This is a genomic window from Rhodococcus sp. 06-221-2, from assembly GCF_002258365.1.
In the GTDB taxonomy this organism is placed as follows: Bacteria; Actinomycetota; Actinomycetes; order Mycobacteriales; family Mycobacteriaceae; genus Rhodococcoides; species Rhodococcoides fascians.
The window spans coordinates 230,687-281,416 of sequence record NZ_NOYJ01000029.1; the positions used below are offsets into that span (position 1 = coordinate 230,687).

56 protein-coding genes and 1 riboswitch are annotated in these 50,730 nt (G+C 65.1%); of the genes, 33 read left to right on the top strand and 23 right to left on the bottom strand.

Annotated elements, in window-relative coordinates; translation table 11 throughout:
* Positions 1–21: 21 nt before the first annotated feature.
* Positions 22–852, bottom strand: a complete 831-nt coding sequence (locus CH281_RS15900; RefSeq protein ID WP_256983608.1) for an alpha/beta fold hydrolase — start codon at positions 850–852, stop codon at positions 22–24.
* Positions 853–933: 81 nt separating this feature from the next.
* On the opposite strand from CH281_RS15900, the gene CH281_RS15905 reads away from it, so the two are divergent.
* From CH281_RS15905 to CH281_RS15935, 7 genes are all read left to right on the top strand, one after another.
* Positions 934–1,389: a MarR family winged helix-turn-helix transcriptional regulator gene (locus tag CH281_RS15905; protein ID WP_032407720.1), complete on the top strand. Its 456-nt coding sequence runs from the start codon at positions 934–936 to the stop codon at positions 1,387–1,389.
* A gap of 64 nt (positions 1,390–1,453) precedes the next feature.
* Entirely contained in the window at positions 1,454–1,726 is a 273-nt protein-coding gene (locus tag CH281_RS15910; protein ID WP_032365905.1) for a helix-turn-helix transcriptional regulator, read from the top strand.
* Entirely contained in the window at positions 1,723–2,250 is a 528-nt protein-coding gene (locus CH281_RS15915; protein ID WP_032407623.1) for a hypothetical protein, read from the top strand. The genes CH281_RS15910 and CH281_RS15915 overlap by 4 nt, the downstream gene beginning before the upstream one ends.
* Before the next feature lie 4 nt (positions 2,251–2,254).
* Positions 2,255–2,806: a hypothetical protein gene (locus tag CH281_RS15920; RefSeq protein WP_032407624.1), complete on the top strand. Its 552-nt coding sequence runs from the start codon at positions 2,255–2,257 to the stop codon at positions 2,804–2,806.
* Between the two features lie 16 nt (positions 2,807–2,822).
* The gene (locus CH281_RS15925) at positions 2,823–3,716 is read left to right on the top strand and encodes an ABC transporter ATP-binding protein (RefSeq protein ID WP_048319369.1); all 894 of its coding nucleotides are present in this window, start codon (positions 2,823–2,825) and stop codon (positions 3,714–3,716) included.
* Positions 3,713–4,912: an ABC transporter permease gene (locus CH281_RS15930; protein ID WP_094694791.1), complete on the top strand. Its 1,200-nt coding sequence runs from the start codon at positions 3,713–3,715 to the stop codon at positions 4,910–4,912. The genes CH281_RS15925 and CH281_RS15930 overlap by 4 nt, the downstream gene beginning before the upstream one ends.
* A gap of 10 nt (positions 4,913–4,922) precedes the next feature.
* Complete coding sequence (locus tag CH281_RS15935) at positions 4,923–6,416, top strand: carboxyl transferase domain-containing protein (protein ID WP_094694793.1); 1,494 nt, start codon at positions 4,923–4,925, stop codon at positions 6,414–6,416.
* Between the two features lie 18 nt (positions 6,417–6,434).
* On the opposite strand, the gene CH281_RS27535 is transcribed toward CH281_RS15935, so the two are convergent.
* A complete protein-coding gene (locus tag CH281_RS27535; protein ID WP_027495939.1) occupies positions 6,435–6,866 on the bottom strand; it encodes a hypothetical protein in 432 nt (143 codons plus the stop codon).
* Between the two features lie 192 nt (positions 6,867–7,058).
* Between CH281_RS27535 and CH281_RS15945 the strand changes: the two genes are divergently transcribed.
* Positions 7,059–8,915 (top strand): propionyl-CoA synthetase, encoded by a 1,857-nt coding sequence (locus CH281_RS15945; protein WP_094694795.1) that lies wholly within the window; start codon positions 7,059–7,061, stop codon positions 8,913–8,915.
* A gap of 70 nt (positions 8,916–8,985) precedes the next feature.
* Positions 8,986–9,888, top strand: coding sequence for a DMT family transporter (locus CH281_RS15950; RefSeq protein WP_032381676.1), 903 nt, complete (start codon positions 8,986–8,988; stop codon positions 9,886–9,888).
* A 6-nt stretch (positions 9,889–9,894) separates the two neighbouring features.
* Here CH281_RS15950 and CH281_RS15955 read toward each other — a convergent pair whose 3' ends face one another.
* Positions 9,895–11,223: a cryptochrome/photolyase family protein gene (locus CH281_RS15955; protein WP_094694797.1), complete on the bottom strand. Its 1,329-nt coding sequence runs from the start codon at positions 11,221–11,223 to the stop codon at positions 9,895–9,897.
* A 151-nt stretch (positions 11,224–11,374) separates the two neighbouring features.
* On the opposite strand from CH281_RS15955, the gene CH281_RS15960 reads away from it, so the two are divergent.
* Genes CH281_RS15960 through CH281_RS15970 form a run of 3 tightly spaced genes read left to right on the top strand, consistent with a single transcriptional unit; the run spans position 11,375 to position 13,617 of the window.
* Positions 11,375–11,581, top strand: a complete 207-nt coding sequence (locus CH281_RS15960) for a hypothetical protein (protein WP_032365896.1) — start codon at positions 11,375–11,377, stop codon at positions 11,579–11,581.
* Positions 11,582–11,590: 9 nt separating this feature from the next.
* Complete coding sequence (locus CH281_RS15965) at positions 11,591–12,319, top strand: response regulator transcription factor (protein WP_027495934.1); 729 nt, start codon at positions 11,591–11,593, stop codon at positions 12,317–12,319.
* Positions 12,316–13,617: a sensor histidine kinase gene (locus CH281_RS15970; protein ID WP_027495933.1), complete on the top strand. Its 1,302-nt coding sequence runs from the start codon at positions 12,316–12,318 to the stop codon at positions 13,615–13,617. Before CH281_RS15965 ends, CH281_RS15970 begins: the two co-directional genes overlap by 4 nt.
* Before the next feature lie 11 nt (positions 13,618–13,628).
* Here CH281_RS15970 and CH281_RS15975 read toward each other — a convergent pair whose 3' ends face one another.
* Together CH281_RS15975 and CH281_RS15980 are read right to left on the bottom strand one after the other, a co-directional pair.
* Positions 13,629–13,988 carry an FKBP-type peptidyl-prolyl cis-trans isomerase gene (locus CH281_RS15975; protein WP_027495932.1) on the bottom strand — a complete coding sequence of 120 codons (360 nt, stop codon included), beginning with the start codon at positions 13,986–13,988 and terminating at the stop codon, positions 13,629–13,631.
* 84 nt (positions 13,989–14,072) lie between these two features.
* Complete coding sequence (locus CH281_RS15980) at positions 14,073–14,747, bottom strand: DUF2848 domain-containing protein (protein ID WP_027495931.1); 675 nt, start codon at positions 14,745–14,747, stop codon at positions 14,073–14,075.
* Positions 14,748–14,877: 130 nt separating this feature from the next.
* Here CH281_RS15980 and CH281_RS15985 point away from each other — a divergent pair, with 130 nt between their 5' ends.
* Positions 14,878–16,227, top strand: a complete 1,350-nt coding sequence (locus CH281_RS15985; RefSeq protein WP_027495930.1) for an MFS transporter — start codon at positions 14,878–14,880, stop codon at positions 16,225–16,227.
* Here CH281_RS15985 and CH281_RS15990 read toward each other — a convergent pair.
* Entirely contained in the window at positions 16,199–16,840 is a 642-nt protein-coding gene (locus CH281_RS15990) for a GntR family transcriptional regulator (RefSeq protein ID WP_027495929.1), read from the bottom strand. The genes CH281_RS15985 and CH281_RS15990 overlap by 29 nt on opposite strands.
* Before the next feature lie 46 nt (positions 16,841–16,886).
* Here CH281_RS15990 and CH281_RS15995 point away from each other — a divergent pair, with 46 nt between their 5' ends.
* Positions 16,887–17,687 carry a carbon-nitrogen hydrolase family protein gene (locus CH281_RS15995; protein ID WP_027495928.1) on the top strand — a complete coding sequence of 267 codons (801 nt, stop codon included), beginning with the start codon at positions 16,887–16,889 and terminating at the stop codon, positions 17,685–17,687.
* Between the two features lie 350 nt (positions 17,688–18,037).
* Here the strand turns inward: CH281_RS15995 and CH281_RS16000 are convergent, their stop codons facing one another.
* From CH281_RS16000 to pdxH, 5 genes are all read right to left on the bottom strand, one after another.
* Positions 18,038–19,336, bottom strand: coding sequence for a citrate synthase (locus CH281_RS16000; protein ID WP_027495925.1), 1,299 nt, complete (start codon positions 19,334–19,336; stop codon positions 18,038–18,040).
* 70 nt (positions 19,337–19,406) lie between these two features.
* Positions 19,407–20,378: a carbohydrate kinase family protein gene (locus CH281_RS16005; protein ID WP_032388599.1), complete on the bottom strand. Its 972-nt coding sequence runs from the start codon at positions 20,376–20,378 to the stop codon at positions 19,407–19,409.
* On the bottom strand, positions 20,375–21,304 hold the full coding sequence (locus CH281_RS16010; protein WP_032385849.1) for an aldose 1-epimerase family protein: 930 nt from the start codon (positions 21,302–21,304) through the stop codon (positions 20,375–20,377). The genes CH281_RS16005 and CH281_RS16010 overlap by 4 nt, the downstream gene beginning before the upstream one ends.
* Entirely contained in the window at positions 21,288–22,610 is a 1,323-nt protein-coding gene (locus CH281_RS16015) for an MFS transporter (RefSeq protein ID WP_052053171.1), read from the bottom strand. The genes CH281_RS16010 and CH281_RS16015 overlap by 17 nt, the downstream gene beginning before the upstream one ends.
* Positions 22,611–22,615: 5 nt before the next feature.
* Positions 22,616–23,233 carry a pyridoxamine 5'-phosphate oxidase gene (gene pdxH / locus CH281_RS16020; RefSeq protein WP_032407631.1) on the bottom strand — a complete coding sequence of 206 codons (618 nt, stop codon included), beginning with the start codon at positions 23,231–23,233 and terminating at the stop codon, positions 22,616–22,618.
* Between the two features lie 134 nt (positions 23,234–23,367).
* On the opposite strand from pdxH, the gene CH281_RS16025 reads away from it, so the two are divergent.
* The 5 genes from CH281_RS16025 (at position 23,368) to CH281_RS16045 (ending at position 28,282) form a co-directional block, all read left to right on the top strand.
* Positions 23,368–24,486: a citrate synthase 2 gene (locus tag CH281_RS16025; RefSeq protein ID WP_027495921.1), complete on the top strand. Its 1,119-nt coding sequence runs from the start codon at positions 23,368–23,370 to the stop codon at positions 24,484–24,486.
* Positions 24,487–24,555: 69 nt separating this feature from the next.
* On the top strand, positions 24,556–25,677 hold the full coding sequence (serC, locus tag CH281_RS16030; RefSeq protein WP_027495920.1) for a phosphoserine transaminase: 1,122 nt from the start codon (positions 24,556–24,558) through the stop codon (positions 25,675–25,677).
* Positions 25,678–25,768: 91 nt separating this feature from the next.
* Positions 25,769–26,440 carry a rhomboid-like protein gene (locus tag CH281_RS16035; protein WP_032407632.1) on the top strand — a complete coding sequence of 224 codons (672 nt, stop codon included), beginning with the start codon at positions 25,769–25,771 and terminating at the stop codon, positions 26,438–26,440.
* A 111-nt stretch (positions 26,441–26,551) separates the two neighbouring features.
* Positions 26,552–27,451 (top strand): septation protein SepH, encoded by a 900-nt coding sequence (gene sepH, locus CH281_RS16040; protein WP_032372953.1) that lies wholly within the window; start codon positions 26,552–26,554, stop codon positions 27,449–27,451.
* 63 nt (positions 27,452–27,514) lie between these two features.
* Positions 27,515–28,282 (top strand): DUF6928 family protein, encoded by a 768-nt coding sequence (locus tag CH281_RS16045; RefSeq protein WP_094694799.1) that lies wholly within the window; start codon positions 27,515–27,517, stop codon positions 28,280–28,282.
* A 92-nt stretch (positions 28,283–28,374) separates the two neighbouring features.
* On the opposite strand, the gene CH281_RS16050 is transcribed toward CH281_RS16045, so the two are convergent.
* Together CH281_RS16050 and CH281_RS16055 are read right to left on the bottom strand one after the other, a co-directional pair.
* A complete protein-coding gene (locus CH281_RS16050; RefSeq protein ID WP_032381663.1) occupies positions 28,375–28,638 on the bottom strand; it encodes a DUF2537 domain-containing protein in 264 nt (87 codons plus the stop codon).
* The gene (locus CH281_RS16055) at positions 28,635–29,438 is read right to left on the bottom strand and encodes a TrmH family RNA methyltransferase (RefSeq protein WP_027495915.1); all 804 of its coding nucleotides are present in this window, start codon (positions 29,436–29,438) and stop codon (positions 28,635–28,637) included. The genes CH281_RS16050 and CH281_RS16055 overlap by 4 nt, the downstream gene beginning before the upstream one ends.
* 75 nt (positions 29,439–29,513) lie before the next feature.
* Here CH281_RS16055 and CH281_RS16060 point away from each other — a divergent pair, with 75 nt between their 5' ends.
* Positions 29,514–30,713, top strand: a complete 1,200-nt coding sequence (locus tag CH281_RS16060) for a GNAT family N-acetyltransferase (protein WP_094694801.1) — start codon at positions 29,514–29,516, stop codon at positions 30,711–30,713.
* A 5-nt stretch (positions 30,714–30,718) separates the two neighbouring features.
* Here CH281_RS16060 and CH281_RS16065 read toward each other — a convergent pair whose 3' ends face one another.
* Genes CH281_RS16065 through CH281_RS16075 form a run of 3 tightly spaced genes read right to left on the bottom strand, consistent with a single transcriptional unit; the run spans position 30,719 to position 33,057 of the window.
* The gene (locus CH281_RS16065) at positions 30,719–31,366 is read right to left on the bottom strand and encodes a response regulator transcription factor (protein WP_027495913.1); all 648 of its coding nucleotides are present in this window, start codon (positions 31,364–31,366) and stop codon (positions 30,719–30,721) included.
* Between the two features lie 21 nt (positions 31,367–31,387).
* Entirely contained in the window at positions 31,388–32,506 is a 1,119-nt protein-coding gene (locus CH281_RS16070) for a sensor histidine kinase (protein WP_080735525.1), read from the bottom strand.
* Positions 32,503–33,057: a CcdC protein domain-containing protein gene (locus tag CH281_RS16075; RefSeq protein WP_027495911.1), complete on the bottom strand. Its 555-nt coding sequence runs from the start codon at positions 33,055–33,057 to the stop codon at positions 32,503–32,505. Before CH281_RS16075 ends, CH281_RS16070 begins: the two co-directional genes overlap by 4 nt.
* Positions 33,058–33,224: 167 nt before the next feature.
* On the opposite strand from CH281_RS16075, the gene CH281_RS16080 reads away from it, so the two are divergent.
* From CH281_RS16080 to CH281_RS16100, 5 genes are read left to right on the top strand one after another with little or no spacing between them, the layout of a single operon-like run.
* Positions 33,225–33,452 (top strand): hypothetical protein, encoded by a 228-nt coding sequence (locus tag CH281_RS16080; protein WP_027495910.1) that lies wholly within the window; start codon positions 33,225–33,227, stop codon positions 33,450–33,452.
* A complete protein-coding gene (locus tag CH281_RS16085) occupies positions 33,449–34,399 on the top strand; it encodes an ABC transporter ATP-binding protein (RefSeq protein WP_094694803.1) in 951 nt (316 codons plus the stop codon). Before CH281_RS16080 ends, CH281_RS16085 begins: the two co-directional genes overlap by 4 nt.
* The gene (locus CH281_RS16090; RefSeq protein WP_032399891.1) at positions 34,396–35,169 is read left to right on the top strand and encodes an ABC transporter permease; all 774 of its coding nucleotides are present in this window, start codon (positions 34,396–34,398) and stop codon (positions 35,167–35,169) included. The genes CH281_RS16085 and CH281_RS16090 overlap by 4 nt, the downstream gene beginning before the upstream one ends.
* Before the next feature lie 36 nt (positions 35,170–35,205).
* The gene (locus tag CH281_RS16095; protein ID WP_027495907.1) at positions 35,206–36,342 is read left to right on the top strand and encodes a sensor histidine kinase; all 1,137 of its coding nucleotides are present in this window, start codon (positions 35,206–35,208) and stop codon (positions 36,340–36,342) included.
* Positions 36,339–36,944 (top strand): response regulator transcription factor, encoded by a 606-nt coding sequence (locus tag CH281_RS16100; protein WP_027495906.1) that lies wholly within the window; start codon positions 36,339–36,341, stop codon positions 36,942–36,944. Before CH281_RS16095 ends, CH281_RS16100 begins: the two co-directional genes overlap by 4 nt.
* Positions 36,945–36,949: 5 nt before the next feature.
* Here CH281_RS16100 and CH281_RS16105 read toward each other — a convergent pair whose 3' ends face one another.
* The 3 genes from CH281_RS16105 to CH281_RS16115 are packed head-to-tail and all read right to left on the bottom strand — an operon-like array spanning position 36,950 to position 40,211.
* On the bottom strand, positions 36,950–38,221 hold the full coding sequence (locus CH281_RS16105) for an MFS transporter (protein ID WP_037219106.1): 1,272 nt from the start codon (positions 38,219–38,221) through the stop codon (positions 36,950–36,952).
* A 57-nt stretch (positions 38,222–38,278) separates the two neighbouring features.
* Positions 38,279–38,707, bottom strand: a complete 429-nt coding sequence (locus CH281_RS16110; RefSeq protein ID WP_027495905.1) for a MarR family winged helix-turn-helix transcriptional regulator — start codon at positions 38,705–38,707, stop codon at positions 38,279–38,281.
* A gap of 52 nt (positions 38,708–38,759) precedes the next feature.
* Entirely contained in the window at positions 38,760–40,211 is a 1,452-nt protein-coding gene (locus CH281_RS16115) for an NCS2 family permease (RefSeq protein WP_027495904.1), read from the bottom strand.
* 59 nt (positions 40,212–40,270) lie between these two features.
* Here CH281_RS16115 and CH281_RS16120 point away from each other — a divergent pair, with 59 nt between their 5' ends.
* Together CH281_RS16120 and CH281_RS26920 are read left to right on the top strand one after the other, a co-directional pair.
* Entirely contained in the window at positions 40,271–40,510 is a 240-nt protein-coding gene (locus CH281_RS16120) for a DUF2530 domain-containing protein (protein ID WP_027495903.1), read from the top strand.
* A 141-nt stretch (positions 40,511–40,651) separates the two neighbouring features.
* On the top strand, positions 40,652–40,795 hold the full coding sequence (locus CH281_RS26920) for a hypothetical protein (protein WP_167327272.1): 144 nt from the start codon (positions 40,652–40,654) through the stop codon (positions 40,793–40,795).
* On the opposite strand, the gene CH281_RS16125 is transcribed toward CH281_RS26920, so the two are convergent.
* Genes CH281_RS16125 through CH281_RS16135 form a run of 3 tightly spaced genes read right to left on the bottom strand, consistent with a single transcriptional unit; the run spans position 40,764 to position 45,164 of the window.
* Positions 40,764–41,315 (bottom strand): phosphatase PAP2 family protein, encoded by a 552-nt coding sequence (locus tag CH281_RS16125; protein ID WP_228139154.1) that lies wholly within the window; start codon positions 41,313–41,315, stop codon positions 40,764–40,766. The two genes, CH281_RS26920 and CH281_RS16125, sit on opposite strands and share 32 nt — an antisense overlap.
* The gene (locus CH281_RS16130; RefSeq protein ID WP_094694805.1) at positions 41,305–44,031 is read right to left on the bottom strand and encodes a sacsin N-terminal ATP-binding-like domain-containing protein; all 2,727 of its coding nucleotides are present in this window, start codon (positions 44,029–44,031) and stop codon (positions 41,305–41,307) included. Before CH281_RS16130 ends, CH281_RS16125 begins: the two co-directional genes overlap by 11 nt.
* Complete coding sequence (locus tag CH281_RS16135) at positions 44,028–45,164, bottom strand: DUF3027 domain-containing protein (protein ID WP_094694807.1); 1,137 nt, start codon at positions 45,162–45,164, stop codon at positions 44,028–44,030. The genes CH281_RS16130 and CH281_RS16135 overlap by 4 nt, the downstream gene beginning before the upstream one ends.
* Positions 45,165–45,205: 41 nt before the next feature.
* Here CH281_RS16135 and CH281_RS16140 point away from each other — a divergent pair, with 41 nt between their 5' ends.
* Genes CH281_RS16140 through CH281_RS16150 form a run of 3 tightly spaced genes read left to right on the top strand, consistent with a single transcriptional unit; the run spans position 45,206 to position 48,286 of the window.
* On the top strand, positions 45,206–46,054 hold the full coding sequence (locus tag CH281_RS16140) for a glutaminyl-peptide cyclotransferase (protein ID WP_048319621.1): 849 nt from the start codon (positions 45,206–45,208) through the stop codon (positions 46,052–46,054).
* Between the two features lie 4 nt (positions 46,055–46,058).
* Positions 46,059–47,777 carry an MFS transporter gene (locus tag CH281_RS16145; protein ID WP_179274210.1) on the top strand — a complete coding sequence of 573 codons (1,719 nt, stop codon included), beginning with the start codon at positions 46,059–46,061 and terminating at the stop codon, positions 47,775–47,777.
* On the top strand, positions 47,774–48,286 hold the full coding sequence (locus CH281_RS16150; RefSeq protein WP_027495898.1) for a DUF2771 domain-containing protein: 513 nt from the start codon (positions 47,774–47,776) through the stop codon (positions 48,284–48,286). Before CH281_RS16145 ends, CH281_RS16150 begins: the two co-directional genes overlap by 4 nt.
* A gap of 3 nt (positions 48,287–48,289) precedes the next feature.
* On the opposite strand, the gene CH281_RS16155 is transcribed toward CH281_RS16150, so the two are convergent.
* Positions 48,290–48,706, bottom strand: a complete 417-nt coding sequence (locus CH281_RS16155) for a cold-shock protein (protein ID WP_167327283.1) — start codon at positions 48,704–48,706, stop codon at positions 48,290–48,292.
* Positions 48,707–48,896: 190 nt separating this feature from the next.
* Here CH281_RS16155 and CH281_RS16160 point away from each other — a divergent pair, with 190 nt between their 5' ends.
* From CH281_RS16160 to CH281_RS16170, 3 genes are all read left to right on the top strand, one after another.
* Positions 48,897–49,115: a hypothetical protein gene (locus tag CH281_RS16160; RefSeq protein ID WP_027495896.1), complete on the top strand. Its 219-nt coding sequence runs from the start codon at positions 48,897–48,899 to the stop codon at positions 49,113–49,115.
* A gap of 3 nt (positions 49,116–49,118) precedes the next feature.
* Positions 49,119–49,493: a YccF domain-containing protein gene (locus CH281_RS16165; protein WP_094694811.1), complete on the top strand. Its 375-nt coding sequence runs from the start codon at positions 49,119–49,121 to the stop codon at positions 49,491–49,493.
* Between the two features lie 270 nt (positions 49,494–49,763).
* Positions 49,764–49,972, top strand: a riboswitch (cyclic di-AMP (ydaO/yuaA leader).
* 8 nt (positions 49,973–49,980) lie between these two features.
* Positions 49,981–50,592: a transglycosylase family protein gene (locus CH281_RS16170; protein ID WP_094694813.1), complete on the top strand. Its 612-nt coding sequence runs from the start codon at positions 49,981–49,983 to the stop codon at positions 50,590–50,592.
* Positions 50,593–50,730: the final 138 nt, after the last annotated feature.

Genomic DNA, 50,730 nt, shown 5'->3' on the forward strand with positions numbered 1-50,730 from the left:
GCTAGCTGCACCCGATTTTCGTCAACTGAGAAGAATTTCGTTCACCTCGGCGGCGGGAAGCATCGGCAACGTGTGATGCGTGGCTCCGTCGAGTATCACCGTCCGCGCTGCAGGCAGGGCGGTTCGGACCGCCGATTCGATCCGAGCGGCATTGTGCACCTTGCCATTCCCTGCCAGTACCACGGTTGCCGCTACACCGAAGTTCGCAAACGCAGCAGGTTTCGGCCGCTTCGGAACAATGGTTTTTGTGGTCGGAGCATGCGCGGCTCCCAGAGCAAGTACGTCGAGCCAATCCGGATCCAACTGCGCGCCATCGGTTTCCCATCGGACGAAAGCACGCTGCCGTTTCTCGTTGCGAGACAGCAGTATCGGTAGGGCGTGCAGCAGGTAGCGCGGACTCATGGAGCCGAAGCATGCGTTGGGATCGAGTAGGGTCAACGCATCCACGCGGTTCTCGTGACGTAGCGCATAGGCCAGTGCGATAATCGCGCCGTAGGAATGGCCGCACAGTGCCACGGTCGGCAGGTTCGACTCGTCGAGGACGGCCGACAGCCAATCCAGTAGCTCCTCGACAGAGTCGATGGCGCGTTCACCGGGCACGCTCCGTCCGACGTCGCCCATCAGGTCCACTGCGTACACCCGATAGTGCCTTGAGAGCGCGTTGACATTGGCGAACCAGACGGTCGACGTCGCACCCGCGCCCGGCAGCAACACCAGCGCCGGACCGTCGACGGGCCCGCAAGCGTTGATTCGTGTGGCACCGTGCACCGTGTTCACGTCGATGGCTTGGGTATCCGCCGGCCACTTCTGCAGCACCCGGTCGTAGGCGGAGAAGAATTCGTCCAGCGTCACTGCAACCCTCCATTCTCTCGATGATCGAGATAGTAGACAATGGAGAGACATCTCGTCCAGCATCTCCCGAGGGATCAGCACATGACCGAGCCCGCCTCCACCGTCCATCAGCTACGCGTACTGACGGTCGACCTCGATCTTCTGGGCGCAGAATTCGCGCAGAGACATGCGCTCCACCCGACGGATATCCGGGCGCTGATCTGTCTCCTCGACGCGGACCGAGCCGGAACGCGCGCTACGCCCGGTTGGCTAGGAACCCAGCTGGGCCTGGAATCCGCGTCGGTCACGGCCCTGATCGATCGAATGACCAAGCGTGACTTGGTGTTACGCGAGCCCGACCCGTCCGACCGCAGGCGAGTACTGCTGCGCGTGACTGCGCACGCGTCGGAACTCGGGACAACGTTCTTCGGCCCCGTCATCGGCCAGGCCGTCGACGAGCTCGCCCGCTTCACGCCCGAGCAGCGGGCAACGATCGATGAGTTTCTGACCACGATGCGCGCCATCGTCGCCTCCACTCGGGAGCAGCAGACACCGTAGACAAATCAGCAGTTTTGTTATGAACGGTTGACACATCGTTGGGTTTATACAACACTTCATTGTCATGAGCCCCGTCAAGCGCGGTACCGCGCTCCCGATCTACAACAGGGTGGGTGTTCTGCGGGCAGAACGAAAGATGAGCCGCGCGCAACTGGCCGAACTCGTCGAAGTGAATCCCCAGACGGTGGGAGCCCTCGAACGAGGCGACCACTACCCGAGCTTGGACCTCGCGATGCGCATCTGCGACGTCTTCGATCTGCCGATCGAAGCGGTGTTCTCACGCACCGAACTCGGACCACTCTCGGCCGAACTCTTCCGAAAGGAAAAGGATCGATGAACACCAGCCCCAGCATCTTCGGCAGATATCAGGAAGCCCGGACGAGAGTATTCCTGGAGAACGAAAAGACCTATGCGAATTGGCTACCGGGACTGCGACCCCAGAAACGACGCCGAGCCTTCGTTGCGTTCCTTCTGGTACTGCTCGCGGCATCTGCGGGATTCGCACTCTCGGAACCGGTGTTCGACTGGGCGATCGGATCCTGGGGAATCTGCTACATCGTGTTCACGTTCGCGGCAATCGTCCTCGGCATCGTGTCGAATCGGCGCGCCGAAGCCCCCGTGGATGCGCTCGACGAGCTCGAAGTCCAGCTCCGCAACGAAGCCCGATCCATCGGCCTGACGGTCACTCAGGTCTTGGGCACCGCGACTGGAGCGTACTTGCTCATCGGATCCGCCTTCGGGGCAGCGAATCTCGGCATCTCTGGTGGAGCACTGGTCCTGACTGCACTACTCACCGGAGGGACGACCCCCGCAATGCTTCTCGCGTGGACCACCCCCGACCCCGACCCCGAGGACGGCTGAGACCATGACCCCGCAACCCGACATCCTCACCCGCTATCAGGCCTATCGCACCCGGCGATTCCTCGAGAACGACGCCAACACGAGACACTGGCTTCCGAAATGGCGCACGCAACATCGACGCCGCATTCTCGCCATCGCAGTGATGGCTGCCGACCTGACGTTCCTCGTCATAAGCATCTCGACGCTGTTCTTCTCGTGGGCCGCAATCGCCTGGATTCCCGCCGCACTCATCTTCATACCGATCTGGACCGCTCTGCAAACGGTCTCCGGCCGCCACAGCGATGCACCCGTCGGAGCATTGGACGAATGGGAAGTGCAGCAGCGCAACGAAGCTCGCTCCATCGGCCTCACCGTCACGCAGGGGTTGGTCATGGTCGCGGCCTTCGCCCTGATCGTCCTGTCCTCGACCTTCCCCGACCTCCCCCGTCTCGCCTACGCCGGCGGCGGTTGGACTCTCGCGGGACTGATGATCGGAATATCGACCCCGGCAATCATTCTCGCGTGGATAACCCCCGACCCCGAACCAGAAGACACCGAAGAGTTCGACCAGCAGTAACGACCGAAAGGGCACCATGAGCACCCTCACGATCGACTCCGTCTCCAAGAGATACGGCGACAAGATCGCCCTCGACAACCTGAGTTTCGACGTCCGGCCGGGCGAATTGTTCGGCTTCGTCGGCAGCAACGGCGCGGGCAAGACCACCACAATGCGCATCGCGCTGGGCGTGCTGTCGGCAGATTCCGGCCAGGTTCTGTTGGGCGGCAAGCCCGTCGACCTCGATGTTCGCCGCACCATCGGTTACATGCCGGAGGAACGCGGGCTGTACCCGAAGATGAAGGTCGGCCCGCAATTGGCGTACATGGCCGAGCTACACGGCCTCTCGTCGAAGGATGCCAAAGCCGCGGTGATCCGCTGGACCGAACGCCTCGGCATCGACGAGCGCGTCAACGACACCGTCGACGCATTGAGCCTGGGAAATCAGCAGCGCGTGCAGTTGGCAGCAGCGCTGGTGCACGACCCCGCAGTGCTCGTGCTGGACGAACCGTTCTCCGGCCTCGACCCGATCGCCGTCGACGTCATGAGCGAAGTTCTCCGCGAAAAGGCCGCTGCCGGAGTGCCGGTGGTGTTCTCGAGCCACCAACTCGATCTCGTGCAACGCCTGTGCGACCGCGTCGGCATCATCGCCGCCGGCTCGATGAAAGCCGTCGGAACCGTCGACGAACTCCGCGGATCAGGAGATTCGCACCTGCACGTCCACGCACCGAACGCTGCCCCCGGATGGGCGTCGGGCATCGCCGGGGTGAGCACGCTCGAACAGGGTGACGGCGTCACCGTCCTCGGCCTGGCACCCGGGGCCGACGATCAGGAGATCCTGCGGGCCGCACTGGCAACCGGTCCGGTACACGAATTCTCGATCCAGAAACCTTCCCTGAGCGACCTGTTCCGAGAGGCGGTAGTGGCATGAGCTCACAACTGAATTCCTTCAGCGCGGTCTCACTGATCGCCAAGCGAGAGTTCACCGTTCAGGTGATGAAGAAGAGCTTCGTCATCAGCAACGTGATCATCCTGGCCGTCATCGTCGGCGGCATCATCGCATTCTCGATCTTCTCCGGCAGCGGTGACGAAGAGCGCGACGTCATCGGCGTCGCCGGGGACCAGTCCATTGCAACGGTATTAGAGGCGACCGGCGACGCCGTCGGTAGCCCCGTCGAAGTCCGTGACGTTGCCGACGCGGCGGCCGCGCGCAGTGGCGTCGAATCCGGGGATCTCGACGTGGCGTTGGTTCCGGACGGCAACGCAGGCGCATACACCGCCGTCACCGAGTCCGAACTGACCGGCACGTTGCGCGCCGTCGTCGAGGGCAGTGTAGCGACGCAGGCCACGAATGCTGCACTGGCGCAACAGGGTGTCGACCAGAACGAGCTCGGGGCAGCGACGAGTGCCGCGACGGTCACCGTCGACGCGATCGATCCGCCCGACCCCGAGGCCGGTCAGCGAACCGCACTGGCCATCACTGCTGTGGCGTTGCTGTACTTCCAAATCATCGGCTTCGGTATGTACGTCGCCATGGGTGTCGTCGAGGAGAAGTCCTCGCGCGTCGTCGAACTGCTGCTCTCCACTGTTCGCCCACTTCAGTTGCTGTGGGGCAAGATCCTCGGTATCGGCGCGGTCGGCATCCTGCAGCTCGCTCTCTACGGAATCGCCGGTGTCGGTGCGGGATTGGGAACAGGAACGCTGACGATCACCGGGGCCGCGGTGAGCGTATTCGTCGGAACTCTCTTCTGGTTCGTACTCGGCTTTGCCTTCTTCGCGGTGCTCTACGCGGCGGGCGGGTCCATGGTTTCGCGTCAAGAGGATGTCAACTCGACGACCATGCCACTGCTGATCCTGATCCTGGCGATGTTCTACGCGGCGTTCTACTCCATCAGTGATCCGGAGAGCACTCTCGCGAACACATTGAGCTGGATCCCCCCGTTCTCCGCGATCATGATGCCGCTGCGCATCGCCGCGGGCGTGACCTCGCCGGTGCAGATCGTCGGCTCGGCGGTCCTGATGATCGTCACCACCGCGATTCTGGCCATGGGCGCGGCGAAGATCTATCAGCGCTCCATTCTCCGGATCGGCAAGACCGTCTCGTGGAAGGAAGCTTTCGCTCGATAGAGTTCGCGCCATGAGCCCACGGACATCCGCCGCCGAGATTCTCGATTCCGTTCTCGACGGCGGATCGTTCGTGTCGTGGGACTCCACGCCCGTGGACGTCCATCCTGGGGAGTCCTACCTGAAGGATCTGGCCAAGGCTCGCGAGAAGAGTGGCGTCGACGAATCGGTGTTGACCGGCGAGGGCACCATCGACGGCCGACGCGTCGCGTTCATCGCCTGCGAGTTCGCGTTTCTCGCCGGATCGATCGGAGTCGCGGCGGCCGAGCGCATCACCTCCGCAATCGAGCGCGCCACTGCAGAGGGCCTGCCACTCATTGCCTCCCCTACCTCCGGTGGCACGCGCATGCAGGAGGGAACGTTGGCCTTCGTGCAGATGGTCAAGATCGCCTCGGCCGTCACCGCACACAAAGCGGCGCACCTGCCGTATGTGGTGTATCTCCGCAATCCGACGACGGGAGGCGTTTTCGCATCCTGGGGTTCACTGGCCCACGTCACCGTCGCCGAACCCGAGGCCCTCATCGGGTTCCTCGGCCCGCGGGTGTATCAGGCCCTGTACGACAAGCCATTTCCCGATGGCGTCCAGACCGCCGAGAATTTGTACCAGCACGGTGTCATCGACGGTGTGGTGCCGGTCGAGCAATTGCGTCACTTGCTGATCCGCACGCTGCGAGTGATCGTCGACGCATCCGTGTGGACGGACGTTCCCGAAGTCGAACGTACGAGCATTCCCCAGCAATCGGCCTGGCACTCGGTGCAGTCGTCGCGCCGCGCCGATCGTCCAGGGATTCGGCAGATCATCGAACATGCTGCGGCCGAACATGTTCCGCTCAGCGGCACCGGCCAGGGCGAGGCCGACACCTCGATCCTGTTGTCCCTGTGCCGCATTCGCGGTGTCTCCTGCGTGCTGTTCGGCAACGACCGAAGCAGCAGCACCGCCACGGCAACGATGGGTCCGGCAGCACTACGAGAAGCTCGCCGCGGCATGCGCCTGGCCGAGGAACTCCGGCTACCTCTGGTGCTCGTCATCGACACATTCGGCGCAGCACTGTCCAAAGAAGCCGAGGAGGGTGGTCTCGCTCCCGAGATCGCGCGGTCGATCTCCGACCTGGTCACCGTGAACACCCCGACGGTGTCGGTACTACTGGGCCAGGGCACCGGCGGCGGAGCACTCGCATTGCTGCCCGCGGACCGCGTCCTGTGTGCCCAGAATGCCTGGCTCGCACCGCTTCCACCCGAGGGAGCCAGCGCAATCGTGCACCGCGACACCGCCCATGCACCGGACATGGCCGAGGCTCAGGGCATCAGGTCGGTCGACCTGCTGCGAGACGGCATCGTCGACGCCATCGTTCCCGAACTCCCCGACGCGGCCGACGAACCGGCCGCGTTCTCCGGTCGCATCGCCGATGCCATTGTCCGCGAACTACGCGAGCTGTCGACCCTCGAAGCGGCAGCTCGGACGAGTGCGCGACTCGGCCGCTACCGCACTCTCGGGGTCGCCTTGTGAGTGGAAACTCAACCCCTGCTACGAGACCGGAGTGGAGCCTGCGGAACGACCGCAGGCTCCGCCGTGCACGTGCGAGGTCACGAGCGCCAACACATCGCCCGCCCGAAGGTCCGCGGGCAACTCGACCGGACTGACGCAGCAGCGCCCCGGACCGTGCACGTCGACCTTGACCACCGGGCCCACCGAATGCCGATTGACCACGACGGCCTGCAGCAGATCCCCGAACTCGGCGTCGACGCCCACTTCGCCTGCGATCACCGAACGCACCCGAGTCACCAGAATCGAGCCCCACTGCACCGGAGTGCCCTCGGCATCGGCCACATCCTCCAACGCAACGCCGTCGACGGTGATGCGACCGCACACACAGTGAGTGTCCGCCGGCCAGAGCGCTGGATCGCACCGCGAGACGTAGGCGGCACCGAGAGACGGAAGTATGTCCACAAGAGTCATGAGAAGAAGTCTTGCGCCGGGCGGTGGCGTCGAACAGGGGTGTTGACGCAATCTTGACGCCCCAGCGGTGAATCTTGACGGCGTGTGGGCACCGATGCACATTCCGACCGCCGGTCGACGGGATTCCGCCGGTCGTCGCCGGTAGTGCGCAACCCGGCCCGGACCACCCCACCTCGAACTACGCTCGCAGACATGAGTGGCGAGTATCGGCAGGCGTTCGACAGCAGCATCGACAACCGCGAGGACTTCTGGCTGGCGGCCGCGTCGGGAGTCGACTGGGACACCCCTCCCACCACGGCGTTCGACGGTTCGCAATGGTTTCCCGAAGCCCGTCTCAATACATGCGTCAACGCACTCGATCGGCACGTCGACGCCGGCCACGGCGATCGCACCGCGCTGATCTACGACTCGGCGATGCTCGGGCTCACCCGGAGCTACACCTACGCCGAACTTCTCGACGAGACCGCGCGCTTCGCCGGGGTGCTGCGCGCGCAGGGCGTCGGGCCGGGCGACCGCGTGGTCATCTATCTGCCGATGATTCCCGAGGCCGTCATCGCGATGCTCGCGTGTGCGCGACTCGGTGCGGTGCACTCGGTGGTGTTCGGCGGATTCGCCGCCAAAGAACTCGCCGCGCGCATCGACGACGCCGAGCCGGTGCTGCTGATCACCGCGAGCGGTGGGTTCGAACCGGGGCGCGTCATCGAGTATCTGCCGTTGGTGCAGCGCGCCCTGACGCTCACGACCGCGAACACACCGGCCGTGATCGTGAAATCACGAGAGGGCATTCCCGGCGAACACGAGTGGCTGGATTGGGACACCCTCATCGCCGACGCCTCGGCGGCACAACCGGTTTCGATGGCGGCGACGGATCCGCTGTACATCCTCTACACGTCGGGTACGACGGGCAAGCCCAAGGGCGTGGTGCGCGACAACGGCGGTCATGCCGTCGCGTTGACGTGGTCGATGCGCAACATCTACGACGTGGATGCCGGTCAGGTGATGTGGACGGCCTCCGACGTCGGATGGGTGGTGGGACACTCGTACATCGTCTACGGCCCGCTGTTTGCTGGTGCCACAACGGTTCTCTACGAGGGCAAGCCCGTCGGGACTCCCGATGCAGGCGCGTTCTGGCGGGTGATCCAGGACCACGGTGTGCGGGCTCTGTTCACCGCACCGACCGCGCTACGCGCTATCCGCAAGGTCGATCCGCACGCCGCCGAGCTCGAGAAGTACGACACCTCCTCACTGGAGACACTGTTCGTCGCCGGTGAACGCCTCGATCCCGATACCTACGAGTGGATTTCACGCACCCTCGATCGACCCGTCGTCGACCATTGGTGGCAGACCGAGACCGGGTGGGCCATCTGCGCCAATCTTCGCGGGCTGGAACCACTTCCGATCAAACCCGGATCGCCGACCGTACCGGTACCGGGATTCCAGGTGGGCATCCTCGACGCGTCCGGTAATCCTGTGGACGCAGGCTCGGAGGGCAACATCGTCGTGCAGCTGCCACTGCCGCCAGGTGCACTGGTTGGACTGTGGAACGACGAATCACGTTTCCAGCGTTCGTATCTCGATACGTTCCCCGGTTACTACCTCACCGGCGACTCCGGTTACATCGACGCCGACGGTTACGTCTACGTACTCGGTCGCAGCGACGACGTCATCAATGTCGCCGGCCACCGCCTGTCCACCGGGTCGATGGAGGCGGTGCTCGCGGGCCATCCCGCCGTCGCCGAATGCGCCGTCATCGGTATCCACGACGACCTCAAAGGCCAGCGCCCCAGCGGATACGTAGTACTCAAAGCCGGGGAGAACATCTCCGAGGAGCAATTGCGTACCGAACTGGTGTCCATGGTCCGCGATCAAATCGGTGCACTGGCCACCTTCCGCGATGTGACGATCGTCGGAGCTCTACCGAAAACCCGCTCGGGCAAGATACTCCGAAAGACGATGCGACAGATCGTCGCCGGTGAGCAGTACGGGGTCCCGTCGACCATCGAGGATCCCGCGGTCCTCGATGCGCTGGAGAAGCTCCTCGGCAGATAGGCGGAAACAGAAGCAACCATGGCCGAAACCCGCGCGCCATGGGGCACTCCCGCACGATAGCGTCCTCGGCATGACAGATCTCGACACTCGCCCCGCCGTCGACTGGCTCGCCCTCGGTGCGGTCACCGTCACGGTGATCTCGTGGGCCTCGGCCTTCGTCGCCATCCGCGGCGTCGGTGAATCGTTCGGTGCCGGCCCACTCGCTCTGGGCCGGCTGCTCATCGGATCGTGCGCACTCGGTGTGATCGTGTTGATCAGGAGACAGTGGGTCAAGCCGAACCGCACGCAGTGGTTACAGATCGCCAGCGTCGGCGTGTTCTGGTTCGGCGTTTACAACGTCGCCCTCAACGCCGCCGAGCAACGTGTAGACGCCGGAACGACGTCGATGATCATTCAGATCGGCCCTATCCTGGTGGCCCTGTTCGCCGGTCTGCTTCTGGGCGAGGGCTTTCCGAAGTGGTTGGTGATCGGTGCCGGTATCGCGTTCGCCGGTGCTGTCATGGTCGGCGTCGTCACCGCCGTCACCACCACCTCGACCACCAGAACGGACGCCGACTTCCTCGGCATTGCACTTTGTCTCGTATCCGCGGTGACCTATGCGATCGGAGTACTCAGCCAGAAGCCGGTGCTGCGCACGATTCCCGGCCTGCAGGTCACCTGGATGGCCTGCACCATCGGCGCGGTCTGCACGCTGCCGTTCGCGCCCGCTCTGCTCGACGACCTGTCGACCGCCTCGGCCGGAGCCACCGGCGGACTGATCTACCTCGGCCTGGTTCCCACCGCACTGGCGTTCAGCACCTGGGCCTACGCGCTGACGCGCATGAACGCAGGCAAGCTAGGCATCACCACGTATGCGGTGCCGCCGATCACCATCACTCTGGCCTGGTTGTTGCTCGGCGAGATACCGCACATTCTCGCCGTCGTCGGCGGTGTCATCTGCCTCGTCGGGGTCGGGTTGTCCCGCAGGAAATAGCAGCCGTTACAGCGCCTTGAACCGAGCGATAGCAACCTCACGCTCGTGCTTGTGGTCGACGATCGGATCCACGTACTCCTTGGGTCGGCCGAACTTCAACGTGTGCACGGCTTTTCCCTCCTCACCGCGTAGCTCCGGCACCCAGCGCCGGACGTAATCGCCTGTCGGATCGAATTTCTCACCTTGGGTGATCGGGTTGAACACCCGAAAGTACGGCGAGGCGTCGGTACCGGTGCCCGCGGTCCACTGCCAACCGTGCTGATTGTTGGCCAGATCGCCGTCGACGAGATGCTGCATGAAATAGCGGGCACCTCGCCACCACGGCAGGTGCAGGTCTTTGACGAGGAACGACGCAACGATCATCCGCACCCGGTTGTGCATCCACTTCTCCGAGTTCAATTGCCGCATACCGGCATCGACGATCGGGAAACCGGTTTCGCCCTTACACCAGGCCTCGAACAGCTCGTCGGCGTGCTTGCCCGAGTCCAGTTCGATCTTGTCGAACTTCTTGACGTAGTTCTCGCGCGCACTGTCGGGGCGCTGAAACAGGATGTCGGCGTAGAAGTCTCGCCAGCAGATCTGCCGCCGATACGCGGCAGCACCCTCGTTGCGGAGCTTGCCCAGGTCGGCCAGCATGGTTCGCGGATGAATGGTGCCGTACTTCAGATGCACCGACATCCGGCTCGTCGAATCGAGGTCGGGGCGGTTGCGTTCGTCGTCGTACTTCGAAACGTCGTCGAGAAAATCCTTCCACTGCGCCCGTGCGGCTTGCTCGCCTGCATCGGCGTCGGAGGTCTCGTTTTCGCTCGGAATCTTCGCCCTCTTCACGCCTTTCACGTCGTCGGGGTCGATCCACGTCACGGTTTTCGCGGACGTATCGGCCGGTCCGCGCCACCCGTGCTCCATCCACTGACGCGAATAGGGAGTGAACACCTTGTACGGCTCACCGTCGTTCTTGGTGATCCGTCCGGGCGCAACGGCATACGGCGAACCGGTCTCGACCAGCGTCACCTTCTCGCCGACGCGCTGGTCCCGCTCCCGGCCGTACGGACCGTAATCGGCGCTGATGTGGACCTCGTCGGCGTCGATCGCCTTCGCAACCTTCGGCACCACCGTCTCGGGGTCACCGTGTACCACCATCAGCCTGCCGTCGAGCTGCTCGTTCAGTGCCTCGAGCGACCGGAACAGGAAGTCCTTGCGCGGACCGCCGGAGGGCTTGAGCAATCGGTCGTCCAGTACGAAGAGCCCCAGTACCGGATCCCCGGACTCGGCAGCGGCGGTGAGGGTGGGCAGATCCCCCAGTCGGAGATCACGGCGAAACCAAACGAGCGACATGCCGTCAGTCTTACCCAACCCGGCTACGAGCAACCCCCATCACTGTTTCGGGGATTCTCAGAGAATCGCCAATCCATGCTCACCGCCGCCGCAACATCGGCCTCTACCTTGGGAAATACGCCGATCAGCCGCGAGCAGAGGAGAGAACATCATGACGAACATCCGCCCCTTCCCCGGTGCCCTCTCCCTCGTCGAGAGCACCTGCACGTTCGAGAAGTACTACGAGCAGCTCTATGCCAAGGCACCCGCCCTCGCCTGGACCCTCGACGCCGACGTCGATCGCCGCACGGCCCTGGAAGAATTCTTTGCCAAGACGCCCGAGGAGCGGCGTACCACCGTCGACAGCTGGGTTGCCTAGCATTGGGAGGTGACCGAATCGCCGAGCACCCCCGCCACCGTCCTCGTCGTCGACGATGACACCGATGTGTTGTCGTCGTTGCAGCGCGGCCTACGCCTGTCCGGCTTCACGGTCATCACGGCGTCGGACGGGGCCGAGGCGCTCGGCGTGGTGTCGCGCACCTCGCCCGACGCGATCGTGCTGGACATCAACATGCCGGTACTCGATGGCGCAAGCGTCGTGACTGCATTGCGCGCCATGGGGAACGACATTCCGATCTGTGTTCTCAGCGCCCGCAGCTCTGTGGACGATCGCATCGCGGGTCTCGAATCCGGTGCCGACGATTACCTCACCAAACCGTTCGTGCTCGCCGAGCTGGTGGCCCGCATCAGGGCCATGCTCCGGCGGCGCGGCACCAGTCCGGTCATTCCCGTAGCCGATCCTGGCATCCCCAATTCAGCTGTCGCCGTGGGCACTTTGGTCGTCGACATCGCCGGGTACCGAGTGCACCGCGACGGCGTCGACATCGATCTCACGAAGCGCGAGTTCGAGTTGCTGGCCATTCTTGCCCGCAACAAGGGCGTCGTACTGACGCGTGAGCGACTCCTCGAATTGGTCTGGGGATACGACTTCGTCGCCGACACCAACGTCGTCGACGTGTTCGTCGGCTATCTACGCCGCAAACTCGAGAGCGACGGCTCGCCGCGCATCCTGCACACCGTCCGCGGTGTGGGCTTCGTCGTGCGGGAGTCGGTATGAGTTTCTCACTTCGCGCCAGGGTCGCGGCGGCGACTGCCCTCGGTGCCACCCTCGTCGTGGCGGCCCTGGCCGTGGTGACGTCGGTGGCCATTTCCCGTAACAACGTCAACCAGCTCGACGAGCGTCTGACGACGGCATCGCAGGTGCTGGTCCCGAACTCGTCGACGCTGGAAGCCTTCATCGATCAGCTGTCCGGAGCGTTCGCTGTCACCATTCGCAGCGGAGACATCGTCGTCGCCTCGACGCCGACGCGGTTGCCGGCCCTCGACACCGGTTCTCAGACAGTGGATGTGGACGGTCAGCGTTTTCGGGTCTACACCGCGACCTCGACCGTCGTCTCGTCCGTGTCCATCTCCATCGGCGTCCCGGCCATCGAGGCGCAGCAGGTGACCGACGAGCAACAGAGACAGGTGATCCTGCTGGGGCTGGCGGCGGTCGCCGTGTCGACGGGCCTGGGTTGGCTGTTCGGAGGACGTGCCGTCAGACCGCTGGTGACGCTGACGCGGCAGGTCAGCGCTCAGCCTCCGTCGGCGCCGCAGACCCGAACCGGAGTCACCGAGGCCGACGAGCTCGCGGTCGCGATCGGGGGCATGCTCACCCGACTGAACGAGGCACAGGAACGCACCAATGCCGCCCTGGACACGGCGCGCGATTTCGCGGCCGTGTCGGCCCACGAGCTGCGCACCCCGTTGACTGCGATGCGTACCGACATCGAAGTGTTGCGCACCCTCGACCTCGAGCGCGCGCAGCAACAGGAAATTCTGACCGACCTCGAGCGCACCCAAGGCCGAGTCGAGACGACGCTGACCGCGCTCGAACGATTGGCGTCGGGTGAATTGTCCAGCGAGGGCGACCGGGTCGAGACCGACATCATCGACATCTGCGACGTCGCCGCGCAGGATGCGCAGCGTCAGCACCCGGGTCTGGACGTTCGAGTGGAGTCGGAACCGGAGTGCGAGATCACGATTCGCGCACTCCCCACCGGAGTTCGACTCGCGGTGGACAACGCGATCGGCAACGCCGTCCGGCACGGCGGGGCGAGCACCGTCGTCATTCGCGTCGAGCGCGCGGACGCGCTGGTCCGAATCCTGATCGACGACAATGGATCCGGCGTTCCGGTGGACGAACGCGAGTCGGTGTTCGGACGCTTCGAGCGTGGAGCCGGAGCCGCGAAGGGCGGCTCCGGCCTCGGTCTCGCGCTGGTGGCCCAGCAGGCCGAATTGCACGGTGGCCGCGCATATCTGGCAGACAGCCCCCTCGGGGGCGCCCGATTGGTGCTCGAGCTACAGGACCGCTGACGAGAGATCTGCTACTTGACGTCGAGCAGATCGATGACGAAGACGAGCGTCTTGCCGGACAGACGGTGACCTGCGCCGGCGGGGCCGTACGCGAGCTCCGGCGGGATGGTGAGCTGGCGGCGTCCGCCGACCTTCATCCCGGGGATGCCGTCCTGCCAGCCCTGAATGAGACCACGGAGCGGGAACTGGATGGACTCGCCGCGGTTCCAGGACGAGTCGAACTCCTCGCCGGTGTCGAACTCGACGCCGACGTAGTGCACCTCTACGTTTCCGCCCGGCACTGCCTCTGCGCCGTCACCTTCGACGAGGTCGACCGTCACCAGATCCAACGGTGCCGGTCCGGCTTGAAATTCGATCACTGGCTTCGTCACTGAAGTCTCCTGCGGTTGTGCCGGCCCGCCGACGCCGACTGCGGTGTTCTGGGCATGGTCGGCACCGATTTTACGTCGTCACGGTCAGCCGATCGGAGCTGGCATCAACATCGTCTTGTATTCGCAGGTCAGCGTATTGCCGGTTGCGGGGTCGGACATCTCGACCTTCCAGGTGTCGGCGAACTGGTTCACACCGGGGTGCATCGAGATGGTGCCGGAGATCAACACGGTTCCACGGGCGAACAGTCCACGGTCGGCGAGCACGTCGAGCCAGTAGTGCGGAGCGAGAAGATCACCGAGTGTTCCGGTCTGAATTGCGACGCCGTCCGCCCACGCGGTCAAGGTGATCTCGTCCAGCCGATCGGCGACCTCCGACAGACGCCACGCGCCGGTGCCGAGCACATCGGGAGCCGCGTTCTTGCTCCACGCGACACTGTGCACCTCCAGGTCACGGTCGGTGTGATCGCAGGCGACCGTCAGCAGCACGTCGTCGATCGTGTCGCCCAGGATCACCAGCGCCCACTCGGCCTCGCCCGACGTACGGCCGTGCTGGACGGCAACGGCGTCCGTCTGCTGCGCCAGGTACGGCGAAATGGGATACAGCGCCGGGGTCACCGTCGGAGCCGGAACGCCCAGTTCGGCCAGCTCCGCGATGTGCGACGCCACCTCCTCCTGGTTGCGTCCGGCGTACCCGGCGTTGAGCAACGCGTTCACCTCGACCGATTCGGAGGTGCCGTTGGGCAGCGTGAATGTGAGCATCAGTAAGGACCCTCTCCTCGTAAATTTTCTGTTTCCGATGCGCCCAAAGGCTTGCGCATACGTCTTGTATACAGCAAGTATGGAGCACGTACAACGGATAGAGTGATCCCAGGCACACGAAGGAGTCGTCATGACCGAACCTGTTTCGGTAGATAGAAAAGGCCTGGCCAAGGCCTTTGCGGCCAGCCTCACCGGAACGGCATTGGAGTGGTACGACTTCGCGGTCTACTCGGCCGCCGCAGCTCTGGTGTTTCCGCTGGTCTTCTTCCCGGACAGTGACCCACTGACCGGGACTCTGCTGGCTTTCTCGACATACGCCGTCGGGTACGTCGCCCGTCCGGTCGGAGGGTTCGTCTTCGGACGGCTCGGCGACGTCATCGGACGAAAACAGCTCCTCGTCATCACCCTGATGTTGATCGGTGTCACGACCTTCGCCATCGGCCTGATCCCCGGATACGACTCCATCGGCATCGCGGCACCGATCATTCTCGTCACGATGCGCTTCTGTCAGGGCGTTGCCGTCGGCGGCGAATGGGGCGGAGCCGTTCTCCTGTCGAGCGAATACGGCGATCCACGCAAACGCGGATTCTGGTCCTCGGCAGCACAGATCGGACCACCCGCAGGCAACCTGCTCGCCAACGGTGCACTCGCTGTTCTGACGCTGACATTGACCGACCAGCAGTTCGAGTCCTGGGGATGGCGCGTGGCGTTCCTTTTCTCCGCGGTACTCGTCGGATTCGGTCTGTGGATCCGGTTGAAGCTCGAGGACACCCCGGTGTTCAAGGCGCTGCAGGAAAGCGGCGAACGTTCCGAGGCACCGATCAGCGAAGTGTTCAAGACCGAACTGCGACCCCTGGTGGCTGGCATCATGTCTCGTGTCGCGCCGGACGTCATCTACGCGCTGTTCACCGTCTTCTCCATCACTTACGGCACACAGAAGTTGGGCTTCGAGCGCAGTGAGGTACTGACCGCCATTCTGATCGGGTCGGCATGCCAACTCGGCCTGATCCCGCTCGCCGGAGCGGTGTCCGATCGCATCAACCGACGCCTCGTCTACGGCGTCGCAGCCGTGGGCGGTGTCGCGTGGAGTGCGATCTTCTTCCTCGTCATCGGCGGAGGATCGCTACCACTGCTGATCCTGGGTGTGGTGGTGGGCCTGGCGTTCCACTCGTTCATGTACGGGCCACAGGCAGCATTCGTCACCGAGCAGTTCAGCGTTCGGTTGCGCTCCACCGGCAGCTCGTTGGCGTACACGATCGCCGGTGTCTTCGGTGGTGCGATGGCCCCGCTGATCTTCGTCTACCTGTTGGACAAGACGGACAGCTGGGTGCCGATCGCCGGGTACATCGTCGTCGTCGGTGCCGTGACACTCGTCGGCCTCGCCCTCGGACGCAACCCGGACCCCACCGAGGACGAGCACTACGTGCTGCTGGGCCAGCAGCACGAAAACGCTACGCGCGCAACAGAGTCTGAAGCGTGACCTCGAGGTGAGCGTCGATCTTCTCGTGGACCAGGCCCTCGTCGCCGGCACTCAGTGCGTCGATGATGGCCTGGTGCTCGGCGCACACTCGGTGTTGCCGGTTGGCGGCGGTGAACAACGCACTCAAGCCCACTCGGAGCTGACGCGCCCGCAAACCGGCATACGTGCGCGAGAGCAGATCACTGCCCGCCGAATCGATCAAACTCTGATGGAACGTCCCGTCCCAGTCGATGAATTCCTTGGGAGCGTCGGTGCTGTCGGAGTTCATCAGCAGCTCCTGCTGATGCAACGCATGCTGCATCGCCGCGATCGGAGCGTCACCGGCACGCAACGCCCGCGACGCCGCGTGCCGTTCCAGAACGCCGCGCAGATCCATCAATTCGCCGATCTGTCGTCCGGACATCGCCGGCACATGGGCACCGCGCTTGGGCACCATCTCGACCAGACCCTCGGACTGCAGCATCAGCAACGCCTCACGCACCGGCGTGCGCGATACGCCGATTCGAGTCGCAAGTTCCTGTTCGTTCAGAAAAGTGCCGGTGGCGGCCGGTGACGACAACACCTGATCACGGACGAACTGGTACGCCTTGTCCCTCCCCGACAGTGGTTGCATACGATATGTATACCTGTCTTCCCCCGACGAAACCAGGAGTCACACCGTGAGCTCGACTATCCGCATCAGCCTGGCCCAGATCACCAGTGGCGAAAACCCCACCGAGAACCTCGAACTCATCGAGACCCACACCCGCGCCGCGGCGCACGCAGGCTCGGACCTCGTCGTGTTCCCGGAGGCGATGATGCGCTGCTTCGGCGGACCCATCCGAAAGTTCGCACAGCCACTGGACGGCGAATGGGCACAGACCGTTCGTCGGATCGCGTCCGACGCCGGCATCACCGTCGTCGCCGGAATGTTCACTCCCGCGCCCGACGACAGAGTGACCAACACACTGCTCGTCACCGGCCCGGGCGTCGAGGCGAGCTACGACAAGATTCATCTGTTCGACGCGTTCGGATTCGCCGAATCCGATACCGTCGCACCGGGTTCCGACCCGCTCGTGCTCGACATCGCGGGAGTCCGCGTCGGCTTCGCGACCTGCTACGACATTCGCTTCCCTGCCCTGTTCCAGAAACTCGGCGACCTCGGTGCCGAACTCGTCGTGGTACCGGCGTCCTGGGGATCGGGTGACGGCAAAGTGGAGCAGTGGACCCTGCTCGCTCGCGCGCGCGCACTGGATTCGACGACGTTCATCGCAGCATGCGATCAAGCCGAACCTGCTGCCGCCGAGGGCAATGCACCGTTGGGCGTGGGCCACAGCATCGTCTGCTCCCCCACGGGCGAGATCCTCGGTCAACTCGACGCGACACCCGGCATGCTGACGATCGACATCCATACCGAGCTGGTCGACGCCGTGCGCAAGAACCTGCCAGTGCTGAAGAACCGCAAGCACTTCGACGCCTGAGTGCGCCGCGAACTCGAAGTTAAGGACGAATTCCGGCCGAATCTCGTCCATAACCTCGAACTCGACGCGCGCACTCGGCCCTCACGCAGCAAGATCGCAGTTATGCAGCCGAAAGTGGCCATATCGCCCGCGTAAGTGCGAACTCGACGCGCGCACTCGGCCCTCACGCAGCGAGATCGCAGTTATGCAGCCAAGAGTGGCCATATCGCCCGCGTAAGTGCGAACTCGACGCGCGAACTCGAAGTTGGGGATAGATTCCGGCCAAATTACGTCCACAACCTCGAACTCAGCGTAAACGACAACGCCGCCGGCTCCCGAGAGGAGTCGGCGGCGTTGTCGTGCAGCAAGAGCTAGCGGGAGCTGACGTCCTGGTAGTCGCGCTCGGTGTAGCCGGTGTAGATCTGGCGCGGACGGCCGATCTTGCCGGTGGTGTCCTCGTTCTGCTCGCGCCAGTGCGCGATCCAGCCCGGGAGACGGCCCATCGCGAACAGCACCGTGAACATGCGCGGCGGGAAGCCCATCGCGCGGTAGATCAGGCCGGTGTAGAAGTCGACGTTGGGGTACAGCTTGCGCTCGACGAAGTAGTCGTCGGTCAGCGCGGTCTCTTCGAGCTTGAGTGCGATCTCGAGCAGTTCGTCGCCGTTGCCCAGCTTGCCCAGGATCGTGTGTGCGGTTTCCTTGACCAGCGTCGCGCGCGGATCGAAGTTCTTGTACACCCGGTGTCCGAAGCCCATGAGCTTGACGCCGTCTTCCTTGTTCTTCACTCGACGCAGGAAGTCGGTGGCGTCGCCGCCCTCGGCCTTGATCTTGTCGAGCATCTCGAGCACGGCCTGGTTGGCACCGCCGTGCAGCGGGCCCCACAGCGCGTTGATGCCGCCGGAGATCGAGGTGAAGAGGTTGGCCTGCGAGGATCCGACGAGGCGAACCGTCGACGTCGAGCAGTTCTGCTCGTGATCGGCGTGCAGGATGAGCAGCATGTCGAGTGCCTTGACGATCTCGGGATCGACCTCGTACGGCTCGGCGGGGAAGCCGAACGTCATGCGCAGGAAGTTCTCGACCAGGCTCTTCGAGTTGTCCGGGTACAGGAACGGCTGACCGACCGACTTCTTGTAGGCGTATGCCGCGATGGTCGGCAGCTTGGCCAGCAGACGGATGGTGGAGAGCTCGACCTGCTCGGGATCGTTGGGCTCGAGCGAATCCTGGTAGTAGGCCGACAGTGCGTTGACCGCGCTCGACAGCACCGGCATCGGGTGGGCGTTGCGCGGGAAGCCGTCGAAGAAACGCTTGAGGTCCTCGTGCAGCAACGTGTGGCGACGGATGCGGTCGGTGAACGTCTCGAGCTCGTCCTCGGACGGCAGCTCCCCGTAGATCAACAGGTAGCTGACCTCGATGAACGACGACTTGCCCGCAAGCTGTTCGATCGGGTAACCGCGGTAGCGCAGGATCCCCGCGTCACCGTCGATGTACGTGATGGCCGACTTGGTGGACGCGGTGTTGACGAACCCGCCGTCCAGCGTCGTGTAGCCGGTGGTCGCCAGCAGCTTTCCCAGCTCGATACCGTTGTTGCCTTCACTGGCCTCGGCAATCGACATGGAATATTCGCCACCGGGGTAGGTGAGGGTGGCTTTGGCATCATTCTCAGCGGGCACGAATGGTCCCTCTCGAACTCGTGTAACGGACACGTACTTAAAACGGACAGTTCTAACGTCGCTAGTGAAACTAGTCTCTCGGTGCCTCGGACGCCCAGGGAGGGTCGGCACCGGGTCGTGAAACCGTGATCGCGGCTGCCGTGGCAGCGAACGAAAGAGCTTGCCGCCAATCCTCCCCGGTCATCCCCTGTACCGCTTTCGATGTGATAATGGTCTCTTTTTCCAGGTAGCTCAACAGTGCGCCGTGCACGGTGTCACCAGCGCCGATCGTGTCGACGACGTCGACGGCAACGCCCGGTACCGACACCTCCTCGGCTGCTGTCACTCCCGTGGCCGTCGTCTCTCCGGACGCGGTGAACACCGAGATACCGTCCCCGCCGCGGGTCATGACCACCGCGGTCACCCCGGCGGCGAGCCAGTCGTCGACGGTGGTGCCCTGCGTGCCCAGCCCCAGCCAGTACGAGTCGTCCTCGGACACCTTGAGAATGTCGATGCTCGGCAACCACGAGCGAAAGCGATCGCGGAATCCGTCGGCGGTGATGTCGCCGCTGGTGCTGTCGATGGCGGCCGGGCGAATGTTGGGGTCGAGCATCGTCAGCTTGCCCGCGGACCGAGCTCGATGCAGCAGTTCGGCGTACACCGACGCGCCGGGCTCGTACAGCAACGACAACGTGCCGAAGGACAGGACACTGATTTCGTCGGGCAGATCACCGGGATCGGCAACAAGTCGGTCGGCCGTGCCATCGGCGTAGAACGAGTACTCGGCGCTGCCGTCCTCGGCGAGGGTCGTCATCGCCAACGTCGTCGGCTCGTCACCGCGCTGCACCCACGAGATGTCGACACCGGCATCGCGCAGACTCGCCAGGATCTGCTCGCCGAACGAGTCGCGAGAGATGCGGGAGAGATAGGCAACCGGCGACCCCAACCGACCGATCGAGATGGCGACGTTGAACGGCCCGCCGCCGAGTTTCGGTGAGAGCAGCGGCCCCTCGTGCACCGGCACCAGATCCACCAATGCTTCGCCGCACACCAGAATCGTCACTTCTCGTACTCCATTCCCCAGCTGCCGGACCAGGTCTGCCCCGGGTCGAGCACGATCAGATCGATCTCGGAATTCAACGCGTCGGGCGGGCAGGTCATCGGTTCGATCGCCAACGCACGTCCCCGATCCGGGTACGCCTGATCGTTGGCGGGATCGGCGGTGAACACCTGCACCCACCCGAAGTTGCTGTCGGTCCACAGCACCGTCGCGGTGCCGTCGGGGCCACGCAGTGTGTGCTTCGCGCGTCCGTCTACGTCCGGCACCGAGGCACTGAACGGAGTGTCGAGCTGCACGCCCTCGAGGTTCCGAGGCTGCCGAAAGTCGTACTCGGTATCGGCCGTCGGCACCGAAAGCCCTACGGGCAGATTGCGTACCGGATCGAGCGGCAGCCGCGTACCCGCGGACAGTTCGAGCGTGCATTCGTCGAGGGGTACGTCCCCGACACGCACGTAGGTATGGAATCCCATTCCGTACGGCGCAGCCGATTCGCCCGTGTTCGTCGCCGACGCGGTCACCGTCAGACCGTCGTCGGACAGCTCGTGTGCCACCGTCAATCGCAACGAGAACGGCCAACCCTCGTGCGTGCCGATGTCCACGCTCTGCTCGACGCGAGACTCGGTGTGCTCGTCGAGAGTCCACTCCACCCGTCGGACGAAACCGTGGCTCGCGTTGTTGCGGGCCGGTTCGGTGATCTCCAACCGATGTTCGACGCCTTCGAACGTGAACGTTCCGTCGGCCGTTCGATTGGGCCACGGGGCCAACACCAGTCCCGCCGACAGCGGCGGCTTGGTGCCCGCCTCCCACGTTTCGGTGAGCGGTGAGCCGTCGTACTCGAGGACCCGCAGGCCCGCTCCGACAGCAGCGACGTCGGCGCGATACTTGCCGCTCGTCAACGAATACGTCTGCGCCTCAGCTGTGGGAGCCATGCGAGCCATTGTCCACGACGGTGTCGTCCACCGTCTTGCTACCGACGATTGCGCCGACCCGGTAGCGAATGAATGCCGGTAGCGCGAGGGCTGCGATCGAGACACCGATGACCACCAGCACACCACCTCCTGCGGCGGCCGCGGCCGTCCCCACCGAGGCCGCTGCCGCGCCGTGCAGAACATCGCCGATCCGGGGCCCTCCCGCGACGACGACGATGAAGACGCCTTGCAGTCGGCCGCGCATCTCGTCGGTCGCCACCGTCTGCAGCATCGTGCTGCGGAACGCCGCCGAGATCATGTCGGCACCGCCACCGAGCGCCAGAAACGCCAGTGCGAACCACAGGGCAACCGTCGTCGCTCCGTCGGTCGCCGCACCGACGGCGAGCCCGAATCCGATCATCGCCACGCCCCAGACGACGATGCAGATCAACACCGCAAGGCCTTGACGCCGCACGCGCGGTAGCCAACCGGAGAACACTCCACCGAGCACAGCTCCCGCGGACATCGCCGCGAACAGCATGCCCAGCACCGGCCCACCCGAGGCCGGGTCCCCGAAACTGTCGTGGGCGATCTGCGGGAACAGCGCCCGAGGCATCCCGAACACCATGGCGATGATGTCGACGACGAACGACGCCAGCAGCACCTTCTGGGTAGCGAGGTACGCGAAACCCTCGAACACCGAACGTAATCCGGCGCGTTGACCGGACTTGGCCGGCGGAATGCCCGGCAGCCTGATCACCGCCCACAGCGTGGCGAACAGTGCGATGGTGTCGATCAGGTAGAGCGTCTCCAGTCCGATGTAGTAGATGAGGATGCCTGCACTGAGCGGACCGGCGATGGCACCGAAGTTCATCACCGTCATGTTCAGAGAGTTCGCGGCGGGCAACTGCCCCGCGGGCAGGATTCGCGGCAGTATCGCACTGCGGGTCGGCTGATTGACGGCGAAGAAGGCCTGCTGAACTGCCAACAGCACCAACACGATCCACACGTTGTTCAGTTGCAGGAACGCCTGCAACCAGAACAGGGCCGATGTTCCGATCAAACCGAACGTGGTGATCATCAACAAGGTTCGGCGGTCCATCACGTCGGCGAGCGCCCCGCCCCACAGCCCGAACACGATGAGGGGCACCAGGGCGAACACGCCCGTCAAGCCGACGTAGGCCGAGCTCAAGGTGATCTGATAAACCTGTTGCGGCACAGCGACGATCGAGAGCTGCGCGCCGATGACGGTGACGATGTTCGCCAGCCACAGGCGGCGATATGCGGGAGTCTTCAGCGGGGTCGTGTCGGCCAGGATGCCGCGCAGCCCGCTCACGGTTGCAGTCGCTCGATCACACCGCTCGCCGGCATCACTCGAATTCTGTTGTGCATCCGGCTGGTTCGACCCTGCCAGAATTCGACGATCTCCGGTTCGACGCGGATGCCGCCCCAGTTCGGCGGTACCGGCACCTGGCGTCCGTCGAACGTCGCGGTGACCTCGGCCAGTTGCGCGGCGAGAGCGTCGCGAGACACGACGGTTCGCGATTGCTCCGACGCCCATGCGCCCAGCTGCGAGCCGCGCGGTCGCGTCCGCCAGTACGCCTCGGTGGTGTCGCGGTCGACTCTAATGACCGGTCCGCGGACGGTGAGCTGACGGGCGATGCCGATCCACGGAAAGGTGATGGACGCGTACGGCGTCGACGCCAATGCTCGGCCCTTGTCCGAGTCGTAGTTGGTGTAGAACACCACGCCCTCGGCGTCGAGGTCCTTGCACAGGACGGTTCGGGTCGCGGGCCTACCGGCAGCGTCGACCGTCCCGAGCACGATCGCGTTGGGCTCGGGCAGATTCGCAGCAACGGCGTCCGAGAGCCACTGCCGGGCCAGTGGCAACCAGCCGTCGCTCAGGGCGTCGACGTCGAGATCCTTGGGCTCGCCGTAGTCCACTCGCATGGTGGCCAGGCGCTGTTCGTCTGCAGACACGAACCCAGACGCTACTCCCGCGTAAAAGCTCGCTATGGTTTCCGCAAGCACGCCCGGATGCGGCGCAGAGCCGGGCGCAGTCGCGACGAGGGAGTCCACAGACCATGGCTGTTCAACACGTTCCCGAAGATTTCGTTCCCGGTCTCGAAGGTGTGGTCGCCTTCACCTCCGACATCGCCGAGCCCGACAAGGACGGCGGCGCACTGCGTTACCGCGGAGTCGACATCGAGGAACTGGTTGCACAGGGCGTCACCTTCGGCGATGTGTGGGCGCTGTTGGTCGACGGGGAATTCGGCCGCGGCCTGCCACCGGCCGAGCCGTTCCCCCTGCCCATCCACACCGGTGACGTCCGCGTCGACGTGCAAGCAGGCCTGGCGATGCTCGCTCCGATCTGGGGGTATCAGCCGGTACTCGACATCGACGACAGCACCGCCCGCGACAACCTGGCCCGCGCCTCGGTGATGGCGCTGTCCTACGTCGCGCAGTCCGCTCGCGGGATCTACCAGCCCGCTGTGCCCCAGAGCCGCATCGATCAGGCGGCCACCGTGACCGAGCGCTTCATGGTCCGCTGGAAGGGCGAGCCCGACCCCGCCCACGTCGCCGCCATCGACGCCTACTGGGTCTCCGCCGCCGAACACGGCATGAATGCGTCGACGTTCACCGCCCGAGTCATCGCCTCCACCGGAGCCGACGTCGCAGCATGTCTCTCCGGTGCCATCGGCGCGATGTCCGGCCCGCTGCACGGCGGCGCGCCGGCCCGCGTACTGCCCATGATCGAAGAAGTCGAGAAGACCGGCGACGCCCGTGCGCTGATCACCGGGATCCTCGACCGCAAGGAGAAGCTCATGGGCTTCGGGCACCGCGTGTACCGCGCCGAGGACCCCCGAGCCCGCGTGCTGCGCGCCACCGCCAAGCGCCTGAACGCTCCGCGCTACGAGGTTGCCGCCGCGCTCGAACAAGCCGCGTTGACGGAACTGCGCGAACGCCGCCCCGATCGAGCCATCGAGACCAACGTCGAGTTCTGGGCCGCCGTGATCCTCGACTTCGCCGAGGTGCCCGCGCACATGATGCCCGCAATGTTCACCTGCGGGCGTACCGCCGGCTGGTGTGCTCACATTCTCGAGCAGAAGCGCCTGGGCAAGTTGGTGCGCCCGGCTGCCCTCTACACCGGCCCCGAACCGCGCACCCCCGACTCCGTCGACGGCTGGGACCTGATCCGGTAGTCGACGGTGTCATGACACCCGACTAGCCTGTGGAGGCCATATTCCATCGACGCTAGGACGCGCTACTCCATGGCCGATTTGCCGATCATTCCCGCCGATCTTCTTCCCGCCGACGGACGCTTCGGTTGCGGCCCGTCCAAGGTTCGCCCCGAGCAGCTGCAGTCCCTGGTCGACGTCGGTGCGTCCGTGTTCGGCACCAGCCACCGGCAGAAGCCCGTCAAGGACGTCGTCGGTCGCGTACGCAGTGGTCTGAAAGACCTGTTCTCGCTCCCCGAGGGCTACGAGGTCGTGCTCGGCAACGGTGGTACCACCGCGTTCTGGGATGCCGCTGCGTTCGGTCTCATCCGGGAGAAGTCGCTGCACCTGACCAACGGTGAGTTCAGCTCGAAGTTCGCCTCGGTGGCCAAGAACAACCCGTTCATCGGCGATCCGATCGTCGTCAAGGCAGAGCCCGGCAGCGCGCCCGAGCCCACGTCGGATCCGTCCGTGGACCTCATCGGTTGGGCCCACAACGAGACCTCGACGGGCGTGGCCATCCCGGTCAGCCGTCCGGCCGGCTCGGAGAACGCCCTCATCGCGATCGACGCCACCTCCGGTGCCGGCGGACTGCCGGTGAACGTCGCCGATTCCGACGTCTACTACTTCGCTCCGCAGAAGTGCTTCGCCGCCGACGGCGGCCTGTGGGTCGCGCTGATGAGCCCGGCCGCTCTCGCCCGCGTCGACGAGATAGCCTCCAGTGGCCGGTGGGTTCCGGACTTCCTGTCGTTGCCGATCGCCGTCGACAACAGCAGCAAGGACCAGACCTACAACACCCCCGCAGTGGCGACGCTTCTGCTCTTCGCAGACCAGATCGAGTGGCTCAACAGCAAGGGCGGCCTGGATTGGGCCACGAAGCGGACTGCGGACTCGTCCTCACGCCTGTACGACTGGGCCGAGAACAGTGAATTCGCAACGCCGTTCGTGACGAACCCGGATCACCGCAGCCAGGTCGTCGGAACCATCGATTTCGACGAGAAGGTCGACGCGGCCCAGGTTGCGAAGATCCTGCGCGCCAACGGCGTCGTCGACACCGAGCCGTACCGCAAGCTCGGCCGCAACCAGCTGCGTGTCGGTATGTTCCCGGCCATCGAGCCGGACGACATCACCGCACTGACGAAGAGCATCGACTGGGTCGTGTCCACGCTGAGCTAGTCGGCAGCCAACTCACAGCTACAGCGCTCCCTCCGAGGCCTACACTTGCTATCAATTACGCAAGCGTAACGACCTCGGAGGGAGCGTTCGTATGTCCAGGCTCCTGTCCGTTGCTCTACGACTGCGGGTGACGCTCGTGTTCTGCCTGCTCACCGCCGCAGGAACCGTCACTCTCGGGCAGATCGGGCCGCACGATCGTTGGCATGTGCTGCACGCCGCGAGCACCAACCTGCACAATCTCACCGACGGTCATCTCGCCACGCTCGTCACCAGCGCCTTCCTCACCGAAGGCCGGCCCGATTGGTGGTGGCTCGCCTCGGTCGCCATCCTGTTCGCCGTCGCCGAGTGGGTCTCGGGGTGGCGCCGGTTTCTGCTCACGTTTTGCGCCGGGCACATCGGCGCGACGGCACTGGTGGCTGTCGGGTTGTTCGTCGGCATCCACGTCGACTGGTTTGCCGACTCGTTGGCCGTAGCCGTCGACGTCGGGGTCAGTTATGCCGCAGCTGCGGTGGCGGGGTCCTTGATTCGATACCTGACGATGCCGTGGCGCGCAGTATGGGGCGCATTGTGGATCGCCGTTGTCGCCGCCGGAGCCATCACGGATCCCTCGTTCACTGCTGCCGGCCACGCCCTGGCGCTGACCATCGGACTCGGACTCGGCGTGTTCTTTCTTCGCCGAGACGCAATGCCGTTGTCCCGCAATCGAATCGACTCGACTTCGGCCGATCGGGTGCAACCGAGCGCGCAGCTGTCTACTCTCTGAGAAAGAAACCGACGCCACCGCCGCGAGGCGTGTCGGACACCCGCCGAATACGGTAGGTGAACTAGGCTCGAATTCGACGGTATCGCGAGCCGGCGCGATGAGGAGGTCAAGGTGCGAGACTTACGTGTGGTGGGTCTCGAGGCCGACGGAAAGTTCGTCGTGTGCGCAGATCCCAAAACCGGCGACAGATTCCGGCTTCCAGCCGACGACAAACTCCGCGCAGCCTCACGCGGAGACATCGCTCGACTAGGACAGATTGAGATCGAAATGGACAGTTTGCTCCGGCCGAAGGAAATCCAGGCCCGTATCCGCAGCGGCGCGACCATCGAACAGGTCGCCGCAGATTCCGGAATGGCCATCAGCCGAGTCGAGGTGTTCGCGCACCCCGTACTGCTCGAGCGTTCGCAGGCAGCGTCGATGGCCCAGGCCGGACATCCGCTGCGGCACGACGGCCCGGCTGTGCAGACCCTGCTCGACATCGTCACCCTCGCCTTCCGCGCTCGCGGACACAACCTCGACGACGCGGCGTGGGACGCCTGGCGCGACGAGGACAACAAGTGGGTCGCCCAGCTGAAGTGGCAGGCAGGTCGCACCACGAACAAAGCGCACTGGCAGTTCTTGCCCGACGGTCACGGCGGCACCATCGCTCCGCTCGACGACACCGCACGCGAACTGATCGACCCGGACTTCGGACGTCAACTCCGCGGCCTGGCCCCGGTACGTGCACTTGCCTCCGCCGAGGACTCCGACGACGAGACCTCGCAGCAGAGTTTCGACGAGTACTACGGCACCACCGCCGACAGCGAGATCGACGCCGAGACCATCGACGTCGAGGTGGACGATGCGCCGACTCCCGAGCCCGAGCAGCCGCGCGAACCGGTGGCGAGGGAGCCCAGGCCCGCACCCAAGCCTGCCGCCGGTCACACCAGCGGCAAGGACAAGCGTGGCAAGCCGGCCATGCCATCGTGGGAAGACGTCCTGCTCGGTGTGCGCAGCAGCGGTCACAACTGAGTTCTTCGTGTGACCGATGTGCCGCGCGATGTCGGAGTGTCGACACCCACACCGTAGGCTTCGATGGAAGTCACGGAGAGAGAGGTGCCGGTAGTGGGGGCCAAAGCATCAACGATCTGGTACGTGGACGCACCGGATCCCATATCGGTACTGCGAGAAGCCACCACCTCCGACTGGAACGCCGCCAGTGCGCTCGTCGGACGGCTCTACCCCCATCTCACGGCCGTCCCTCTCGAGCAGGGTCCCATCTCGACCTCGGCGGGTGTGGACGACGATCACGTGTTCATCGGGTGCTACCCCGGCGTCACCGTCGTCTGCGGATCCAACTTGTCGGTGCCCACGCCGTCGACCCTTCCCGAATCCGTCACCCGCCCACTGGCCTCCGAGCACACCTACCTCGTCGCCTCGGACCCCGAGCATGCCTGGGGTGCGTTCGCCTACTGGGAGCGCGGTGAATTCCGACGCTCGTTCAGCGCCACCCCCGTCTACATCTACGAGGACGTCGGTCTACCTCTGGTGTGGGAGCGTCCGTTCTGGGCCGGTGACCACCCGCTGATCTATCCGCCCGGAGTGATGCCGGATCCGCAGTCACTACCGTTCCACCCCCAGGAATTTGCCGAAGCCGCCAACGCCGAATGGCTCGGCTTCCGCTACACCGGTGCCCCGCGTCCCGGCGAGCTCGACCCGAACGCGCTGCCTGTCTGCGGTTTCACCATGTACGTGCCGGGGCAGGAGCCGCGGCCCCAGAACGTTCCGGTCCAGAATGCGCCCGCAGCGGAATCGGCCCAGCCCGCACCGCGACCGAAGAAGCGCTGGTTCTCCCGCAAATAGTGGCTCGGGTGGGCACCGTTGCACACAACGACCGACAATCGACGGGATTCCGCCGAACGTCGCCGGTAGTGCGCACCCCTGCCCGGGCCGGCTCAGAACGCCAGAGCCGCCAGGGCCACGAAACTCAGAAGCGCACCGGCGCTCGCTCCGTACACGGCCCAACGCCATACCGGAACGCCGAACCACCGCATGACCGTCGGGGCTGCGCCTGCCACGACGACGAGGTTGAGGCCGATCGCGAGCAGCGGATGAACTCTGGCCAGTTCCAGGCCGAACGCCGTCAGTGCCACCGCGACGAGGATCGCCGAGATCACGGCAACCGGGACACCGGTCCAGCGAACGTCCGGATCCTTCACGTCAGACGCACCCGTTCGTAGAAGCCCATCGCCGCGGCCGTCGCAACATTGAGCGAATCGGTACCGGGAGCCATCGGAATACGAGCGCGAATGTCGGTGGCGCGCATGGCGTGTTCGGTCAGACCGGGCCCCTCGGCACCGAGCAGCAACGCGACCTTCTCCCCCGTCATCGCCGTCGCCAAGGACACTGCCTCCGGGTTCGGTGTCAGCGAGATCAGCTGAAAACCGTGCCGCCGCACCCGATCGAGGCCACGAGGCCACTCGGGCACCTTCGCGAACGGCACTCGGAGCACATGCCCCATCGACACCCGGACAGACCGTCGGTACAGGGGATCGGCGCAGGCGGCACCGAACAACACCGCGTCCACCCCGAGACCGGCTGCATTGCGGAACATCGACCCGAGATTCTCGTGATCGTTGACGCCTTCCAGAATCGCCACCGTGCTCGCGCCCGCCAGCACGTCGTCCAGATCGAGGGCCGGCGGTCTGTTCGCCGCCGCCAACACACCACGGTTGAGGTGGAAGCCGACGACCTCGGCCATCACCTCGGCCGACGTCCGATAGAACGGAACGTCCGAATCGGCGAGGTCCTCGCGCAACGCGTCGAGCCGTCGATCCACGCCGAGCAGGCTGATCATCGGAAAACGCGAGCTCAGCAGGCGCTGCGCGACGAGCACGCCCTCCGCGATCACCAACCCCTTGCCCTCGGGCAGATCGGGCCGCCTGTCCGAGGAATTGAGGTCGCGGAAGTCGTCGAGCCGCGGGTCGAGGGGATCGTCGATGTCGATTACATGCACCACCTGCTCATCTTCTCACCCGGCATTTCTGGCAGTCCCTCGGCGAAGCACCACCCCCGTATGGAAAAGTTGTGAGCGATGACTACCGACGAATCGATCACCATCCGTACCGCCACCGACGACGACTGGGATGCCGTCGCGCTGCTCGACGCCCATGCGTTCGGCGAGCACCAGAACGCCGAGGACCTGGCCGAGACGCAGATCTTGACGAAGTCCGAGCACGTCTACCTGGCGTGGGACGGCGAGACCCCGGTCGGTGTGGCCATGCACTTCCCGATGTCGGTGACCGTTCCCGGCGGAGCTCAGGTCGAGGCATCGGGAGTGTCCTGGGTGTCGGTCGCACCGACACATCGCCGACGCGGCATCCTGCGATCGATGTTCACCCAGCAGCACCGCGCTCTGAACGACGCCGGCGCACCGTTGTCCCTGCTGACGGCCAGCGAGGCGACGATCTACGGACGCTTCGGGTACGGGCCGGTGACCGAGGAGATCAGCGTCTCGATCGACCGTCGGTTCGCTCAGTTCCGTCAGGACGCTCCCCCGGCTACCGGGGTGCGACTGATCGAATCGGCCGAGGCCACCGAACTGCTTCCCGACATCTACCACCGCTGGCAGCAGCAGACCGCAGGCGCGCAGCCCAAGCCGCCGATCCGCTGGGAGCGCTTCTTCGCCGATCGTGAGAACCGACGCGGCGGGCTGACGGCTCTGTTCTTCATCGCCCATCCCGACGGATACGTCGCCTACCGACGCGGACGCAACCCGAGCCGGGTCGTGGTGGAGGAATTCATCGCGGTGACGGACGACGCCTACGCCGCGCTGTGGCAGATCCTCGTCGGCGTGGACCTGGTAGACACCATCGAGGTACGGCAGGCACGCGACGAGGCACTGCCGTTCCTGCTGACCAACAACCGGCTGCCGAAGGTCACGGCTCACCACGACGCTCTGTGGGCCCGGATCATGCATGCCGAGGCTGCCCTCGAGGCGCGCACCTATGCCCTCGACACATCACTGATCATCGCCGTCCGGGATCCCTTCCTCGACGCAGGCGGTACCTACTCGCTGACGGTCACCGACGGCAAAGCCACCTGCACCCGGGTGGAATCCGAACCGGACATCGAACTCGACATCGACGTACTCGCCAGCATCTACTTCGGTACCCACCGAGCCCGGTTGTTCGCCGCAGCAAACCGCCTCACCGCCCGCAACGAAGAATCACTGCACGCACTCGATCTGACGTTCGGAACAGCGCGTCCCGCCGTCATGGGTTGGGGTTTCTGACGCGACTATCCCGCCAGCCCGTGCGTGAAGGCGAAGTGCACGGCCTGCGCTCGATCTCGCAGTCGGGCTTTCGCGAACAGATGGTTGATGTGTGTCTTGACTGTCGCCTCGCTGACGAACATCTGCTGCGCGATCTCGCGGTTCGACAGACCGGCCGCGATCGCGCGTAGGACCTCGACCTCACGCGGGGTCAAACCAGCTGGGATCTCGGGCGGACGGGAGTGCTCGACGGCTCCGAGCAGCCGAGCCTGTACCTCCGGGTTCAGTACGGACTGCCCGGCTGCCGCCGCCCGCAATGCCGCCGCTATCTCGACCCTTCCGGCGTCCTTGGTGAGATATCCGCGTGCGCCCGCACCGAGTGCATCGAGTATCGAGCGTTCGTCGGAGAAGGTCGTCAACACCACCACGGGCAGATCGGGGAAGAGCCCCTTCAGTATTCGGGTCGCCTCTATCCCGTCGGTGCCCGGCATCCGCAGGTCCATCAGCACGACATCGAGGGATTCGGTACTCATCGCGGCCTGCACTGCGGCGACCGCGCTGTCGCCGTCCGTCGCGGTCGAGACGACGGTGATGTCGTCGATCAGATCGAGCATCGTCGCCAGCGCCTCGCGCACCGACGCCTGATCGTCGGCGATCACTATCCGAATGCTCATACCCTCACCTTCATGTCGTCTTCAGTGTGGTTGCGGCACAGCAACTGTGGCACGGACCGTCCAACCCCGCCCGTCCGGACCCGCCGCGACCGACCCGCCGACCAGTGCGGCGCGCTCGCGCATGCCGACCAATCCCATTCCGGTACTGTCGACCGGTTTCGGCGGCGACGGAGCCGGGCCGTTGGTCACGGAGAGCTCCACTTGTTCTGCCGCGAAGCGAAGCACTACGTCGACTGCCGCTCCGGGGGCATGAGTACGGGCATTGGTCAGCGCCTCCTGCGCGCACCGAACCAGGAACTGCGACTGCGGCGTATCGAGATCGACAGCCTCGCCCTCGATCCGGAAGTTCCCGTCCGCGTCCACCAAAGCGGCCATCGTCGGCACCAGGGGCAGCACGTCCTGACGCAAAGTCTGCACGGCCCTGCGGGTTTCGGTGAGGCCCTCGCGAACGAGGCTCTGCGCCTTGCTCACCGCGGCTCTGGCCTCGTCGGCACGACCGGCGTCGAGCAACGCGTCGGCGACTTCGAGCTGCATGTTGACCCCGGACAGCGAATGCGCGAGAACGTCGTGGATGTCGCGTGCGATACGGGCCCGCTCGGCCAGGGCATGCTCGCGCAATTCGGCGTCGGTGGCGCGCCGGGCATTGCGCAGTGCGTCCAGACGACTGCGTCGTGAATACCCGATCAGTACCGGCCACCCGGCGAAAAGACCGGCGGCCCATGGCCACCCGTCGACACCATGGTGATCGGCGATCCACAGCGCGCACGCGCACGCTACGCTGAGCGACACCGCATACGGAAACGCAATCGACGGCTTGAACCGCCACCCGGCATGACCGGCGAACAGGAACGGAAACGCTGCTGCGACCCCGGTTCCGCCCAGAGGAAGAATCGCGGCGGAGGCGACCAGTGCGATGCCGGCCCCGGCGAGCGAGAGCCGGAGACCGGTCGACCGTCGCGACACCGTCGAGGCCGCCAGTACGAGACTGTTGACAACGAGCAGCGTGAGCACGAGCGGATCGTGCAGGTCCGACGTCGCGAACGCCGCCACGACGACGACGGCCGTGACATACGGCCGACTCGACAGCCGGAAGCTGTCGAGTGCGGGTAACCGTACGTCCGGCGTGGGAGCCGACGTCACCGAATCTTCGCCCGTCCTTCGCGAACCCGACTGTGCATGTCGGCCAGCGTAGGCGACAACGTGTGGTTGCCGGACTTGTCGGCTCGCCACACGATGGTGGCCTCGGAATGCATGGCTCGGTAGAGCACCACGACCGACTCGGCGAGAAATCCGACCCCCACGGCCAACATGGTGGCCTGCCCGGCAACCGACGCTGCTGCCGGATCCACGACATTCTCCACCGGCACGAGGAGGAGGCGCACCGCGATCGCGGCCACCCACAGGCCGACCGACGCCAACGAGTAACGCATCCATGCCGCTCCGTCCCGCTCGGCGATCCGGACGGTGTAGCCGCGGACCACCCCGAACACGGCTCCGACGACACAGCCGAGGAGCAAGAACCCGATCGCCGTGGCCGAGAGCGCCGTCGAATTCAGTGACGCCAGTCCGGCGACGGCGAGGATCGCCGGAAGCACCAGCATGCGCCGAGCTTCCATGAGCTGGCCGGTCATGCGCCGCACCAGCAGGTATCCGACCAGAAGGACTACGAGAGCAATCGTTGCAATGTTCATGTCAGCAACGCTATGGAGATCGAGGTGGGGGCACATCGACCCACGGGTGGAGATCGGGTGGAGACACGCGCGCATGACGTTTGTCATGGCTGGACCGTGACGCTGTCACTTCAGGTCATGATGCGCTGCACTGTTTTCGGGGCTCGACGCGCAGCAGGATCGTAGTCATGAAGCAACCAGACGAAGGAAATCTGTTCACCGATCTGATGGAGCTCGGGCCTGCTCCGACGATGGCGCGTGAGATCGTCGTCATCGTCATCAGCATCGCGATCATCGCCGTGTTGTTCGCGATTGTGGGGCCGTCCGTTCCGGCGTTCGTCGCACTGGGCGTCATCGTGGCCTTCATGGGTGTCCGGTTCGTCATCGGACTGCGCCACTGGGGGACGCAATCATGACCATCATCGACGTCGACGGGATGACGCGCCGGTACGGATCGGGCAAGAACGCCTACGAGGCCGTCCAGGCTCTCGATCTCCATGTCGCGGAGGGTGAGCTGTTCGGCCTACTGGGCACCAACGGTGCGGGCAAGACATCCACTCTCGAAGTGATTCAGGGCCTTTCGCGACCCAGCAAGGGCACGGTGCGGATCATGGGAATGGATCCGGTGGCCGATCGCCGCAAGGTCCGGCCTGCTCTGGGAATCATGCTGCAGAAGGGCGGACTGCCTCAGGATCTGACCACCGCCGAGAGTCTTCGGATGTGGGCCGGCACCTGCAGCCATCCGCTGCCGGTGGCGGAGGTGCTCGGTCGCGTGGACCTGGCCGACCGTGCCGATACGCGGGTCAAATTCCTGTCCGGCGGCGAGCAGCGCAGGCTGGACCTGGCATGCGCGATCATCAGCCGTCCACGCATCTTGTTCCTGGACGAGCCGACCACCGGTCTCGACCCCGAAAGTCGCCGCAACACATGGCGGTTGATCCAGGAACTGAAGAACTCCGGCGTCACGATCATGTTGACGACGCACTACCTCGACGAGGCCGAATCGCTGTGCGATCGACTCGCGATCATGCACCGCGGCAGAGTCGTTCGCAGTGGCACCGTGGACGAGGTGGTCGCCGACCATCCTGCGAAGATCGAACTGAAGGCCCCCGGAACGGCACTGCCGCCGCTGCCGGGCACATCCATGGACGTCTCGGGAGAGACGGTCTCGATCCAGACGTCCTCGGTTCAGGAGACGTTGACCGATCTGCTGCTGTGGGCTCGGAACAACGGGGTGACCCTGCACGGACTGGACGCCCGCGCGGCATCGCTCGAAACCGTGTTCCTCTCTATCGCAGACGAATTCGACAACTCCGACGTGAACGACCCAGCTACCGACAAGACCGAGGTGATGAGCGCATGAGCACGATGACCGCCCTGTCGCGAGCAGAATTCACACTGCTCGGACGCAACCGAGTACTACTGTTCAACGCGACCGTCATACCTCTCGTGCTACCGGTGGTCATGCTGATCATCAGCAGTCGGGGCGACGACGGATTGACCGACGTGGGCGTGGGAGCGGCACTCGAGTTCTTCGCGCTGTTCCTGCTGGTGTTCATGGTCTACTACAACATGCTCTCGATCTACGCCACACGTCGAGACGAGTTGGTACTCAAGCGACTTCGCACCGGCGAAAGCTCGGACATTCAGATTCTGCTGGGGCCGGCGGTCCCCTCGTTCGTCCTCACCGTCGTACTGGGCTTGATCGTCGGAGCTGTAGTGCTGGCCTTCGGTGGGCCCATTCCCACCAACGTCCTGCTCGTCGCTGTTGCCCTCCTCGGCGGCGCGGCACTGTTCGCCGCACTGGCGTTGATCACGTCTGCCTTCACCCGTAATGCGGAAGCAGCGCAGATCACCAGCCTGCCGGTCATTCTGATCGCCATGGCCGGCTCGGCCATGCTGCGCGACGTTCTCCCGGATTCACTGAGCCGAGTCGTCGAGCTGACTCCCATGGCCGCGGTGTCGGACCTGTTGAATCTGGGCTGGTTCGGTACCACCACCCCCGGCGACGCGTCGGTCGGGTTCGCCGCCACCTTCGGCGAGGCCGCCATGCCGGCGGCGGTGATGCTGGCCTGGATTCTCGGCAGCCTGCTGATCGCCCGCACCCACTTCCGCTGGGAACCGCGGTCCTGATCGCACTGTCGTCGCCCGTCTGCAAGGCTGGAGATCATGAAGCTGTACGAGTACCTCAATCCACTGCACGGCTGGAACGACAGCAGTGCAGTGGAGAAGGTACGCGTCTACACCCGCCAATCGTTCCTGCTGATCACCGTCGGTGTCGCCGTCGGCGCGATGCTGACGACGCTTCAGTACGACGACTATCGATCGACGGTGGCGGCAGCGGTGTGTGCCGCCGCCGCTTTCGTGGTCGTTCAGCGCACCCCGGCACTCGGCGGCGAGTCGACGGCCAACCCTCGAATCCCGTTGGCGATCACGGCCGTCGCCGCTGTGGTGCTGGTTGCCGGAGGGACGACGAGCAATGCACTCTGGGCCGCGGTACTCGTCACCACCGCGGTCGCGACCCTGATTCGATTGCGCTGGTCTCTCGCGGCAGCCGTGGCCGCCGCCGCGATTGCCGCGGCCGTGGGAACCCCGGCGCTGGAAACGGTAATACTCGGCGTCTTCATCGCTTTCATGGCCTTCACCGTGCAACTGTCGGCGTGGCTGCTGCGCATCGTGACCGAACTCGACGCCACCCGCGACGCAGCCGCAGCTCTCTCCGTCGCCGAGGAGCGCCTGAGGTTCTCGCGCGATCTGCACGACGTCGTCGGACGCGCGCTCTCGGCCATCGCGGTCAAGAGCGAACTTGCCGCAACGCTGGCCCGTCGGGGTGACGACCGCGCCGCGACGCAGATGGACGAGGTGCGCGCGTTGGCGCAGGAATCGATGACCGACGCCCGAAAGCTGGTGCGCGGCTATCGATCGGTGGATGTCGCAGGCGAACTCGACGGTGCCCGCTCGCTCCTGTCGGCGGCCGGGATATCCACCGAGCTCACCGGCGAGACCTCGGCACTGTCCGAGCGCGCGGCCGAGGCGGCCGCCTGGGTGGTTCGTGAAGGCGTGACGAACATACTGCGTCACTCCGCGGCCACCTATTGCCGAATCGAACTGACCGACAGCAGTATTCGACTGACCAACGACCACCCCGGTGCGCCGAACGGCCGCAACGACGGCACGGGTCTGAGCGGCCTGCGGGAACGCTTGGTCGCGGTCGGAGGGGAACTGCGCACGGAACAGACAACCGAGAAATTCACCCTCATCGCAGTGTTGCCCACATCGCCCCAGAACCCGAGGACCACACCATGATTCGAGTTCTACTGGCCGACGACGAGAACCTGATTCGATCGGCGCTGGCGACAATGCTGGATCTGGAGGACGACATCGAGATCGTCGGACAGGCCGATTCGGGCGAGAAGGCCCTGACGGTTGCCGCGGCCCTCGCACCCGACGTGGCAGTGCTGGACCTGCAGATGGGCGGGATCGACGGCATCGAGACGGCGCAGAAAATTGCCGAGACACTGCCCACCTGCGCGTCGATCATCGTCACCAGCCACGGTCGGCCGGGCTACCTGAAGAAGGCGCTCGAAGCCGGCGTGCGCGGGTTCCTCCCCAAGACCACCTCCGCCGCCACCCTGGCCGAGGTGGTGCGCACCGTGCACGGCGGCGGGCGCTACGTCGACCCGACGCTCGCCGCGGAAGCCATCGGGGCCGGGGACTCACCGCTCACACCGCGGGAAGCCGATGTGCTCGAGTTCGCCGCCGACGGCGCATCGATAGCGGAGATCGCACAGCGTGCGCATCTGTCGCCTGGGACCACCCGCAACTATCTGTCTGCGGCAGCGGCGAAACTCGGAGCGGCGAACCGGCACGAGGCCTGCGCACTGGCCCGACGCCACGGCTGGATCTGAACGCCTCACACCTTGGCGGTCGCGGCTACGGTATCGAGTGTGGGCAGCCGATGACCGTCGGCGGGCGGCACCACGGTGATCCGCAAGTTGTTGTGCCGCAGCAGATACACGGCAGCGAAGAGTCCCGTCGCCAATGAGATGACACCGCCGAACAGGAGCGGTGCGCGTGGGTCGAGGGCGTCGGCGAGCCAGCCGAGCACCGGGCTGCCCAGCGGAGTTCCGCCCAGGAAGCACAGCATGTAGATGCCCATCACGCGGCCGCGCATGTCGGACGGCACCGACATTTGCAGAATGTTCATCGCCGACGTCGTGAACGTCAGCGTCAATGCGCCGGTGGGCACCAACAGCACTGCCACGAGAACGTAATTGGGCATCAATCCCACGAGTAGCTCGAACAGACCGAACGCGATGACCGCACCGATGAAGAGCCGCAATCGAGGGGCGGTGGCGCGCCGGGCCGCCAGGGTCGCTCCCGCGAGCGTGCCGACCGCGAGGGTGGTCGACAGCAACCCGTATGCGTCGGCTCCGCTGCCGAACGTGTTGCGCGCCAGCACCGACAGACTCAGCGGAAAATTGAGACCGAACGTCGAGACCATGAACACCGTCGCCAGCAACACTCGTAGGTCTCCCCGCCCCCAGACGTAGCGAAAGCCCTCCCGTACCTGCCCTTTGGCGCGCGGTGCCGGTTCGACACGGAAGAGTTGACCGACGTTCATCGCCAAGAGGGCACCGAACACCGCGGCGAACGACACCGCGTTGATCAGGAACACCCAGCCGGTACCGACGAGGGTGATGAGCACTCCCGACACCGCAGGCCCGACGATCCGCGCCATGTTGAACGTCATCGAGTTCAACGCGATCGCGTTGGACAGAGTTTCCTTGCCCACCATCTCGATGGTGAACGATTGCCGCACCGGCGCGTCGATGGCAGACGAGCAGCCGAGGATGAAGGCGATGACATAGACGTGCCAGAGCTCGACCATGTTGCCGACATCGAGCACACCCAGCACCAGACCGCAGACTGCGGCGAACACCTGGGTGATCATGAGGAGTTTGCGCTTGTCGTACCGGTCTGCGAGTACTCCGCCCCACACCGACAGAAACAGCGTCGGCCCGAATTGCAGGGCCATGACGATGCCGACGGCAAAGCCGTTGCCGCCGGAGAGCGTCAGCACGAGCCAGTCCTGGGCCACCCGCTGCATCCACGTTCCGACCAGCGAGACGATCTGCCCCGACGCCCACAATCGGTAGTTGCGAGTCTTCAGAGCAGCGAACATCGTCGCGCCGGACGTACGTGAAACTGGAGCCACAGGTCAAATAATAAACCTAGGTAACTACTCGGAGTCGCTGACCAATGCGCTGATGATGCTCACTGCATCTCGCAGCGTCGCGAGCTGCTCGGGTCCGAGGCCTGCCAGCTGTGCGGTCATCCACGCCTCGCGAGCACTCGCCTCGTCCGCGATCAGTTCCTTGCCGGCCGCCGACAACGACACGATCACCTGACGGCCATCGGTGGGATGCGGCGTGCGCTCCACCAGACCCAGCTCGGCCAACGACGCGATCACCCGCGTCATCGACGGGGGTTGAACCCGCTCCCGAGCCGCCAACGCGCCAGGCGTCATGTCGCCCTCCCTACTCAGCGTGGCCAGAGCCGACAGCTGAGTGAGCGACACTTGCGAGTCCACTCGCCTACCTCGAAGGTGGCGAGTCAACCTCACCACCGCAAGCGACAGGTCGCTTGCCAATTCCCGATTGTCTTTCACACTGTTTCCCGACGTCACAGCGCAGAGAATACGCCCTGGTACCGACCCAGCATCAGGTAACCGCATCCGTGATGGGACCGACTGCGAAAAACGCTACGAACAGCAACGCGACGACCCATAACAGGGGATGTACCGTCTTCGCTCGGCCCGAACCGACGGCGAGCACGACCCAAGTGATGAAACCGACGCCTATACCGTTCGCGATGGAGTACGTGAACGGCATCACCAGGATGGTGAGGAAGGCCGGCAGCGCGTAATCGAAGCGCTTGAAGTCGATGTGGAGCACCTGACCGATCATCAGTGCACCCACCACCACCAGCGCTGGAGCAGCCGCCTCGATGGGGACGACCGCCGTGAGCGGGGTGAAGAACATTGCCAGCAGGAACAGCAGGCCGGTGACGACGTTGGCCAGTCCGGTGCGTGCGCCTTCCGCGATTCCCGAGGCCGACTCGACGAACACCGTGTTCGACGATGCGGACGCGCCGCCGCCCGCAATGGCTCCGGCACCTTCGACGACCAACGCCTTGCCGATGTTGGGCAGCGTGCCGTCCTTGTCGAGATTCGCTTCTTTACCCAGACCCGTCATCGTTCCCATCGCGTCGAAGAAGTTCGCGAGGACGAGCGTGAACACCAACAGACTCGCGGCCAGCACACCGATGCGGGTGAACGCACCGAACAGGTCGACGTTGCCCACCAGCGACAGGTCCGGCGACTGTACGAGAACGCTGGGCAGCTGCGGCACGGACAGGTTCCAGCCCTTGGGGTCGACGCCGTTCGACGGCCCCACGTCGGTGACCGCCTCGATGATGGCCGCCAACACCGTCGTGACCACGATGCCGATCAGCAGACCGCCGCGGACCTTGCGCACCACGAGCACACCCATCAGCAACAACCCGAACACGAAGATCACCGTCGGCCACGACGCGATGGACCCGTCGATGCCGAGGCCGACGGGAACCGTCGTGCCTGCGGCGTCGGGGATGCGGCGTACGAAGCCGGAATCGACCAGGCCGATGAACGCGATGAAGGCACCGATGCCTGCGGCGATCGCGGCCTTCAGTTCGGGCGGAATCGCGTTGAACACCGCCGTCCGGAAGCCGGTGACGGCCAACAGAACGATGATGATGCCGTCGATGACGACCAGGCCCATGGCCTCGGGCCAACTGACCTGAGGAGCGATGGTGACGGCCAGGAGAGTGTTGATGCCGAGGCCGGCCGCGATACCGAAGGGGTAGTTCGCGATGATGCCGAACGCGATGCTCATGAACCCGGCGACCAGTGCCGTCACGGCGGCAACCTGGGCGACGGGCAGGATGTTGCCGAGCACGTCGGTCTTGGCAGCTGCGTCGTCGGCGGAGAAGCTACCGAGGATCAGCGGGTTGAGCACGACGATGTAGGCCATCGCCACGAAAGTGACGACACCGCCGCGAACCTCGGAACCCACAGTCGAGCCGCGCTCGGTGATCTTGAAGTAGTTGTCGAGTAATCGCGACGACATAGGCATGAGTGAAAGATAAAGCACACCGCGAGGGTTGGCGAAATATGGTGGCGTAGCGTGAATTCGTGGCCGACGTCCCGCAGATCCCGCCCCGCCTCACCGATCCGGTGCCGGTGTTGACGATCGGCATCCTCGGTTGGATCGTTGCGCTGGTCGTGTTCACCGCCACCGGCGACCGCAGCGACGACGCGGTGGCGACGTGTTGGTCCGGCATCGCGGTCGGCGCTGTCGGGTTCGCTCTGTTCCTGGCGCAGAGGGCCGCGTCACGACGCGGCAGCAGAACCGCCCAACGCGGCCTCGATTGAGATCAGGATCACGTTAGCCCGATCACGAAAACCCTTCTGACGTGGGCAAACTAACCCCTCAGCCGGTTGAGTAACACAGAGTTAACGTGGAGCATAGGTTATGTCAGTTTCGATAACCTTTGATCCACGAAAGCACAGGCCATGAAGTTCGTCGCTCAGTACCGCAACCGCCGCAACCACGTCCGCTCGCTCCGCGCCCTTTACGCACGCGCCAACGCTGTCTCCAGCCCGGCCATGCGTGACGAGCTCCTCGTCATCGCGCAGCGCTCGGATTTCTCGCGCTGATCGCTTTTTCGGCGTAGATCCAACCCAGCCCCCACAGGGCACCGAACACCCAGCCGGCCAGCACGTCCGTCGTCCAGTGCGCACCCAGATAGATCCGAGAGAATCCGATCAGCAGGGCCGCGACCACAGGCAACGCCAGTAGCACCGGCCGATGCAGCCACGGAGTGGACGATCGCAGCATCACCGCGATCGCCACCGTGGCAAGCAACATCGACATCGTCGCGTGGCCGGACGGAAACGAATGGCTCGAAATCTCCACCAGGCGTTCAGGAATCGGTGGACGCTCCCGCGCGAACGCGAACTTCAGCGCATTCATCAGCCCCCACCCGGTGAGCATCGAACCCGCGACCATCCACGCGTCGACAGTCCTCTTGGACGTCAGCAACGCGCCCCACGCCCCCGCGGACAACACGAACATCATAAAGGTGTTCCCCACCGTGGTGATGATCCAGAACATCGTCGTGACCCAGCCGACTCGATGCTCGACCATCCACTCCAACACGGCATGGTCAGGCCCCACGAGGTCGCTCCCAACTTTCCACACAATGCACTGTTCCGTCCGGTGTCACCCACCACGGCACAGCGCGGTCACCGCTGACAGCTCCCGACAACCGCACCACCAGTTCGCGGTGCACCACCACCGAACCTGTCGGCAGCGGTAGCCCGAGCACCGCACAGGCCAGCACGGCCCCGGGCTCTCGATCCCACGAACTGACGCGTCCGACTCCGCGAACCTCGCCGGTGATGGCCTCCGACGCCCGCCTGATGTCGAGGACGTCGGCCAGCGCGGCTGCCGTGGTCATGTCCGAGAGCACCGCCACCTCCGGTGGCACGACCGGTGCCAGCCACGGCGCATCGACGACCAACCCGTCCGACGCATCGGCCACGGTGCCGCCGAGAGTGCGCACGCGATCCGGTGGATCGAGATCCGCCACGTCGATGCGTCGATCCAGGACGGCACTGGCGATCAGCGTGTGCGTGCGCGCGATCACCGCCGCCGTCGGATGTCGCTGCGGGTCCTCGAGTGCACGCAACAACACCCGCGCGCTCTCGACGCCCTCACACGTCGACGCGGCGAGCACCGCGTGCAGTTCGTCGGCGCGCGGATGATCCAACGGATCGAGCAGACCGGCGAACGTCTCGTCCGACGGCGCCCGGAACGTGGTCGGCGAGCGGTTGTCGATCAGCGCATGACGTCGCAGCCACCATGCCGTGTAGTCGTTCCGGTCGGTCAAGGCTGCACGGGTACTCGGTTCGTCGAGCAGAATCGTCAGAGCTTCGGCCCAGGCATCCGACCGGACCAGGTCGAGATCACGAACCGCAACAAGGGTTTCCGGCTCCGTGGCCAGACTCGACCACCAGGCGGGCTCGTCGTCCAGGTCGTGATCCGGCCCCGTCGGACACTCGTCGCGCACCACCGAGAACCCCCAGCCGACGCCCACCGCGCGCAGGGCCCGCTCGCCGAACCTGGCCACCGAGGCCGCCGACAGAACACCGAATGGCGAATCCCGAACCAACAGCCTCGCCAACGGTGCACCGGGCAGCAACAGTTCGTCCGCACTGCGCAATTCGCCCTCATCGTCTTCGAGTGGCAGGCTCGCGAGCCACCCCGGAAGCTCTCCCGCCTCCCCCGCCAGCGCCAGCACTGCCGACACCAGGCCATCCACCTCGTCGCCGTCCCAATCGAGATCGTCGAGGGCCGCTTCGAGGGCGGGATCCGACAACAGCTCGGCCGCAGTGGCCTCCCGCGCACCCAGCCGAATCAACAACGGACTCACCGCATCCGGATGCACCAGGCGTACCCACGTCACCTCGGCCGACGCGTCCGACCCGACGACGGTAGTCCGTGGACCGGTGACCGTACGACCGTCGGCAAGCGGAACCGGCAGCGCAGCGAGTTCTTCCGCTGCCAACCCGTCGACGACGAGTGGAGTCAACGCGTCGTACAGTCGCCGCCACCAGGCCGGCTCACGGGCCTGCCCGCCGAGCATCTCGGCCAACCGCGCCAACCCGATGCGGTGCACTCCCACCGCCGACAACGCCGACGCGTGCCGCGCGCCCGACAGAGCGGCGTCCACCAGATTCGGGACCACATCGAGCAACACCGCGGCGAGTTCCTCGGTGGCATCGGCAAGAACATGCGCACGTTCGGGTACGAGATCGGGCCCATCGGCAGCGGGAAGCCATGGTGCGGTGGACAATCGGCGAAAGATCAGCTCACGTAGCTCACCGTCGATGGCACTGCGCGCGAAGCCGACCTCGGGTACGAACGACACTCGCGCGGACGCAGGCAATGACGCCACGAAATCGGGATAACCGTGGGCCACCTCGGCGACAGAGACGCCGGGCAACACCCGTCGACGATCCGGCTGCATGGGTACATCGGCAACGACCAACGCGGGTAACGACAACAGCTCGTCCGACCGCGTCGGGGCCCGCAACACATCCGGCGCTGCGGGAACGGGTAGACCGTCGACCATCGGAACGATCCACCGCGCAGCCGAGGTGGTGTACTGCAGCCACGTTCGCGAACCGATGGCGATCTCGACGCGTGCATCGTCGAGTTCCGTTCTCACACAGTCGACGACGACACCATCGATCTCGATGGAATCCAACGCGTCGAGCTCGAGCAACAAGTCGACGGCCTCGTCGAGGAACCCCCCGGCAAAGGATTCCGCTTGCACATCGGGTCGCGGCGTCAACACGATCTCGGTATCGAACCCGGCAGCGGGCGGTATGGAAGTAGGCCACGCCAACCGAAGCACCGGCACACCCGACTCCGGCACTGTCATGTCCCGCTCGCGCAACGCGCTCAGAGTGCGCTCGGCACTGAAGATCACCCCGCCACCGCGCGAGCGGACCTCGATCTCGTCGGACGCCGATCGCACCGCGGTGAAGCCGACCCCGAACTGTCCGACACCCGGATCGGCCGCAGCTTTCGCCGACGCCCGCAGCGCGGTGAGAGCGTGCACACCCGACACGTCCAGTGCGGCACCGGTGTTGGCGACATGCAGTGCACCCGCCTCGTCGGTCCACACCGAGAGCCGACCCGGGACGCCGGCTCGCTGCGCAGCATCAGCCGCGTTCTGTGCCAACTCGGTCAACAAACGATCGCGGTATCCCCCGCGCACCAGATCTGCCTCGGATGCCGAATCTTCCCGCAGCCGCGTGGGCGAGGAACCCCAGGACGCGAGAATCGACTCGCGAAGCGACCCGGTACCGAAAGGATCGATCAGCTCGGCGATGCCGAATCCTCGTGCTGCACACCATCGTCGACACTGGAATCGGCGACGAGATCGACATCGGAACCGACAGCGGAGGAAGCGTCGTCGGCCGGAGAAGCGTCGGGGGCCGCGTCAGTAGAAGGGGCTGCGTCAGCGGCATCGTGCCCGGTCTCGACCACCTCTGGCTCTGCCGGTGCGGAGTCTGCCGACTCGGGTGCTGCCGATTCCGGTGCTGCCGATTCCGGTGCTGCCGCGTCGGGCTGGGGTACCTCGGACTCCCCCACCGCTACCGTCTCGGCAGACGAGACGGTCGCCTCCGAATCATTTTCTGCAACAGCGTCGTTCGTCGTTGTGACGTTCGACTGTGCGGCACCGGTCGGCGACGGGGTGACGTCGAGTGCTGCGTCGTCGTACGGCTCGAACTGCGGCGAGCCCGCTCCGGTGGGCAGCTCGGTATCGGAGTGCGCGCCGCAACCGTATTCGACGTGCACCACATGACCGTCGGCGGCGAACTCGTTGCCGCACACTCCGAACGCTGCGGAGAGCGATCCCGCGAGGGGTAGGTAGAAACCGCAGAGTCCGCACGTGGACGACGCGGCCTTGGCCATCTCGCTGTCCGGGCCGAAGTCGCCGTCGTGCCATCGTTCGGCGGCATCGAGCCGTCCCTCGAGGCTGGTGACCTGAGTGCGGCCGAGCCCGATCTCGCCGGCCACCTCGTCGATGGCGGGGTCACCGGACGCGACGTATCCCGGCACCAGCCGCGGGTCGTCTCGACGTGGAGAGAGCAGATCGCCCGGCCCGAGATCACCGGGTCGGATGCGCTCGTCCCAGGGCACCCAGGACGGTGCCACGAGAGCATCGGGACCGGGTAGCAGCACGAGTTCGCTGACGGTGGCGTGATCGGCGTCGTCGGGAGCAGCGACGACAACGGCCCACTGCCATCCGCGATAGCCGTCCAGATCGCTGGCGAAGCGGTGGGTGGCAGCACTGTCGTCCTCCACGGTCACGCCGAGGTACTCGCCGACACCGCCCTCTCCCAGCTCGAGCAGAGCCTGCCGCGCGAGGTCCACGGCATCGGCCAAGACGGGGCGGATGGATCCGAGCTCTGGAGAAGATACGACACTCACACATTCAGTTTGCCGCATCAACTCGGTGACGCCCAGTTCGGGCTGCCATCATGGATGCAATGACCGTCCGCGCTCGCACCTTCGCTGCACTCGTGACGTCCCTGTTGACCGTCACCGCCTGCTCGTCGACGTCGGGTCCAGGCGACTCGGCCCCCATCACGTCGGACTCGGTACCCACGCTGGGTGCCGAGGTTCTGCGTTCCTACGATCGCGCCGACGACGCCTTCACTCAGGGGTTCGAGATCGACGGTGATGTGCTCTACGAGGGCACCGGCCTGGAGGGCTCCTCCTTCGTCCGCCGCACGTCGCTCGAGAACATGACCGAGCTGGAGCGGGTCGATCTGCCGTCCGACCTGTTCGGCGAGGGCATCACCGTCGACGGCGACACCCTGTGGCAGATCACCTGGCAAGACGGAGTCGCCATTGCCCGCGACCGAGACACCCTGGCCGAACAGCGCCGAGTGGACTACGACGGCGAAGGATGGGGGCTGTGCACGCAGGGTGAAGGAACCCCGGACGACCGACTGGTCATGAGCGACGGCACGTCCACCCTGACCTTCCGTGACCCCACATCCTTCGACGCCGTGAACACCGTCGACGTCACACTCGACGGCAATCCGGTGGAACGGCTCAACGAACTCGAATGTGCCGAGGACGGCTCGATCTACGCCAACGTCTGGCAGACCTTCGACATCATGCGCATCGACCCCACCACCGGCCGCGTCACCGCCGTCGTCGACGGCAAGCCGATGTGGGATTCGATGTCGGCCACCGAGCGAAACGGAGCCGACGTCTTCAACGGCATCGCCCAGATCCCCGGGACCGACAGATTCCTCGTGACCGGCAAATTCTGGCCCAAGATCTTCGAGGTGCGATTCACCGATCCCGCGGCCGTAGGACAGAATTGATCACGTGACCGATCCGCGACTCCCCCACCCCACGCCAGGTGCGGAAAACTCGGGCGCTGGCAACGAAACCGGTCACTCCACTGCTGACGAACAGTGCTCGGAGCATCCCGGTTTCGTCAACTATCCACCGGCCGACCCCCGTGCTGTCCAATCCGGTGCCGGCGGCCACGTTCCGAGCCGCCGCCAACCGTTGCCGCCGCTGCACCCGGCGCGCACGCAGCAGATCACTGCGGCGCGCGGCCGAACCGGCGGGCGTAAGCCACCACCGATGCCCAAGAAGCTCACCGTCACCCGCGTCGCGGCGATGCGTGGGCGTGAGCTGACCGGCAAAGGAATCGCGTCGTTCCAGCGGGCTGCGAAAGCCGATGGGGCGGACAAGTCCGGGCTGACCGCGCTGACCTACGCGACGATGGCGAACTTCGCATCCGACGCTGCCCTGGCGATCGCACTGGCCAACACGCTGTTCTTCTCCGCGGCGACCGGTGAGGACAAGACGAAGGTTGCGCTGTACCTGGTGATCACCATCGCTCCGTTCGCGCTGATCGCGCCGCTGATCGGTCCGTTGCTCGACCGGTTGCAGCACGGCCGACGCATCGCGCTGGCCACCTCGTTCGGCCTGCGTACCGTGCTGGCGGTGGTGTTGGTGTTCAACTTCGACAGTTGGGTGCTCTATCCAGCGGCGCTGGGCATGCTCGTCCTGAGCAAATCGTTTGCGGTACTCAAGAGTGCGGTGACGCCGCGGGTACTGCCACCGGAGATCGACCTCGTCCGCGTCAACTCGAGGCTCACCGTCTTCGGACTGCTCGGGGGCACCATCGCCGCAGGCGCTGTCGCCGGCGGTATCGCCTTCGTCGCCGATTCGCCCGGCGCACTGTGGTTCGTCGCCGCGATCACCGTGCTCGGCGCATACCTGAGCATGCGCATCCCGTCCTGGGTGGAAGTGACCGAGGGCGAAGTTCCGGCCACCCTCGGCTACCACGCCGACCAGCATCACGGCAGCGATTACCCCGGCAGCGGTGCCCCGACCGAGAATCTGAGGCGCACCCCGCCGCCTGCCACCGCCGCCAACAACCGCAGGCAGCCACTGGGCCGTGCGGTGATCGTCGGACTCTGGGGCAACGGCACGATCAGAATTCTCACCGGCTTCCTCACGCTGTACATCGCGTTCGTCGCAAAATCCCGCACCGAACACGAGCCGCTGCAGCAGGCCGCGATGCTCGGACTGGTCGGAGCCGCCGCCGGTCTCGGCAACTTCGCCGGCAACGCACTCGGTGCCAGGATCAAGCTCGGCCGACCATCGGTGGTCGTCCTGCGGTGCACGGTCGCGGTGACGGTCGTCGCCGTCGTCGCAGCCGTCACGGACAGTTTGCTCACTGCCGCCGTGGCCGCCCTGGTCGCGTCGAGCGCGAGCGCACTGGCCAAGGTCTCGCTCGACGCGTCTCTGCAGTCCGACCTGCCTCCGGAGTCCATTGCATCCGGGTTCGGCCGCTCGGAAACCGTCATGCAGCTGTGCTGGGTTCTCGGCGGAACGCTCGGGGTGTTGCTTCCCACCGAGTACTGGCTCGGTTTCACGGTCGTGTCGGTGTTGCTTACGATCGGCCTCGTGCAGACCTTCCTGACGTACCGCGGTCGATCATTGCTACCCGGGTTCGGTGGCAACCGGCCCGACCATGTCGAACAAGAAGTATCCGACAGCTCCTACGGCGAAAACGTGACCAAGTGAACCTGGCTCCCCGCACCAAGAAGATCGCGTCGCTGATCGCCGCCGGCCTGTTCGTCATCGCCGTCGCGTTCGTCGGTGTACTCGCCGTCCTGATCGGCAATGCTCCCGACAAGGAACCGGTCGTCACGGCGTACTCCAACGGTCGAGCCGTACAAGTCGAGCCGTACCTGTACTGCGCCGTGAGCGACCCGCTGTGCACCAACGTCGGCGAGACCGCCGAGATACAGGTGGGATCTGCCCCGACGGTGCAGTTGTCGATGCCCGAGGCCGTCTACTCCGCGCCGTGGGAACTGGCACTGGTCTACGGCGACGACACCGGGGCGGTCGTCGAGAGCAGCCAGTTCAACCAGCCCGGAACCCGGCTGAGCGTCACCGTCCCGACGACGGACGACGGCGGCCGAACGTTGCTCGGCATCGAGGTTCGGCTACCCACGGGAATCATCGACACCGACACCAATACCGAGAGCTTCGTCAGCCACGCGATCTGGTCCATCGGCGCGCGTCCGTAACGATCAGCTGTCGAGCTCGCGAGCGACGGCGCGGACCACCTCGGAGATGCGCTGAGCGATCTTGCGGTCCGGGTACTTGCCCTTGCGGAGTTCCGGCTGCACCGTCGCTTCGAGCAGCGTGATCATGTCCTCGACCATGCCGTGCAGTTCGTCGGGTGTGTGCTTGCGCTCGACGGGCTCGCGGCGGGTGCTGCCGCTGTTCTGGCGAATCGACGGGGCAGGCTCGAGAACCTTCAGGCTCAGCGCCTGCGGGCCACGACGGCCCGCGGCCATGCCGAATTCGACGCGCTGGCCGGCTTTGAGGCCGTCGACGCCTTCGGGCAGCGCTGACGAACGCACGTACACGTCCTCGCCTTCCTCCTGCGAGAGGAATCCGAATCCCTTGTCGACGTCGTACCACTTCACCTTGCCGGTCGGCACTGAGCTCACCCGTTCATCTGTTGCTGTCGTTGGTTTCGTATCCGCACGCCCGATGTCGGGACCCTGCGGTGTGCACAAGTTTCGCGCCCCACGAAAACGCAGGACGCGAATACGCCAGTCTAGCGCGCAGGCCCCGAATAGGGCATTCCGGTTTTTCGCACGACGCAACGCCGCGCACTACCGTGGTGGTGTGGACTCATCAACTCGCAAGCGAAGTACTGCACTGCTGCGCATCGCGCTGGTGCTGTTCGCGATCGGCCTCGTTGCCATCGTCGCGATCCTGTTCTTCCCGGTCTTCTCCGACGCCAAGCCGCCACTGGGCCTGTACCTGACGGCGATGTTCTCGGCACCCGCCGGATTCGTGCTCGCTCTGGTGTACGCGCTGCTCTCCGGCCGACGGGCGCGATAGATCATGCGACTGCTCCTGAACGTCATCTGGCTCGTGTTCGGTGGACTGTGGCTCGCACTCGGCTACTTCTTCGCGGGACTCCTGCTGTGCATCCTGATCGTGACCATTCCGTTCGGGATCGCGTCGTTCCGCATCGGCGTCTACGCCCTGTGGCCGTTCGGGTCGACGATCGTCGACAAACCCGGCGCGGGTTCGGATGCCCTCGTGGGCAACGTGCTGTGGCTCGTCCTCGCCGGGTGGTGGCTGGCGCTGACACACGTCGTCACGGCGATCGCGATGGCCATCACGATCATCGGTATTCCGCTCGCGATCGCGAACCTCAAGTTGATTCCGGTCTCGCTGATGCCGCTGGGAAAAGACATCGTTGCGGTTCGGTGACCTTTCGAGGCCCCCTAGCGTGATGTGACTTCCATCACATCACGCTTCGGTAACAGACCGGCAACAGCACGGGGTCGATCACCGAGAACAGCCACTAGCTGGGCCTATTCGAGCGACCGGAATCAGACCGTCGGGACGGTCGCTGACACACGAAAAAATCGACAGTTACCAAATAGTGACGTAACCCGGGAATTTCAGTACGGTCAGCAGCGGCCGGAAAGTTCGGCCGAATTCCGGCCCGCAGCGCCAAACCTCGTCCCGCGGGAACCGGAACAACCCTCGACGATCACCCAGGGGACGAGGACGGGGGACCCACGTCCTCCACGGACAACCGGGAACTTGTAGCGACTCACGAAGCCGCACCGAGTTCCCTTGGGGTGAAGCCCAATTGCTCATCCGATATGGAAGAGCAAGAAGGCCGGGCTACCTCTCAGCCCGAACCCGACAGCTGACCTCGCAGGCGCGTGTGGAGAGGATTTCAACTCGTATGAGCGGACGTCATCGCAAGCCGAGCACCACTGGCAAGACCGTCGCAAAGGTCGCCGTCACCGGTGCCATCATGGGCACCGCGGGCATCGCCTTCACCGGTACCGCCAACGCGGCACCGGATTCCGACTGGGATCGCCTTGCACAGTGTGAAGCAGGCGGCAACTGGGGCATCAACACCGGCAACGGCTTCCAGGGCGGATTGCAGTTCTCCCCCAGCACCTGGAACGCACACGGTGGACAGCAGTACGCGGCAACGGCCAACCAGGCCAGCCGTGAAGAGCAGATCGCAGTCGCCGAGAAGGTCCTCGACTCGCAGGGCTGGGGCGCATGGCCCTCCTGCTCCTCAAGCCTCGGTCTGAGCAGCGCACCCACCGAGCGCAGCGTTCCGGCCACTCCCAAGGCACCGGAAGTTCCCGCCCTCCCCGATCTGACGTCGATCCCGTCGATCGATGCGTCGGCCGAGGTCGTCAACGGCATCGTCACCGCCGTCCAGAACATCACCAACGATCCCCAGATCGCGTCGTTCGTCCAGAACGCCGCTCAGGGCATCCAGCTCGATCCGCAGGTCGTCAACTTCTACCAGGCGAACAAGGCGTTCCTGCCCCAGTAGCAAGAACCGCCGCTATACGAGAAAAGCCCCCGACATCGCGGGCGGATTCTAGGGGTCCTCGCAACACCTGATGGTCAGATGCCTGTCAGTAGATCACGTAAACGCTCGGCTGGAGTTTTCCAGCCGAGCGTTTTGCGT

Coding starts and splice junctions, on each gene's coding strand:
- CH281_RS15925 (WP_048319369.1), top strand. CDS start 2,823: ATGAGCACCCTCACGATCGACTCCGTCTCCAAGAGATACGGCGACAAG.
- CH281_RS27535 (WP_027495939.1), bottom strand. CDS start 6,866: ATGACTCTTGTGGACATACTTCCGTCTCTCGGTGCCGCCTACGTCTCG.
- CH281_RS16045 (WP_094694799.1), top strand. CDS start 27,515: ATGGAAGTCACGGAGAGAGAGGTGCCGGTAGTGGGGGCCAAAGCATCA.
- CH281_RS15950 (WP_032381676.1), top strand. CDS start 8,986: ATGACAGATCTCGACACTCGCCCCGCCGTCGACTGGCTCGCCCTCGGT.
- CH281_RS16115 (WP_027495904.1), bottom strand. CDS start 40,211: ATGCCTATGTCGTCGCGATTACTCGACAACTACTTCAAGATCACCGAG.
- CH281_RS15930 (WP_094694791.1), top strand. CDS start 3,713: ATGAGCTCACAACTGAATTCCTTCAGCGCGGTCTCACTGATCGCCAAG.
- CH281_RS16010 (WP_032385849.1), bottom strand. CDS start 21,304: ATGGCTCCCACAGCTGAGGCGCAGACGTATTCGTTGACGAGCGGCAAG.
- CH281_RS16025 (WP_027495921.1), top strand. CDS start 23,368: ATGGCTGTTCAACACGTTCCCGAAGATTTCGTTCCCGGTCTCGAAGGT.
- CH281_RS16170 (WP_094694813.1), top strand. CDS start 49,981: ATGAGCGGACGTCATCGCAAGCCGAGCACCACTGGCAAGACCGTCGCA.
- CH281_RS15945 (WP_094694795.1), top strand. CDS start 7,059: ATGAGTGGCGAGTATCGGCAGGCGTTCGACAGCAGCATCGACAACCGC.
- serC (WP_027495920.1), top strand. CDS start 24,556: ATGGCCGATTTGCCGATCATTCCCGCCGATCTTCTTCCCGCCGACGGA.
- CH281_RS16140 (WP_048319621.1), top strand. CDS start 45,206: ATGACCGTCCGCGCTCGCACCTTCGCTGCACTCGTGACGTCCCTGTTG.
- CH281_RS16075 (WP_027495911.1), bottom strand. CDS start 33,057: ATGAACATTGCAACGATTGCTCTCGTAGTCCTTCTGGTCGGATACCTG.
- CH281_RS16065 (WP_027495913.1), bottom strand. CDS start 31,366: ATGAGCATTCGGATAGTGATCGCCGACGATCAGGCGTCGGTGCGCGAG.
- CH281_RS16095 (WP_027495907.1), top strand. CDS start 35,206: ATGAAGCTGTACGAGTACCTCAATCCACTGCACGGCTGGAACGACAGC.
- CH281_RS15955 (WP_094694797.1), bottom strand. CDS start 11,223: ATGTCGCTCGTTTGGTTTCGCCGTGATCTCCGACTGGGGGATCTGCCC.
- CH281_RS16085 (WP_094694803.1), top strand. CDS start 33,449: ATGACCATCATCGACGTCGACGGGATGACGCGCCGGTACGGATCGGGC.
- CH281_RS15920 (WP_032407624.1), top strand. CDS start 2,255: ATGACCCCGCAACCCGACATCCTCACCCGCTATCAGGCCTATCGCACC.
- CH281_RS15905 (WP_032407720.1), top strand. CDS start 934: ATGACCGAGCCCGCCTCCACCGTCCATCAGCTACGCGTACTGACGGTC.
- CH281_RS15910 (WP_032365905.1), top strand. CDS start 1,454: ATGAGCCCCGTCAAGCGCGGTACCGCGCTCCCGATCTACAACAGGGTG.
- CH281_RS15960 (WP_032365896.1), top strand. CDS start 11,375: ATGACGAACATCCGCCCCTTCCCCGGTGCCCTCTCCCTCGTCGAGAGC.
- CH281_RS15980 (WP_027495931.1), bottom strand. CDS start 14,747: ATGCTCACATTCACGCTGCCCAACGGCACCTCCGAATCGGTCGAGGTG.
- CH281_RS16090 (WP_032399891.1), top strand. CDS start 34,396: ATGAGCACGATGACCGCCCTGTCGCGAGCAGAATTCACACTGCTCGGA.
- pdxH (WP_032407631.1), bottom strand. CDS start 23,233: ATGCGAGTGGACTACGGCGAGCCCAAGGATCTCGACGTCGACGCCCTG.
- CH281_RS26920 (WP_167327272.1), top strand. CDS start 40,652: ATGAAGTTCGTCGCTCAGTACCGCAACCGCCGCAACCACGTCCGCTCG.
- CH281_RS16035 (WP_032407632.1), top strand. CDS start 25,769: ATGTCCAGGCTCCTGTCCGTTGCTCTACGACTGCGGGTGACGCTCGTG.
- CH281_RS16105 (WP_037219106.1), bottom strand. CDS start 38,221: ATGTTCGCTGCTCTGAAGACTCGCAACTACCGATTGTGGGCGTCGGGG.
- CH281_RS16060 (WP_094694801.1), top strand. CDS start 29,514: ATGACTACCGACGAATCGATCACCATCCGTACCGCCACCGACGACGAC.
- CH281_RS16100 (WP_027495906.1), top strand. CDS start 36,339: ATGATTCGAGTTCTACTGGCCGACGACGAGAACCTGATTCGATCGGCG.
- CH281_RS16135 (WP_094694807.1), bottom strand. CDS start 45,164: ATGCGGCAAACTGAATGTGTGAGTGTCGTATCTTCTCCAGAGCTCGGA.
- CH281_RS15990 (WP_027495929.1), bottom strand. CDS start 16,840: ATGCAACCACTGTCGGGGAGGGACAAGGCGTACCAGTTCGTCCGTGAT.
- CH281_RS15915 (WP_032407623.1), top strand. CDS start 1,723: ATGAACACCAGCCCCAGCATCTTCGGCAGATATCAGGAAGCCCGGACG.
- CH281_RS16080 (WP_027495910.1), top strand. CDS start 33,225: ATGAAGCAACCAGACGAAGGAAATCTGTTCACCGATCTGATGGAGCTC.
- CH281_RS15935 (WP_094694793.1), top strand. CDS start 4,923: ATGAGCCCACGGACATCCGCCGCCGAGATTCTCGATTCCGTTCTCGAC.
- CH281_RS15985 (WP_027495930.1), top strand. CDS start 14,878: ATGACCGAACCTGTTTCGGTAGATAGAAAAGGCCTGGCCAAGGCCTTT.
- CH281_RS16165 (WP_094694811.1), top strand. CDS start 49,119: ATGCGACTGCTCCTGAACGTCATCTGGCTCGTGTTCGGTGGACTGTGG.
- CH281_RS15970 (WP_027495933.1), top strand. CDS start 12,316: ATGAGTTTCTCACTTCGCGCCAGGGTCGCGGCGGCGACTGCCCTCGGT.